Source organism: Parabacteroides massiliensis, assembly GCF_900155425.1.
GTDB lineage: Bacteria > Bacteroidota > Bacteroidia > Bacteroidales > Tannerellaceae > Parabacteroides > Parabacteroides massiliensis.
Window position 1 is genome coordinate 1,893,042 of record NZ_LT700191.1, and the last position, 47,925, is coordinate 1,940,966.

At 44.9% G+C, this 47,925-nt stretch carries 33 protein-coding genes and 1 pseudogene; 23 read left to right on the forward strand and 11 right to left on the reverse strand.

Going from position 1 to position 47,925, the window contains the following annotated elements; all coding sequences use genetic code 11:
* Positions 1–1,748: 1,748 nt before the first annotated feature.
* Positions 1,749–1,973: pseudogene (locus tag BQ9893_RS22470) on the forward strand (DUF6383 domain-containing protein); the annotation flags it as partial.
* A gap of 234 nt (positions 1,974–2,207) precedes the next feature.
* Here BQ9893_RS22470 and BQ9893_RS18615 read toward each other — a convergent pair.
* Positions 2,208–4,532 carry a glycoside hydrolase family 20 protein gene (locus tag BQ9893_RS18615; RefSeq protein ID WP_075967468.1) on the reverse strand — a complete coding sequence of 775 codons (2,325 nt, stop codon included), beginning with the start codon at positions 4,530–4,532 and terminating at the stop codon, positions 2,208–2,210.
* A gap of 156 nt (positions 4,533–4,688) precedes the next feature.
* Positions 4,689–5,528, reverse strand: coding sequence for an MBL fold metallo-hydrolase (locus tag BQ9893_RS18620; protein ID WP_075967304.1), 840 nt, complete (start codon positions 5,526–5,528; stop codon positions 4,689–4,691).
* A gap of 98 nt (positions 5,529–5,626) precedes the next feature.
* Here BQ9893_RS18620 and BQ9893_RS18625 point away from each other — a divergent pair, with 98 nt between their 5' ends.
* The 5 genes from BQ9893_RS18625 (at position 5,627) to BQ9893_RS18645 (ending at position 10,178) form a co-directional block, all read left to right on the forward strand.
* Positions 5,627–6,562: a Mur ligase family protein gene (locus BQ9893_RS18625; protein WP_075967305.1), complete on the forward strand. Its 936-nt coding sequence runs from the start codon at positions 5,627–5,629 to the stop codon at positions 6,560–6,562.
* Positions 6,563–6,631: 69 nt separating this feature from the next.
* Positions 6,632–7,180 carry a DUF4924 family protein gene (locus BQ9893_RS18630; protein ID WP_075967306.1) on the forward strand — a complete coding sequence of 183 codons (549 nt, stop codon included), beginning with the start codon at positions 6,632–6,634 and terminating at the stop codon, positions 7,178–7,180.
* 6 nt (positions 7,181–7,186) lie between these two features.
* Entirely contained in the window at positions 7,187–8,053 is an 867-nt protein-coding gene (gene rfbD / locus BQ9893_RS18635; RefSeq protein WP_075967307.1) for a dTDP-4-dehydrorhamnose reductase, read from the forward strand.
* 12 nt (positions 8,054–8,065) lie between these two features.
* On the forward strand, positions 8,066–9,646 hold the full coding sequence (locus BQ9893_RS18640; RefSeq protein ID WP_075967308.1) for a peptide chain release factor 3: 1,581 nt from the start codon (positions 8,066–8,068) through the stop codon (positions 9,644–9,646).
* Between the two features lie 46 nt (positions 9,647–9,692).
* The gene (locus BQ9893_RS18645; RefSeq protein WP_075967309.1) at positions 9,693–10,178 is read left to right on the forward strand and encodes an outer membrane beta-barrel protein; all 486 of its coding nucleotides are present in this window, start codon (positions 9,693–9,695) and stop codon (positions 10,176–10,178) included.
* A gap of 82 nt (positions 10,179–10,260) precedes the next feature.
* On the opposite strand, the gene BQ9893_RS18650 is transcribed toward BQ9893_RS18645, so the two are convergent.
* From BQ9893_RS18650 to BQ9893_RS18670, 5 genes are all read right to left on the reverse strand, one after another.
* On the reverse strand, positions 10,261–10,953 hold the full coding sequence (locus BQ9893_RS18650; protein WP_208610829.1) for a YjjG family noncanonical pyrimidine nucleotidase: 693 nt from the start codon (positions 10,951–10,953) through the stop codon (positions 10,261–10,263).
* Positions 10,953–11,825 carry a Cbp1 family collagen-binding glycoprotein adhesin gene (locus tag BQ9893_RS18655; protein WP_075967311.1) on the reverse strand — a complete coding sequence of 291 codons (873 nt, stop codon included), beginning with the start codon at positions 11,823–11,825 and terminating at the stop codon, positions 10,953–10,955. Before BQ9893_RS18655 ends, BQ9893_RS18650 begins: the two co-directional genes overlap by 1 nt.
* 18 nt (positions 11,826–11,843) lie before the next feature.
* Complete coding sequence (gene rsmI, locus BQ9893_RS18660; protein WP_075967312.1) at positions 11,844–12,548, reverse strand: 16S rRNA (cytidine(1402)-2'-O)-methyltransferase; 705 nt, start codon at positions 12,546–12,548, stop codon at positions 11,844–11,846.
* 24 nt (positions 12,549–12,572) lie between these two features.
* Positions 12,573–13,358, reverse strand: a complete 786-nt coding sequence (locus tag BQ9893_RS18665; RefSeq protein WP_075967469.1) for a hypothetical protein — start codon at positions 13,356–13,358, stop codon at positions 12,573–12,575.
* A 114-nt stretch (positions 13,359–13,472) separates the two neighbouring features.
* The gene (locus BQ9893_RS18670; RefSeq protein ID WP_075967313.1) at positions 13,473–14,888 is read right to left on the reverse strand and encodes an ATP-dependent DNA helicase; all 1,416 of its coding nucleotides are present in this window, start codon (positions 14,886–14,888) and stop codon (positions 13,473–13,475) included.
* A gap of 93 nt (positions 14,889–14,981) precedes the next feature.
* Here BQ9893_RS18670 and BQ9893_RS18675 point away from each other — a divergent pair, with 93 nt between their 5' ends.
* The 3 genes from BQ9893_RS18675 to BQ9893_RS18685 are packed head-to-tail and all read left to right on the forward strand — an operon-like array spanning position 14,982 to position 17,011.
* Positions 14,982–15,611, forward strand: a complete 630-nt coding sequence (locus BQ9893_RS18675; RefSeq protein WP_075967314.1) for a hypothetical protein — start codon at positions 14,982–14,984, stop codon at positions 15,609–15,611.
* Between the two features lie 9 nt (positions 15,612–15,620).
* Complete coding sequence (locus BQ9893_RS18680; RefSeq protein WP_075967315.1) at positions 15,621–16,448, forward strand: DUF3822 family protein; 828 nt, start codon at positions 15,621–15,623, stop codon at positions 16,446–16,448.
* Positions 16,436–17,011 (forward strand): RsmD family RNA methyltransferase, encoded by a 576-nt coding sequence (locus BQ9893_RS18685; protein WP_075967316.1) that lies wholly within the window; start codon positions 16,436–16,438, stop codon positions 17,009–17,011. Before BQ9893_RS18680 ends, BQ9893_RS18685 begins: the two co-directional genes overlap by 13 nt.
* On the opposite strand, the gene cls is transcribed toward BQ9893_RS18685, so the two are convergent.
* Positions 16,983–18,428: a cardiolipin synthase gene (gene cls, locus BQ9893_RS18690; protein ID WP_075967317.1), complete on the reverse strand. Its 1,446-nt coding sequence runs from the start codon at positions 18,426–18,428 to the stop codon at positions 16,983–16,985. The genes BQ9893_RS18685 and cls overlap by 29 nt on opposite strands.
* Before the next feature lie 167 nt (positions 18,429–18,595).
* On the opposite strand from cls, the gene BQ9893_RS18700 reads away from it, so the two are divergent.
* Complete coding sequence (locus tag BQ9893_RS18700) at positions 18,596–19,195, forward strand: rhomboid family intramembrane serine protease (protein ID WP_075967318.1); 600 nt, start codon at positions 18,596–18,598, stop codon at positions 19,193–19,195.
* Between the two features lie 45 nt (positions 19,196–19,240).
* Here BQ9893_RS18700 and BQ9893_RS18705 read toward each other — a convergent pair whose 3' ends face one another.
* Positions 19,241–22,057: an outer membrane beta-barrel protein gene (locus tag BQ9893_RS18705; protein ID WP_075967319.1), complete on the reverse strand. Its 2,817-nt coding sequence runs from the start codon at positions 22,055–22,057 to the stop codon at positions 19,241–19,243.
* Between the two features lie 133 nt (positions 22,058–22,190).
* On the reverse strand, positions 22,191–22,751 hold the full coding sequence (locus BQ9893_RS18710; RefSeq protein WP_081415492.1) for an RNA polymerase sigma-70 factor: 561 nt from the start codon (positions 22,749–22,751) through the stop codon (positions 22,191–22,193).
* A gap of 117 nt (positions 22,752–22,868) precedes the next feature.
* Here BQ9893_RS18710 and BQ9893_RS18715 point away from each other — a divergent pair, with 117 nt between their 5' ends.
* The 13 genes from BQ9893_RS18715 (at position 22,869) to BQ9893_RS18775 (ending at position 46,012) form a co-directional block, all read left to right on the forward strand.
* Positions 22,869–23,927: a FecR family protein gene (locus tag BQ9893_RS18715; RefSeq protein ID WP_075967470.1), complete on the forward strand. Its 1,059-nt coding sequence runs from the start codon at positions 22,869–22,871 to the stop codon at positions 23,925–23,927.
* A gap of 309 nt (positions 23,928–24,236) precedes the next feature.
* Positions 24,237–27,491, forward strand: coding sequence for a TonB-dependent receptor (locus BQ9893_RS18720; RefSeq protein ID WP_244155197.1), 3,255 nt, complete (start codon positions 24,237–24,239; stop codon positions 27,489–27,491).
* 11 nt (positions 27,492–27,502) lie between these two features.
* Complete coding sequence (locus BQ9893_RS18725; RefSeq protein WP_075967322.1) at positions 27,503–29,392, forward strand: RagB/SusD family nutrient uptake outer membrane protein; 1,890 nt, start codon at positions 27,503–27,505, stop codon at positions 29,390–29,392.
* A 17-nt stretch (positions 29,393–29,409) separates the two neighbouring features.
* Entirely contained in the window at positions 29,410–29,913 is a 504-nt protein-coding gene (locus BQ9893_RS18730) for a hypothetical protein (RefSeq protein ID WP_075967471.1), read from the forward strand.
* 15 nt (positions 29,914–29,928) lie between these two features.
* On the forward strand, positions 29,929–30,921 hold the full coding sequence (locus tag BQ9893_RS18735; RefSeq protein ID WP_075967323.1) for a DUF4466 family protein: 993 nt from the start codon (positions 29,929–29,931) through the stop codon (positions 30,919–30,921).
* Between the two features lie 111 nt (positions 30,922–31,032).
* Positions 31,033–33,114, forward strand: coding sequence for a right-handed parallel beta-helix repeat-containing protein (locus tag BQ9893_RS18740; protein WP_075967324.1), 2,082 nt, complete (start codon positions 31,033–31,035; stop codon positions 33,112–33,114).
* Between the two features lie 7 nt (positions 33,115–33,121).
* The gene (locus BQ9893_RS22275; RefSeq protein ID WP_244155198.1) at positions 33,122–37,891 is read left to right on the forward strand and encodes a polysaccharide lyase family 8 super-sandwich domain-containing protein; all 4,770 of its coding nucleotides are present in this window, start codon (positions 33,122–33,124) and stop codon (positions 37,889–37,891) included.
* Between the two features lie 16 nt (positions 37,892–37,907).
* A complete protein-coding gene (locus BQ9893_RS18750; RefSeq protein ID WP_075967325.1) occupies positions 37,908–39,767 on the forward strand; it encodes a heparinase II/III domain-containing protein in 1,860 nt (619 codons plus the stop codon).
* Positions 39,764–40,972, forward strand: coding sequence for a glycoside hydrolase family 88 protein (locus BQ9893_RS18755; RefSeq protein WP_075967326.1), 1,209 nt, complete (start codon positions 39,764–39,766; stop codon positions 40,970–40,972). Before BQ9893_RS18750 ends, BQ9893_RS18755 begins: the two co-directional genes overlap by 4 nt.
* 615 nt (positions 40,973–41,587) lie before the next feature.
* Entirely contained in the window at positions 41,588–43,069 is a 1,482-nt protein-coding gene (locus tag BQ9893_RS18760) for a methyl-accepting chemotaxis protein (protein ID WP_139322623.1), read from the forward strand.
* A gap of 14 nt (positions 43,070–43,083) precedes the next feature.
* On the forward strand, positions 43,084–43,818 hold the full coding sequence (locus BQ9893_RS18765) for a hypothetical protein (RefSeq protein WP_208610821.1): 735 nt from the start codon (positions 43,084–43,086) through the stop codon (positions 43,816–43,818).
* A gap of 99 nt (positions 43,819–43,917) precedes the next feature.
* Positions 43,918–45,516 carry a beta-N-acetylhexosaminidase gene (locus BQ9893_RS18770; protein WP_075967329.1) on the forward strand — a complete coding sequence of 533 codons (1,599 nt, stop codon included), beginning with the start codon at positions 43,918–43,920 and terminating at the stop codon, positions 45,514–45,516.
* 124 nt (positions 45,517–45,640) lie between these two features.
* Entirely contained in the window at positions 45,641–46,012 is a 372-nt protein-coding gene (locus BQ9893_RS18775; protein WP_075967330.1) for a periplasmic heavy metal sensor, read from the forward strand.
* 62 nt (positions 46,013–46,074) lie between these two features.
* Here the strand turns inward: BQ9893_RS18775 and BQ9893_RS18780 are convergent, their stop codons facing one another.
* Entirely contained in the window at positions 46,075–47,364 is a 1,290-nt protein-coding gene (locus BQ9893_RS18780) for a 3-keto-disaccharide hydrolase (protein WP_075967331.1), read from the reverse strand.
* Between the last annotated feature and the right edge of the window lie 561 nt (positions 47,365–47,925).

Genomic DNA, 47,925 nt, shown 5'->3' on the forward strand with positions numbered 1-47,925 from the left:
CTTATGCAAACTTCGCAGACTTTGTAAACAATCGTTTCGGTGATCTGCCTAACGGTCATATCCACGGAATCTACAAAGACTTCTATGCTAAAGATCATGGTTCTTACTATGTTGGTTCTGAATGTCTGAATGGCATCAAGAGAGATCATAACTTCATCGTTGCCGGTTTGAACTTGATCAACAATGTAGAGTTGTATGCTTACGAAGCTGCTCCGGGCGCATTCAAACGTACCGTTCTTCCTATCTTGGGTTCTGTTGCTGAAGACGGATCTTTGGTTCCGAATGAATATGGTGAAGCTTTGTTCATCGTTTCTACTGATTTCGCTCCGAAGGCTGCTGACAAGGCTAAAGCTGAGGTTGAAAACATCACTGTAAACGGTGATTTGGTTGCTATGAACTACTTGAAGGATGAAGTTGTCCTCAAACCGGTTCAGACTGCAGGACACGATTCTGTATTCGTTTATGACCTGGATAAGGAAAATCATGGTTACCTATTTGACGGCAAGTTGAATATCTTCAACCACTATGCTGCTTACGAAGCTGATTCTGTTTCTACAGTTATCAAGGGTGACGTTCGCGTTCCTGAATTGTGGCTGTCTTCTGACAGAGCTGGTAAGGACAAGATCGCAGCTTACTCGTTCGACGAAGTATTGGCCGGTGAATCGAAAGACGGCGTTATCTACGTACAGGGTCGTGACCTGCCGTTGAGCAAGGATGATCCAATGTTGGATGGCAATGTAATCGAAGCTGTTCTGCCGATCGTAGCCGATGGCGTTTATACAAGTGATGAAGAAATCGACATCTATGTTGCTGCTAAAGACACGCTGAACGAAGATGGTGCTATTACAGGTACTATCGCTTGGCCGGTAACTATCACTGCAACTCCGGATGTAGACGACTTGTGCAACACAGAAGGTGTATTCTCTGTAGACGGTCTGTGTGAAAACTTGAAACAGGAATTGTCTCTGACTCATGCTCCTGTTTTGGCAGGCGGTTTCGCTGTTGACGTTATCAAGACGAACGGTGGCCGTGCCGAAATCAACTGGGAATCTGTTCCTGGTGCTGACTACTATACAGTTCAGATTGGTAACACTGTTGTAGATCCGATTTCTGAAAATGTATTCATCTCTCAGGTTTTGGCTGAAAACAACTCTATCAAGGTTACTTTGAAGAACGGTACCGGTAAGGATATCAACAAAGATATCGCTATCAACTACTTCTTGGAACTGACAGGTTACGACAAGAACGGTAAAGTTGTTGTTGCTCCTGAAGTGATCAGCCGCGAAGAGATCAACCCGGATGTATGGGTATCTGAAGAACTTGTTGTTAAGTCATTCGATGCTGAATTGTCAGAAGATATCATCTACAAGATTCGTCTGTGCGAATACGACACGAACCGTCAGATCGACGTTTATGAATTCGACAACACTTATTCTCACCTGTATCGTAAGACTGTTGACGGCGGTGTAATCTTGATGAACCGCGGTAGCTTCAATACGGCTGACTGGTCAACTGTTAAGGTTGAATACCCGACTGCCGACTTCAAAGCTCTCGCTACATCTGAAAAGACAACCGATACTAAAGTCACTGTAGTCAATATGGCTGCAAGCACAAACTACGAAGTACGTGTAATTGCTCACAGCGATTGTGAAAAGGTTAACGCTTCTCGTTCTGCTTTGGCTGACATCCATACTTCAATCGACGAAGGTGGTTCTGGTAACGTAGCATTCGAAGGTATCGAAGCTCCGACAGCTAATGAAACTATCAACGCTGCAACTGTAAAGGTTGTTGCCGGTAAGGGTCAGGTTGTCGTTATGAACGCTGCCGGTAAGAAGGTTGTTGTAAACAACGTCTTAGGCCAGACAATCGCTAATACGGTTATGACATCTGACAACGTTACAATCGCTGCTCCTCAGGGTGTAGTTGTAGTAGCTGTTGAAGGTGAAAAGGCTGTAAAGGCAATCGTAAAATAAGAAGACGATTTATAATCAAATAATTCTAAAATGTAAGGCCGCGCAGAGTGGAATCCTATACGCCCTCTAAGTATCCTGAGAAGGTGAACAAGCGGTCAAATATTAATAATACTAAAGTATTGAAATAAAGTTCATGCTGTGAGTATTTCTGCGAAGAAAGAAAACGGAAAAAAACAAGCCCCGGAGGTGTCAGTCATCTCCGGGGCTTTGTCTGTTTGGTGATTATCGGTTTGCTTACCGGAGCTTGATCTCGTCTACAAACAAGAACGCCGAATTACCTGCGCCTCCGTGCCAGGCCGGAAGTTTGTCGCTCTTGATGATGATCTCGACGTAGCGGGCTTTTACCGGATCGAAAGATATTTCTTGCGGGTAAAGGCCGTCTGGGTCATTTTTGCCTAAAGACGGGATTGTTTTGGATGCTACTTCTTTGAAGTTCTGCCCGTCGTCCGAAATTTTTACGGTAACGCCTGCCGCGCCCATGATCCAATCTCCTTTCACGACATTCGTGTTGAAAGAAATGTGGCTGAATTCGGCCGGTTCTTTCAGGTCGATAACGGCATCGAGGTCCTTGCCTTGGAACCCCAACCAACGTCCGGTCTTGTAGTTATCGTTGCCGCTCAGGCCATCGGTCAGTTCCGGTCCACCGTTGAAGTCATATCCTCTGCTGGGGGCCACCTTCAAGGTGACCGGTTTGGCTGTTGCCTTGTTGAAATCGATCTTTTCAGAGAAGATGCGGCTGTTTCCGGTCGGGCGGACAGCAATGGCTTTCACCTCTGCATTTTGTTTGATGCGGAGAGGCGCTTCGTATTTCGGGGAGGCTGCCGTCGGTTCGCTGCCGTCGAGCGTGTAATGGATATCGGCGTTCCCTTCGGTTTCGAGCGTTACGACGATTTCCCCTTTGTCACCATCGGTAGCGAAGGAGGCGCGAACGTCGAAGATGTGTTTGGCGTAGTTGTAGCCCAAACGGTTGTAAAGCTCGGTCATGCGGACCAGGCGAGGCAGGAATGCCTTGAAGTCTTTCGGTGCGTTTGTCCATTGTATTTCGGCCAATGCGTCCATACGAGGCAATACCATGTATTCGACCTGGCTGAATGTCGGGATATATTCTGTCCAGAGGTTCGCTTGCACGCCGATCACATATTTCCGGTATTCTTCCGGTATTCCGGCAGTCGGTTCGAACGAATAGACGCGTTCCAACGGCAGATAACCGCCGATGGCAAGCGGGTCGTGTTCCGTGTCGGTAGACTGGTAATAGTCGAAATAGAGGTAAGAGTTGGGCGTCATGATCACATTATGTTTCTGTTTGGCAGCTTCGATACCGCCGTTTACGCCACGCCAGCTCATCACCGTTGCGTTCGGAGCCAGTCCGCCTTCCAGGATTTCGTCCCAACCGATGATATGCCGTCCTTTGCTTTCGACGAATTTCTCCATGCGTTCGATGACATAGCTTTGCAGGCGTTCTTCGGCCGTGTGCTTGTCGTTCCCTTTGAGACCTTCCGCCTTGATGCGGGCTTGGCACTTCGGGCAACTTTTCCAACGCACTTTCGGGCATTCGTCACCGCCTACATGTATATATTCGGACGGGAAGAGGTCGATCACCTCGCCGAGCACGTCTTCGAGGAAGATCATGGCTTTTTCGTTACCGGCACAGATCACCTCGTCAGAAACGCCCCACTGTGTCCACACTTCGTACGGTCCGCCCGTACAACCCAGTTCGGGGTAGGTCGTGATGGCTGCCAATTGGTGTCCCGGAAGGTCTATTTCGGGGATGATCGTAATGAAACGTTCTTGGGCATAAGCGATCACGTCGCGAATTTCGTCCTGCGTGTAGAACATGCCTTCGCCATACGGCTTGCCGTCATATTTGCCGGAGTTGCGGCCGATGACTGTCTCCCGGCGTTGTGTCCCTATCCGGGTCAGTTCCGGATATTTCTTGATCTCGATACGCCATCCCTGGTCGTCCGTCAGATGCCAATGGAAACGGTTCATGTTGTGCAGGGCAAGAATGTCGATAAACTTCTTGACCGAGTCGGTCGGGAAGAAATGGCGGGAAACATCGAGGTGCATGCCGCGATACGGGAAACGCGGATAGTCGTTGATGCTGACAGCCGGAAGTTCGATGGCCATACCTTCGGCCACGGCGGGGAGCGCTTTGCGCAAGGTTTGCACGCCATAGAAAATGCCGGCGTTGGATGCTCCGGCGATCTCGATGCCGTTCTCGCTGACCAGCAGGCGGTAGCCTTCCGGGTTCCGGATGTCGGAAGCGATCGACAGATGAATGCCTTTGTCTGCGTTTCCTGTGCCCACTTTCGGTTCATAGCCCGTGGCCTCTTTGATGTAGGAGGCGAGGAAACGGGCAGTCTGTTCCATCTCCGTATCACCTTCCTTATAAGAGATCGGGGTAGACGGTTTTAACAGGAACGGAGCGCTGCCTTGTGTCGCCACTTCTTGCGGAAGCGGGATTATGGCGTAGTCGCCTTGTGCTTTTTCCCCACCCGAACAAGCCATGCCGCCGGCTATGACTGTCAGGATACATGCATACTTTGTCAGTCTGTTCATGCGTTTAAGGATCGAAAATTCCGGGATTTTCAGTGAAAGGGAATTTGTCTTTTTCATGATGATCAAGATTTATTTATAATTATACTGTGGCAAAGGTACAGATAAATAGTTGGCTTCCTTGTTAGAAGGCCGCTTTTTCTTGGATAGGTGCTTACGTTATTTTTGTTCTTTTTGGTCTACCGTGAAAAAGTCGTTCACCTTTTTCACGGTGCTGCACCGGGTATAGGCGTCGTGGCAGTAGATGATCGCCTGTTTTTTAGAGGTTGCTTCTTCCAACATCCGTATTTTCTCGTTGTAGGAAACGACCGGACAGGTGTCGTAGGCCGAGATCCAGAGAGGCGAAACGCTTGCCGCCAACGGGATGACATCGCCCGCGAAGACATAGGTGCGTTCGGAAGTCGTGATGTAAGGAGCGATTTGCCCCGGCGTATGCCCGTCGAACAAACGCAGGTCGACGCCGGGACAGAGAGTCGTGTCGCTTTCGATGAGGCGGAGCTTGCCGCTGTCGCAAACGGCCTGCATGTTCTCGATGAAATAGGAATCGGCTTCGAGCGCGTTCGGGTGAAGGAAGTTTTCCCATTGTGCACGGCTTACCCAATGAGTGGCGTTCGGAAAGGTCATTTTAAGAAGATGTTTCCCGTCCGGTTGCACTTCTTTCTGTGTCGTATATCCGCAATGGTCGAAGTGGAGATGCGTGAGGACGACATCCGTCACATCTTCGCAGGCAACACCTCGGCTTTGAAGTTCATCCTTCAGGTCGACCAGGTCGAAGAATTTGTAATAGCTGAGCTGTTTCAGATGTTTGTTCCCTGCCCCGTTGTCGACGAGTATGATTCTCCCGTTCCCGTCGCGCACCAATACACTGCGCATGGCTAAGATACATCCGTTTTGTTCGTCGCTCGGGTAGCGGCGGCTCCAGGCGGTTTTAGGGATTGCACCGAACATGGCGCCTCCGTCTGCATGGAAAAAGCCTGTGTCTATAAGTTGAATATCCATAAATATACTTTTTTTGAACAAAGATAGGGAAGTTTTTTCTCTCGAACTCATACAAAGGGTGAATGAAATTGTGTACATTTGCAGGCAAAATCTGAGTGATGCGAAAAGTTCATTTAATCTCCGTAACCGAGCCTCTGTTGTTTGACTTGGCCTTGGCTATCCACCAAAAAGGATATGAGGTAAGCGTATCCGGTGTTGGACTGACTGATACGACCCTTGCCAGACTGAGGGAAGAAGGTTGTACCTGCCATGGAGACGGATGGTTTCCGGAGAGATTAACTAAGGATATACATTTTGTGGTATTAGGGGCCGCAGTCCGCCAGGACAACCCCGAATTGATACGCGCAAAGGAACTGGGATTATTAGTGCTTTCGATTCCTGAATTCATATTTCAGCGGACGAAAGAAAAGACGCGGGTCGTGGTTGCCGGCAGCCGGGGAAAGAAAACGATCATCTCGATGATTGTCTGCGCCCTGAAGCGGCAGAAATTTGCGTTCGACTATGCGTTGACCAGCGAAGTCCCCTTGTTGCCCGACCGTGTGCATCTGAGCTACGAAGCCCGGATTGCGATAATCGAAGGCGACGAGCATGTCACGTCGGCTTTGGAGAAACGCTTCCAGCTCGAGTTCTACCGTCCGCACATCGCCATTCTGACCAATCTGATGTGGACTTCCGCAACCGACCATGCCACGCCTGAAGCCTATCATACGACTTTCCGTACGTTCGCCGCTTCCATCGAGCGCGGGGGAAAATTGATCTATTTCGATGGCGACCCCGTTGTCAAGCAGCTTGCGCAGGAGGTGCGCGAGGACATAACAGCCATGCCCTACGACCAGCATGTCGTAATCGAAAAAGAAGAAAAGACCTATTTGCAGACTCGCTACGGGGACTTCCCCGTTTATATCCCGGACCGCTTTTTCCTGATCAATCTGAATGCCGCCCGCCTGGCCTGCCGCCAGTTAGGAATAAAAGATGCAGATTTCTATCAGGCATTATCCGAATACAGCATGTCTCTGGCCCACCCGAATCTGTGATCTCCGTGGGCATGCAAAATATGCTTGATCTTCCCATATAAATCAATATTTTTATCTAAGTTTGCAATCATGATTATTGCGAGACAAAAAAGAAAAGAAAATATAGCCGAATATCTGTTGTACATGTGGCAGGTGGAAGACCTGATACGTGCCAACAATTTCGATATGGATTCGATCCGTCGCACGGTTGTGGACCGTTACGACCAGCCGGATGAGGTGAAGGAAGAGATTGCCAAATGGTATGAGGATCTGATCGAGATGATGCGTAGCGAAGGGGTGAAGGAAAAGGGACATATACAGTTGAACAAGAATGTGATCATAGCCCTGACCGACCTGCATCTCCGTCTTCTGAAATCGCCGAAAGAAATGGTGTACGGGGCGGCTTATTACAAAACACTCCCTTTTATCGTTCAGCTCCGTGCCAAATCGGGCGGCGAGGATTTGCCTGAGTTGGAGACTTGTTTCAATGCTATTTACGGTTTCCTGATGCTGAAGATGCAAGGGAAGGAAATCAGCCCCGAAACGATGGAGGGGATCAAACAGATCAGCTCGTTCCTGGCGCTTCTGGCCGAGAAGTATCGTGAAGATATGAACGGAGAGCTGAAATTAGAAGAATAAGACAAGATGAAAACGATTTTAGTAACAGGGGCTAACGGGCAACTGGGTAATTCGGTCCGTCGGTTGGCTGTCGGGTATCCGCAATATGCGTTTGTGTTTACGGATGTGGATACGCTCGACATCTGCGATGCCGGGGCAGTGGATGCTTTTGTCAAGGAGAAGCAAGCCGATTATATCATAAACTGTGCCGCCTATACGGCAGTGGATAAGGCGGAGGATGACGAAGCGCTTTGCCTTCGTATCAACCGGGATGCCGTACGGAACTTAGGCGAGGCGGCGCGTGCGGCAGGGGCGAGGGTGATCCATGTTTCTACGGACTATGTGTTCGACGGGACGAACCATTTGCCTTATGTGGAAACGGACGAGACGTGTCCGGCTTCTGTCTACGGGCGCACGAAACTTGCCGGCGAACAGGCTCTGCTGGAAGTTTGCCCGGATGCGGTGATCATCCGCACGGCTTGGCTTTACTCCGAGTTCGGGAATAATTTTGTCAAGACGATGTTGCGTTTGGGAAATGAACGGGAGCAGTTGTCTGTCGTGTTCGACCAGGTCGGTTCGCCGACGTATGCCGGTGACTTGGCAGCCGCTATTTTAAATGTGTTGGAGCAGGCGGAGACGGGTGCTTTCGTCCCCGGTATCTATCATTTCTCCAACGAGGGGGTTTGCAGCTGGTATGATTTTGCCGTGAAGATTATGGAGTTAGGTAATGCGCCTTGCCGTGTTCTCCCGATCGAGTCCAAAGATTATCCGGCGAAAGCCGCCCGTCCGCATTTCAGTGTCCTGAACAAAGCCAAGATCAAAACAACATATAAAATCAGCATTTCCCATTGGGAAGCGAGCTTGCGGGAATGCATGAAAAGAATAACAAAATAAGATAAGATAACAATGAGTCAGTATTCAGAAGAGATTGAGAGAAGAAGAACGTTTGCTATTATCAGCCACCCGGATGCCGGTAAGACGACCCTTACCGAAAAACTGTTGCTTTTTGGTGGTGCCATTCATGTGGCAGGAGCCGTAAAATCCAACAAGATCAAGAAGACAGCTACTTCCGACTGGATGGAAATTGAAAAGCAACGTGGAATCTCCGTCGCAACCTCCGTGATGGCTTTCGACTATTCCGGCCATAAAATCAATATCCTCGATACGCCCGGCCACCAGGACTTCGCCGAAGATACGTTCCGTACGCTGACGGCTGTGGATAGCGTGATCATCGTGATCGATACCGCAAAAGGTGTGGAAGCCCAGACCCGTAAACTGATGGAAGTCTGCCGTATGCGTAAGACTCCCGTGATTGTGTTTGTCAATAAGATGGACCGCGACGGTAAGGACCCGTTCGACTTGCTGGACGAGATCGAAGAGGAACTGCATATCCATGTGCGACCGCTGAGCTGGCCGATCGACATGGGGCAGCGATTCCGTGGTGTCTATAATATATATGAACAGAAATTGAACCTTTATACTCCGAGCAAACAGTATGTGACGGAGAATGTCGAATTTAAGGATATCAACAGCCCGGAACTGGAAAACTATATCGAACCGGAACAGGCCGAAAAGCTCCGTTCCGATATCGAGCTGATAGAAGGCGTTTATCCCGAATTCGATGTCGATACTTACTTGAAAGGAGACATCGCTCCGGTGTTCTTTGGTTCTGCCTTGAACAACTTTGGGGTGAAAGAGTTGCTGGATTGCTTTATCAATATCGCTCCTTCTCCCCGTCCCGTATCGGCAGTCGAACGGGTGGTCGATCCGGAAGAGGATGCCTTCTCCGGCTTCGTTTTCAAGATACATGCCAATATGGACCCGAACCATCGCAGTTGTATCGCTTTCGTGAAGATTTGTTCCGGACGTTTCGAACGTAATGCCAACTACAAGCATGTCCGTTTCGGAAAGATGATGCGTTTCAGCAGTCCTACGGCTTTCATGGCACAGAAGAAGGAAGTGGTGGACGAGGCTTTTGCCGGTGATATCATTGGTTTGCCCGATACCGGCAACTTCAAGATCGGCGATACGCTGACATCCGGTGAAGAACTTCACTTCAAAGGATTGCCGAGTTTCTCTCCTGAAATGTTCAAGTATATCGAAAATGCTGATCCGATGAAGGCCAAGCAGTTGAACAAGGGTATCGAGCAGTTGATGGATGAAGGTGTCGCCCAGCTCTTCACGAACCAGTTCAACGGGCGCAAGATTATCGGTACGGTCGGACAGTTGCAGTTCGAAGTGATCCAGTACCGCCTGCTCCACGAATATGGCGCACAGTGCAAGTGGGAGCCGATCAGCCTTTACAAAGCATGTTGGATAGAGAGTGACAATGCCGCTGCGCTCGAAAACTTCAAGCGTCGTAAGGCACAGTATATGGCACTCGACAAAGAAGGACGTGATGTCTATCTGGCCGATTCCGGCTATGTCTTGATGATGGCACAACAGGATTTCCCCGATATCAAGTTCCACTTTACGTCGGAGTTCTGATAAGATTTATAATCATACAAGTTTATAATGTTTATAATGAAGTAAGATGAAGAAGTTATTTGTTTCATGCATGATTGCCTTTATGGCGATTTGCTCGGCCGGTGCACAGGAGGTGTATATCGGCGGCGGTTTTACAGTCGGTAGTATAGATGATAAGTTTGTCTTCCAGATTACACCGGAAGTAGGATGTCATTTGACTGACCAATGGGCTGTGGGTGGTGAAATCGGTTATACGCATTACGATGATTATAATCGTTTCCAGTTTGCTCCGTATGCTCGCTACACGTTTTATAAGAAGGGTATCGTAGGATTGTTTGTCGATGGGACGATTGGGATTGCCGCCGGTGACGGTGATACTGGTTTCCGGTTGGGATTGCGTCCGGGACTTTCTTTGAAAGCGACAGAACATATATCTTTTGTCACTAAAGTCGGATTTCTTGGTTATAGCGATTCGTATAACGGAACATCAGATTTTGCAGGTGTGAACTTCGACACGGAAAATATCAGCATCGGTTTCCATTATAATTTTTGACAGGAAACATCCAGATGGAGAAGGAAGGAATCGGAAAGGGCGGGAAGACGGCTTTTCCGGTTCCTTTTCTTTTCGGTGTAAGTCATAAGATATGTTTGATCTCCTCCAAGCTTCCGACCGTATAAGTCGGCGTAAATCCTTTTGCCGGCAATCCTTTCGGGTTCAGCCATAGTTGGTCGATTTTGGAATTGTGGGCCCCGATAATGTCAGCTTCCCAACTGTCGCCGATCATCAGGCTTTCGCTCCGGCGGGAGTTGGTGTTTTTAAGGGCAAAATCAAAAATTCCTTTATGAGGTTTGGGGATACAGGCATCTTCGGAAAGAATCATCCTTCCGAAATAGGGGGCGAGACCGGAATTGCAGAGTTTTTTGAATTGGACTTCCCGAAAACCGTTGGACAGGATATACATGCGATAGGAGGGACGCAGGTATTCCAATAGCTCGATTGCGCCCGGTACCAGGCGCGTCTTGTGGGTTGTCCGCTGGAGGAATTCGTTGTTGATCGCCAATACCGACTTCGTGTCTTCTATCCCCAACGGGCGGAGCATGTAGCGAAAACGTTCGATAATCAATGTCTGGCGGTCTATTTCATTGTTTCGGTATTGTTCCCACAGCCGGTTGTTATGAGGCCAGTAGATATCAAAGAAAGCCTCGAAGGAGGCATAATACCGGTCAAAGTGGTGAGCGGTATATACTTCTTCGAGGCATTCCTTATTATTATGGTACGTGTCCCAAAGGGTATCGTCCAAATCAATAAAAAGACTTTTGTATTTCATCATCCAACTTCAATCACCAGATATTTGCCAAGACTCCAGAAAGCCTTTTCGTCAGTGATCTTCAACGTCATGTTGCCGTCTTCGTCTTTTACAAATTCATAAGAACCTTCAGGATGGTTGGATTTCAGTTTCGCTTTACCGGCAAACAACGGGATTTCTTTCACTTCGCGGATATCGATAGAGATGAAATAATCTTTGTTGAAACCGTTCTGCAGCACTTTGGATTTGGCAAACAAACCGCCGCCTGAAAGGATTTTCTGGTCTTTCAGCTCCTTCGCCGTACCGAAACAATAATAGGCGGTATGGAGTTTCTTGTCCTGTTCACGCAATTTTTCGGACTGGGCTGCAGTTGTGGTGGACAAATCTTCCACGTCTTCGTTCAAAGAAGCAACCATTTCATCCAATTCCTGGATGCGTACATTCTTCTTTGCCAGGTCTTCCTGCAAGGCAACAATCATATTGGCTTTCTGGTCAAGTTCGGAAGAAAGGCGGCTGATCGTTTTTCTCAAAGCGGTAGATTGGATTCCGCTCTTTTTCAGCTTCTCTTCCAATTCGCTGATCTGCTGTTTGTTCTTTTTCAGCGTTTCGCTGATCAACTGCATGTTTTCTTTGATCTGTTCGCGATTGCTCTTGTTCAGGTCTCCTTTCTGTTGTTGTATGTTGAGATAGTTTTCTGCATCGCGGATGGACTGGATGTCGGCCTCTACCTCGTTCAGAGTGCTGAGGATTTCATCCATTTCGGCATTGCTTTTGGTGTTTTCGATTCTCAGAGAGTCGTTTTCTGCTTTCAGCTTCTTGTAATCTGCTGAATTCTGTCCGCAGGAGGCCAGCATGGCTGTGCAAATCGTTGTTGCAATTAATACTTTCTTCATGTTCTTTCTGTTGTTACGTTAAACTTCTGTCTCTGTTACTTTGTCTTTTTTATCTTTTAAGCCTGCTAATACGATAACAATTTCACCTTTCGGTTCGTTCACAGTGAAGTGAGCGATAACTTCTTCCAGTGTGCCGCGTACGGTTTCTTCGTGTATCTTCGATATTTCGCGCGATACGGAAACCGGGCGGTCATTTCCGAAAAACTCAGCCAGCTGCGTCAATGTTTTGACCAGCCGGAAAGGTGACTCGTAGAAAATGATGGTGCGATATTCCGTTGAGAGCTCTTTCAGGCGTGTCTGCCTTCCTTTCTTTTGGGGAAGAAAACCCTCGAAACAAAATTTCTCGTTGGGAAGTCCCGAAGCGACCAAGGCAGGAACGAAAGCCGTGGCTCCCGGCAGACATTCTACTTCTACACCCTGACGTACACATTCGCGCACTAACATAAATCCGGGATCGGATATCGCAGGCGTACCGGCATCCGACACCAAGGCGATGTTTTCGCCTACCTTGATACGGGCTGCCACCTGTTCCACCGTTTTATGTTCGTTGAATTTGTGATGTGACTGCATCTTATTCTGTATTTCGAAATGTTTGAGCAGGATGCCTGTAGTACGCGTGTCTTCCGCCAGAATAAGATCGGCCTCTTTCAACACGCGGATTGCCCGGAACGTCATGTCTTCCAGATTTCCGACGGGAGTGGGTACTACTGTTAATTTTGCCATAGCGCTTTTTCAATTGTCCATTGCTTAGAGGAAGCGTTTTTCAAGCAGCTTGATAAAGTCTGCTACCGCTTCATCTTCTATATTCCACTTTAATTCGTTATTCAAATATGTGACCGAGTCTTCATACGAGTGAAGATCGTTCAGGTCGTTGATTGCTTTGTTCATCCGTGCCTCGTCTCCTCCGAACAACTCGCGGCGGAAACGGAAACGATCGTTCAGGCTGAATGCCTTACGGAAGTCCGAAAGGTTTTTCTTTTCCAACAAATCGTTGAGGAATAATCCGGGACGTTCAGCGGAGATCACTTTTTCGGATGTTCCCACTACGGGAGCCTCTGATTCTTTAACGGGATTTGGCTCCGGTTTGGCCGGAGATTCCTTTTCTGTGGGAAGTTCTTGCCTGATTTCCTCTGCAGGAGTCATTATGGGGGTCGGTTGAGTAACTGCCGGTCCTTCTTCAGGTTTTTCCTCCGAAAGAGCCTTTTTTGCGGTTTCTTCCGTTACAGCCCGTTTGATTTCCGGTTCTTGGATGACCGGCTCTATTTCTGCCTGTACCTGTTCCGTTTGTACCGGGATGGTGGCCGATGTGGGAATAGATTGGATCAAAGCCTGATGCTCTTCCATCTGTTTGCGTAATGTTTCGATCTGAGCCGTTTCCAGAGCATGGAGATCTTTCAGAATCTTATGAGTGAGGTCGAAAGTCTGGCCGAAAAAAGACACCGGATACACTTCTGCATCCCGCATGCCGGCAACCAGCGTTTCAAGCTCCCGGATATCCAAGAGCAGATAATCTATTTTTTCCTTATTCGCCATTCCTTTATGCCATTCATGAAAATCAGCAAGCCGATTTTCGTTTATATTGCAACAAAAATAGGTATTTCTTATATATGTAACGAGTTTAAAATACAAAATATTGTTATTCATCCCTTACTCCTCGAACTCTTTCGGCAGATTGACCAGATAGAGCCGGTGGGTCGCACGTGTGAAGGCTGTGTAAAGCCAGCGGTAGAAATCTTCCCCCAGCATTTCTTCCGTGATATAGCCGATATCCAGAAAGACGTTCATCCATTGGCCGCCCTGTGCCTTGTGGCAGGTGACGGCATAGGCGAATTTGACTTGCAGGACGTTGTAGTGGGGATCGGCTTTCATCTTTTTCATCTTTCCCGCCTTTGTCGGGACATCTTCGTAATCTTCGAGGATGGTAAAGAAGAGTTTGTCGTTCAGCTCTTTCGGTAGTGCAGGCGCATCGGTCTGCAAGGTGTCGAGAAGGATCTTGACATCCATCTCGAGATCATAATCCTGAAAACGGACCGATACGTCGGCAAAACGAAAACCATAAAGCTCGTAAGTTCTTCGTACACGCAACACCTGTATGATTTCGCCGTTAGCGATGAAGTCCATCTCCTTATTGCCGGCAGTCCAGAAGTAGTTGTTCTTGGCAACCATCAGCCTGTCGCCGGACGAAAGTTCTTCTTCCCGATACAGGATGCGGTTACGGATACCATTATTATATATGGTAGCCCGCTTGTTGGAACGTGAAATGATCATGGTCTCTTCGATCCCATCCCGGCTGTAGGCCGAGGATATCTCTTCGATCAGTTCGTCTCCGTTTACCTTCCTGAAATCGGTGAAGCCTTTCAGCCTTAGTTTGGGGAAAATCTCGACCGTCTCGTTTCGCAAGGCATCCCGGAGACGGGTAGCGTTGAACAAAATGCCGGAGTTTTCGCTTTGACGGACAACCTGTGTGAGGGTGATTTCCTGTACCTTTAAATTATACTCGCGTAGTATTGCCGGGTTGAGAGCCGGACTTTCGGTTTGCATGACGGGAGGTAGCTGTGCCACATCGCCCATTAGGATCAGGCGGCAATTCTCGCCGGAATAGACATACTGGATCAAATCGTCCAGCAGGCGTCCGGTGCCGAAAACAAACGAGTCCAACCCCTCATTGGCTATCATGGAGGCTTCGTCTACAATAAATAGCGTGTCTTTATGCAGGTTGTCGGCCGGCTGAAAACCGGTCGGTTCGTTGGAAAAAGCTTTTTGGCGGTATATTTTTTTATGTATCGTAAAAGCCTTCTGTTCGGCATAGCCGGAAAATACTTTTGCTGCCCGTCCGGTCGGGGCGAGCAGGATGCTTTTCTGTTTTAGCTCCGCCATCGTCTTCACCAAGGCTCCGACCAGTGAAGTTTTACCGGTTCCTGCATATCCTTTCAGCAGTAAAAGCGAATCCGGCTCTTCCGAAAGCAGGAATTCGGATAGGACATTTAACGCTAAAACCTGGTCTTCGGTCGGATTATATGGGAAATTTTGCGTAATTTGGCGGCTTAAATAACTATTTATCATTTTGATCGTAATAATTTTCGCGATAAAGGTAGTGTATTAAATATTCTTTTTTAAATTTGCCGAACGAAATAAATTCAAAAAACAATATAAACCATGAAAGTTACATTAAAGATTTTATTGGCTGTGGCAGTAGTACTGCTTGCGTACATGTGTTACAGAAGTATTATGGGTCCGATCGAATTTAAAGATGAGAAGGATCGTCGTGAAAATTTGATCAAAGCTCGTTTGATCGATATTCGTAAAGCACAGATCGAGTATAAGAACATTCACAAGGTGCATGCAGCCAATTTTGATGAACTGAGTAAGTTTTTAAAAGATGAAAAATTGCCGTTCCTTATCAAGGAAGGTGTGCTGACTGACGAACAGCTCGAAAAAGGTATGACTGAAAAAGAAGCCGTTAAGAAAGGTCTGATCAGACGTGACACTGTTTGGGTAACAGCAGTGGACACATTGTTCGGTAGTGGTTATAATGTAGACGATATGCGCAATGTGCCGGGTGCAAACGTGCAGTTCTCTATGGATACGGCTACTCTTACTTCCGGTTCCGGTTATACAGTAAAAGTATTCCAGTGCGGTGTCCTGTATGACGATTATCTGGGCGACTTGGACAAACAGTTGGTTTACAACCTGAAGGATAAGGCTGAAAAGATGAACAAATATCCGGGTCTGCGCGTAGGTTCTGTTGAAGAAATCAATAACAACGCAGGTAACTGGGAAGATTAATGACAATTTATGTCTATTAACCTGTCTGATAAGTTAACAGCTGATCATTCGGAAAATTACATAATGTCCATCCGGCTTCGGTCGGGTGGACTTTCTTTTTCCGCATACAGTCCTTCGGTGAATGAGAGTTTCTTTTATAGAGACATCGAGTTCGACCGGACAAAACCTTATGTCTCTTCTCTGAAAGAATGTTTCTTTGAAAACGATTTCCTGACCTGGTTCTACAAACAGGTCAATGTGGTTTGTGCCACTTCCCGGTATACGATTGTGCCGGCAGCCGTTTTTCAGGAAAAACAGAAAGCGGAACTGCTTGCGTTCACATTTTCTTCTCCCGAAGGACGTTGTCTGAACAACGAACTGAAAGAAGAACAGGCGGAGTTGGTATTCGGAATGGACGAAGAGGTCTATGAGTTCTGTTCCCGTTCGTTGGTCAATCTTCATTTTGTCCATCATGTCAGCCCGCTGCTTTCGTTATGGAAGAAGCAGAGCCGTACGCGTTTGCACCGCCGGATGTATGTCGTGTTGCATCGGCGGGGAATGGATGTGGCATGCTATGCACAGGGGAACCTGCTTTTCGTAAACTCGTTCGAGTATGAACATACGGACGATATTTTGTATTATATATTATATGTATGGAAACAGGTTGGCATGGATCAACAGAAAGACCAGTTGTTTCTTTCCGGTGATGCAGGTTTACAGAATAGTATAACGAATACGTTGCGGAATTATTTACGAAACATCGATCCGCAGGAGATTCCTTCCGAGGCCTATTTGATGGGAACGGAGGTATTGCAGGCTCCATTGGATCTTATAGCTTTATCATTATGCGAATTATAAGCGGAATATACGGACGGCGCCGTTTTGACGTACCGTCTACTTTCAGTGCCCGTCCGACGACGGACTTTGCGAAAGAAAATATCTTCAATGTGATCTCCAACCATATCGACTTCGAAGGATTGGATGCGCTCGATCTGTTTGCCGGGACAGGGAGCATCTCTTTCGAACTGCTTTCACGCGAATGCCGGAGTGTGACGGCTGTCGAAAAGAATAATGCGCATGCTTCTTTTATCGCCAAAGTTGCCAAAGAGTTGAAAACGGATTCGCTGACGCTGATTCGCGGCGATGTTTTCCGTTATCTCCATTCGGCGCCGGCTCAACATTTCAATTTCATCTTTGCCGATCCTCCTTATGCCCTGAAAGAATTGCCCGAAGTGCCGGCACTTGTTTTTGAACGCGACCTGCTGCGCGATGGAGGAATCTTCGTGATGGAACATCCGAAGACAAATGATTTCTCCGGATTGCCTTATTTCTACCAGCACCGCGTCTACGGTTCGGTGAACTTTTCCATCTTTATAAAAGACAAAGCAGTTTCTAAAGGAGGGGAGAAAACAGACGCATAAACGATTCGGCTATGCGTTGTTTGATCGGTCGCTTCAGCCAGCGTGACGGCACTAACCTTTCGCAACTGTGCATGTCGTGCAGGAACACCTTCTTCATCTGTTGTGCAAACGAAGGCTGGTAAACAAAGGCGTTGATCTCAAAATTATGCTCGAAACTGCGGAAGTCCATATTGGCGGAACCGATGCAGGTCAGTTCGTCGTCCGTCACCATCAACTTCGAGTGTAGGAATCCCGGTTTATAGAAATAGACCTGGACACCCGCCTTTACCATTTCATCAATAAAAGAATGAGTCGCCATGTTCGCCGTGCGCGTGTCCGAACGCTTGGGGAGCATCAGTCGCACGTCGACACCTCCCAATGCTGCTATCTGCAAAGCTTGGTTCAGTCCTTCGGTCGGAAGGAAATAAGGAGTTTGGATAAATACATATTTCTTGGCGTTGACAACTGTGAAGATGGCCGCCTGCAAGAGCGTACGCCATTGTCCGACGGGACCGCTGGTACATATCTGCATGATGTTATCGTCCGAGTAGACCGGAAGCTGCGGATAATAAATCTTGTCGTTCAGAAGTTTTTTGCTGACCACGTACCAGTCGATCAGGAAAGCCGCCTGCAAACCATGTACTCCCTTTCCGATAATCTTAAAATGCGTGTCTCGCCATATTCCCCAACTGGTTCCTTTCGTATAGCGGTCTGCAATGTTCATGCCGCCCATAAAACCGACTTTGCCGTCTATGACAACGATTTTCCTGTGGTTTCGGTAGTTGACCTTGCTGGTGAAGACCGGAAACGCCACTTTCAGGAAAGCATTGACTTCGATACCTGCATCCGACATTTCTTTGAAGAACCTGTCTTTCACGTTCCAGCAGCCTACGTCATCGTAAAGGACACGGACTTCGACACCTTCTTTGGCCTTTTTGATCAACAGTTCTTTAATCTTGTTGCCGATTTCGTCATCGCAGAAGATGTAATATTGAATATGAATATGGTGGGTTGCCTTGGAAATCTCTTCCAGTAGGTCGTGAAACTTGTCTGCTCCGTTCGTATAGATCGTAATGTCGCTTCCGTAGAGTAGGGACGATTGGTTGCTGTTGGTCAGAAGTGTAACCAGAGGCTGGTAGTGGGAGGGAACGGAACATGTATCCTGCGGGAACTTCCCTGCTTGCGGACGTTTCATGATGCGCTTATAGGTGCGCCGGGAGATAATCCGTTGCTTTCGGTTGTCCTGCCCGAAGAAGAAATAGAACAGAAGCCCGATGCCGGGGGCAAGCAGCAACACGATTACCCAAGGAATGGTTTTCAACGGATTTCGATTTTCCGTGATGATGACCAGCACCAATCCCAAAATGGTGACGCAGTATAATATAATGAATATTATACCCACTACCCATTGTATATGTATGTGTACGAGTGCCAGCATTTCGGATGTTTTTATATCTGTCTGTATATCGTAATTTGTAAAGATAGAAAGCTAAAATGAAAATAGCAAATGCATTGCTTTGTTTTTATAAACTGTTTTTGTAAACCATATAGGGGTGACATTGTTCAATCTTTACTACATTTGATGCCAATAAATTAGAATAGACTATGATTACTTATGTTATTATCGGGGTCACGGTTATCGTGTCCTATATCTGTTTTGGCAACCATGAGTTGTTCAGGAAGTTGGCGTTCATACCGTATCGCACTGTCCATAATAATGAATGGTATCGGTTGATTACGCATGGTTTCGTGCATGCCGACATGACGCACTTGCTTGTGAATATGTTTACTTTCTGGTCGTTCGGGACATATATGGAGAGTGCTTTCGGTTATTTGGGGCTTGGTACGGGTAGCTATTTAGGCTTGTATTTCGGCGGGATGGTTATCGCTTCCCTTTATGATCTGGTCCGTCGGCGCAATGATCCTTATTATGTCTCGATAGGCGCTTCGGGAGCTGTATCGGCTGTTTTGTTTACTTCTATTTTACTGAACCCGTGGGGAAAGATTCTGTTTTTTGGCGTATTGCCGGTTCCTGGAATTATCTTTGGTGTGATTTATCTGGCCTATTGCCAGTATATGGCGAAAAAAGCGGGAGATAATGTCAATCATAACGCCCATTTCTACGGAGCGCTCTACGGTCTGATTTATCCGGCAATATTGGAGCCTTCGCTGATCAAGGGGTTTTATCTGTCACTTTTGGCTTGATCTAAAAGTAACCAAAAGATCAAGCCAAAAGTAACAGATAGATCATTAGAATCTTCCCCCCGGAGGCGGACCCATCGGGCCACCGTTTCTCGGTCCTCTTCCGCCCGGTCCGGGCACGTCGTTCATGCCGGCTCCTCCTTTAAAGATACTGAAACGGTAGATGAAATGTACCATGAAGTAGCTGCCCAGGGTGTTGTATTCGGAATCTTGTGTATAGCTGGCGGTTACGCTACGGGAGATGTTGCTGCGTTGTTTCAGTATGTCGTATATCTTGAAACGGAGTGTCGCCTGTTTCCCTTTCAGGAATGATTTGGAAGCGGAAGCGTTCCATAGCACTTCGTTTTGTTTGAAACCATCCGAATAACCGGAGTTTGTCGACCAGTTGATGTCGCTTTCCACCTTGAAGTCAAGTGGAAGATAGATCGTAGTCGTTCCGCCCACGCCGTAGTTGAAAGCATTCAGTTCGGTTTGTCCCTGGAGTGAGTTTTGTGTTCCGTTATAACGGATGTTGCCGTTCAACCCGAGGTCCAGGTAGTCGGAACGGAAATCGATGCCGGCGCGTTCCATCAGAACCATGTTCTTGTTCGTATTTTTCTCGTCGTTGATAAAACCGTTATTGTTGGCATATGAAGCCATTGTCATGGAGTTGATCGAAAATTTACGATTCTTGAGCGGAGTGTTGAACAGGACGCGGATGTTCCCGTTGTAGTTCCCGTTCACGTTGTCGTAGGTCGTCATCTTCTTACCGGTGTTACCGACATAGACGGACTTGTTGACAATATCGTTGATCACATAGTCGAAATTCAACATCACCATCAGAGCTGTTTGTTTTTCCGGCACAAATTTCTGGAAACGGACGAAGAGATCGTTCGTATAAGTCGGTTTCAAGTCCGGATTACCCATTGTCGTGTTCAGCGGGTCCGAGATGTCGGCCACAGGTTGCAGTTGTGTCATGCTGGGCTGGCTGGTACGTCCGCGATAGTTGATGCGGAGGTTCGTGCGTTTGTTGAATTTGTAGTTGAAACGGACCATTGGCGACAGGTTTACCACATTGCGTGACAGTTTGGAGAGAACCGTGTCACCCACGAAGTTCTCGCTCGTACTGTGAGACGGGTCTACCGTCAAACCGATCGTATAATCATATTTTGCCCGTACAGCTTTGAAGGCAAGGCTGACTTGTTGGTTGATGAAATTGTTCCGGTAGCTCTTGCTGTAAGCTGTGTCCAACAGGTTGTAATCTTCGCTTCCCTCTTCACGGGTGTATGAATTTTTCAGGGATTCTTGTCTGTTTTGCCGGATACTATAGGTCGCCTGGATGAAGTTGTTGTGCCCGATCGGTTCTACCCAAGATAAATAAGCCCGGTAGTTGAACCCTTTGTTGTCGTAACGGAAACGCTGATCCACCAGCTCGTTGTTCATCCCGTCCACCATCATCAGGTATTCGGTATTCGAATAGTTCAATCCTTTATTATAGGAATCGCTCAATCCTCCCGATAGAGAGCCGCTGAAAACACGCCCTTCGCTGTTCAGTCTACGGCTGAATTCCAGTTGGGCGTTGAGCTTGTATCCGCTTCCGTCAGAGAGGTAATCGGATTCGCCGATGTTGACCGTGTCGCGATTCCCGCTCAGTGTGTTGAAGGTACTTCCTTCGCGGCTGTGGCTGTCGCTATAGCTGAAACTCGGACGGAAGATGATCTGAGTGAGTGAGTCCGGTTTCCATTCCATACGAAGGTCGGCGGCCACATTGTCGCTACGTGTATTGCTGTTGTTGTTCTCGTTGTAGAAAGAGGTGCTGTCGCCCGGTAGGATATTCTGGCGGTTGCTCTTGCTGATCGCATCGTTGTCGGAATGAGAATAACGGAGGTTACCCCCGATCGTCAACTTCGGATTAAATTCCTTACTGAAGTTCAGCCCTATATTTCCGGATGTCGTGATCCCGTTGCCGGCTCCTCCGCTTCGGCGTCCACGCGGCCCGCCCATTCCGGAGAACATGCTGGAGGCAAGATCCGAGAATCCCATATTGTTTGTGTTGTTAATGCCTCCCATCAATGTCAACTGGTCGTTGTTGATGAAGCGGTTCACCATGAAATTCCCCTCATACCGGTCTTCACTGCCGTAACCGGCAAAAGCGTTACCGAACCAGCCTTGTTTCATTCCGGGCTTGACGGTCAGGTTGATGACGGTTTCCTCTTCCCCGTCGTCAAATCCGGTCATCTTGGCCATATCGCTCAGTTTATCCAATACTTGTACTTTGTCGATCATTTTCGATGGCAGGTTCTTGGAAGCGACTTTCGGGTCGTCGGAGAAGAACTCTTTTCCGTCGATCAGTACCTTTTTGATCTCTTTTCCGTTGACTGTGATTTTCCCTTCGCTGCTCACTTCCACTCCTGGCATTTTTTTCAGTAAGTCTTCCAGCATGGAACCTTCCGTGGTTTTATAGGAATCGGCATTGTACTCCATCGTATCGTTGCGCACTGTTACTTCCGGAGCTTTTCCGATCACGACAGCTTCGCCCAGTTGGATTGCCCCGTCGGCAAGCGTGAGTTTGCCTAACTTGACCGGATTGGTCTTCCCCGTAACACGCAAAGGTTGATAAAGCGGATCGAATCCGACAAACGACACGTGCAGTAAATAGCTGCCGTTCTTAATGTCTTTGAAAATGAAACCTCCATCGCGTGATGTGGCAACACCTCCGATCATGGAACTGTCTTTGACACTTAACAAACGGACCGTAGCCTGTTCGATTGGTTCATTAGTTCCCTCCTCAATCACCGTTCCGGTGATGTCTACGCCTTTTTGTGCATATGCAGGCATAGTCAACAGAATTAAAAACAGAATAAAAAAATACCTTCCCGATTTCATAACTTTTGTTTTATCTTATCTGATATTAAGTACGAAAAAGTAGACACGGAAGTTTTCTGTTAGTTTAATAGGACTTGGCTTGATTTTGATTTATTAACAAATATCCGGTGTTTGGCAGATTGACAATACGTCTTTAGCCCAAAATGTTTATTAGAAGAGGCAGGTAATCTTTCAATTTGATGCGGAGTATCTTAAGAGCCTGCGATATCCTGTATTCGACGGTTTTTACCGATATTCCGAGCTTTTCGGCAATCTGTACATTTGTTTTTTCTCCGAAACGGCTCAGTGTGAATGTTTCCCGGTAGGTTTCCGGCAGGTTTTCTATCGCTTTGTGTATATTGTCCGTCAGTTCGTTCACGAAATAGTAGTCCGGATCTTCAAACTGGTCTTTTATTTTTTCATATATCTGGTTATGAATACGTTCGTGATACTGGTTTTTCCTGATCGCATTGAGGCAACGATGCTTGGTGGAGATAAACAGGTAAGATTTCAAAGACGTCTCAATCACAAGATTTTCCCGTGCCTCCCAAAGTGAAAGCATCAATTCCTGCACAAGTTCTTCAGAATCATCATCGGAAATATACTGAGACGCATATTCGCAAAGGGGGGAATAATACTTGATAAACAGTTGTCTATAAGCATCCTTATCCCCTTGTTGTAGTAAGGTGATTAAGCTATTATCATCTACACACATTCCTTTTAGATTTTTTATCTCTTTGCGCAAAGATAGAAATAATAAAATCATTTTTTATGAAAAAAACTGTATTTTCTGTTTAGGGTATGGTCTATACAGTTGTGTCGTATATATAGAATGGAAATCGAAAAAGGACATATAAGCGGAATAAATCCGGATACGACTTTGCTCTTCAAATATTTTAGCGGTATGACGACTGAAGAGGAAGGAAAGCGTGTGGAGGATTGGATGCGGATTTCGGAAGAGAATGAAAAAACCGTATTGCAGACAGCTCGTATTTTTCATGCCTCTCAAACGAGTGAACGAATCCTTTCCAGAAATTCTGTTGAGGCTTACAAGAAGGTTCAGAAGCGTATAGATAAACGGAATAAAAGAATAAGGTTATACCGGATTTCTATAGCCGCGGCTTGCTTTGTCGGACTTTTGGTCATGTCGACTGCCATTTCATTTTTGTTGCGGAAGTCTTCCGTTTTGGCTCCGCAGCAAATAACGGTCTGTGCAAATAGAGGCGTGCGGACATGTCTTGATTTGCCGGATGGTTCGATAGCTTATTTGAATTCAGGCAGTACGTTATCTTATCCTTCCTCATATACTGAAAAAGAAAGGAAGGTGACGCTTGTCGGTGAGGCTTATTTTTCAGTGAAACATGATCCGGAACATCCGTTCATCGTGAGCGTGTCTGATGATCGTTTGAAAGTGAAGGTTCTCGGAACAGAATTTAATGTTCAGGCTTATGAGAAGGAGGAAGTCGTACAAACGACCTTGGTTTCCGGTGCTGTTAATATAATAATGAAAGAGGATGCCGGAAAAACAAGTGAAAGACATTTGTATCCGTCGGAAAAAGCGGTTTATGATTTAAATGATAAGACCTTGGAGGTCATGAATGTTGATGTTGAAGGAGAGATTGCCTGGAAAGATGGACGTTTGGTTTTTAAAGAAACTCCTTTGCCTGAAGTTTTGAGGCGTTTGGCTAATTTTTATAATGTCGATTTCAAAGTAACGGATCCGGTGCTTGACTCGTATCGTTTTACCGGGACTTTCAATAATCGGCAGTTACCGCAGATATTGGATTATCTCAGAATTTCTTCACGAATTGATTATTCGATAAAACGGATGGAAAAGGATGACAGTCAATCCGTGCAGCGGGAACAGGTTGTGCTTCGCAAGATGAAATGAAAATATGATGTTTAACTTAAATTTAATGCTTATGGAGTAAATGTATGAGTCATGAAAGAGAGAACGTAGGAAAAGTATAGTGGAACTTTTCCCGTCAAATTAATTAATAATCCGGGAATCCGGATTTAATTTAATCTTAAATCAATAATTACAAGTATGGCAAAAAATAATGATGGCCGATTGGATCACTATGATCCAGTGCCTGATTTTACAAAATCAGGTATTCATCGAGTATTTAATTCTATTTTCTTATCTCTGTTCTTATGCGTCGGAACAGTATTTGCATCAGATTCTTATGCCTCAAATACAATGCTGTCTATTAACGCAGAGAAGAAAAGCATAGCAGAGGTATTGAACGTTATAGAAAATAAGTCGGAGTATCACTTTTTCTATAACAGCAAATTGGTAAATGTCGATCGTAAAGTAACGCTTTCCGTAGATAACCAAGATATCTTTACGGTATTAGACATTCTGTTTAAAAACAGTAATATAGCTTATAGGGTTGTAGATAAGGATATTATTCTGACTGAATCCGCTATTCCTTCAAAAAATGAAAAATACCAAGCAAGCAAACGAATCAAAGGTATAATAAAAGATCAAACAGGCGAACCGGTCATTGGAGCGAATGTCGTGCTCAAGGACAATAATGGAGTCGGTACGATCACAGATATAAACGGGCAGTACAGCTTGGATGTTCCGGACAATGCCGTTTTAGTTATTTCTTATATTGGATATACTTCCATAGAAGTTCCGGTAAAGGGACAATCGGAAATTAATGTGACATTGAAAGAGGATTCCCAAGCAATCGAGGAAGTAGTCGTTGTTGGTTATGGAACTCAAAAAAAGGTGAATTTGGTTGGAGCGGTAGCAGCTGTCAATGTCGATGAAAAAATATCGAGCCGTTCAATCTCCAATGTGTCTTCCGGACTTTCCGGTTTGGTTCCCGGTTTGCAAGTATCCCAAACAACCAGTATGGCAGGTAAGGATGAAGCCTCTTTGATGATCCGTGGTATGGGTACGGTAAACAACACCAGTCCATTGGTCGTTGTCGATGGTATGCCGGATGTCGATATCAACCGTATCAACATGGCGGATGTAGAAAGCATTTCCGTGTTGAAAGATGCGGCTTCTGCTTCTATTTACGGATCTCGTGCTGCTAATGGGGTTATTCTGATAACGACACGTACAGGTAAAAAAGGAAAGACAAGCATCAATTTTACAGGATCTTATGCAATAGAAAAACCTTCTCGTTCTTATGATTTTATGGATGATTACCCACGTGCCCTGACATTGCAACAATTCAGAGCTGCATCGGGAACCAAACGGGAAAGTTACAACTTCAAAGACGGGACGATCGATCAATGGATGGCGTTAGGAATGATCGATCCGTTGCGTTATCCGAATACAGATTGGTTTGACACGTTCATGCGTACCGGAACTCTCCAAAACTATACGCTTTCAGCAACAGGTGGAAATGATAAGTCTAATTTTTACATTTCTATCGGTATGATGGACAAAGAGGGTATTCAGATGAAAAACGATTTTAAACGCTATAATACTCGTTTCAATTATGACTATAATATGTTCAATAATGTGAAAGTGGGTGCTCGTGTTGATGGTAACTGGTCCGAATTCACCTATAGCGGTTATGCCGATGGTATCACAAACAACGATACCAGTGATTCCGGTGGCGGCGATATGCAATATGCTATTGCCGGTGTGACTCCTTATGATCCTGTAACCGGCCGTTATGGTGGTGTTATGGCTTATGGCGAAGATATCCAGGCTTATAACCCGTATGCTTTTTTTGACAGCCGTAACCCGAAACAGACTCGTCAACAATTGAACGGAAGCGTTTATTTGGATTGGAATGTCTTTAAAGGCTTTACGGCTCATGTTGATTATGCTTTGAGCTTTAGCAACTATTTTCAGAAAAGAGCCGATACTCCGACAGGAGCCGCTTATGATTTTCAGACAGGAAAAGATATCGGGCGTTACTATGTGGCCAACAATGTGGGAGTCAGCGATAATAATACGACCAACTACAAGACACAGTTGAACGGTCGTTTACAATATGAGACGACTATTGCGAAAAATCACAATATCGGTGCCATGTTTGTCTATAGCGAAGAGTATTGGCATACTCGTTCGACGGGAGCTTCCCGTAACGACCGTATCCATCCGTCGACCAGTGAGATCAACGCTGCTTTGACAAATGTTCAAAGCAATTCGGGCAGTTCCGCCTCAGAAGGATTGAGATCCTATATCGGCCGTATGAATTACAGTGCATACGACAAATATTTGTTAGAATTCAGTTTTCGTGTCGATGGTTCTTCAAAGTTTGTTAAAGGACACCAGTACGGTTTCTTCCCGACTGTCGCTCTGGGTTGGCGTTTCACAGAAGAAGAGTTTCTGAAGAAATATTTATCCTCATGGTTGTCAAGCGGTAAACTCCGTGCCTCTTGGGGAAAGTTGGGTGACAATTCGGGTGTAGATCGTTTTGAACAATTGGAGACTTTGACAGCAATGAATTATATGTCGAGTGATGTTGTCAAGGGGTTCGTGAACAAGAAGATGATAAACAAAGATCTTTCTTGGGAAGTTTCAACTGATATCAACGTCGGTTTGGATTTGGGTTTCTTGAATAACCGTTTGCGTACGGAAATTGATTTTTACAACCGTTTACGTACCGGCATGAACCGTCCGTCCGAAATGTCCATACACCTGACAGGTGCCTATAGCGCTCCTCGTGCCAATATCGGCGATTTGCTGAATAGAGGTATAGAATTGAACTTGACATGGAAAGATAAAATCGGTAATGTGGAATATTCTGTCAATCTGAACGGGGCTTATAACCGGACTGTCTTGAAAGAGTGGAACGAGTTCCTCAGCCGGGGTTGGGTCTATTTGGATATGCCTTACCATTTCTTGTATATTTATGAAAACAATGGTATAGCACAGACATGGCAGGATATTTATAACAATACGCCTCAGGGATTATCGCCCGGCGATGTGATCCGTAAAGACTTGAACGGCGATGGTATAATCGATGGTAAAGATAAAAAGGCTTATCCGAATATCCAGCGCGACCGCCCGACAACCACTTACGGTATTACCCTGCAAGCTGCTTGGAAAGGATTTGATATATCGATGCTGTTTAACGGAGGTTTGGGACGTAAGGATTTCTGGATTACAGACTTCAATAACACGGCTTTTGCCGACAGACGTTATGCTTCCACTTGGGATCACTGGACCGAACCTTGGTCTTTGGAGAATAGAAGTGGAAAATGGCCGAGATTAGGAACAAGCACGGATAGAAGTGACAACAGTTATTGGCTCTATAACATGAATTATCTTAGAATGAAAAATATCATGTTAGGATATAATCTGCCGCAAAAACTTTTGTCCAAGATATCGATGGCGAATTTGAGGATTTATGCTTCTGCCGAAAATTTGTTTACCGTGACGCAATATCCGGGACTGGATCCTGAAAAGAAGAACAGTTCCCGTGACTTGTATCCGATCAACCGGTCTTTCTCAATCGGTCTTAATGTTAGTTTTTAAACATGAATGGTATGAAAAAAAATGGATTTAAAATATTAACGGTCGCATGTGTTGTCGGAGCAAATCTGACTTTCTCTTCATGCGTTGATAATTTATTGAACCAGACTCCGGCTGGAGAGCTGTCTTCTTCCTTGTATTGGAAGACGGAAAGTGATGCGGAATATGCTATCAATGGCGTTTACAGCCAGGCAAGGGCAATGTTCAACCGTGATTATGTTTTTGACGGAAATACGGAATACCTGAGATTCAGAGGAAATGTCAGTACTTCTCAAGCTACCGGAGACCGTAGTATTGCTTATCGTAGCGGTTCTTATAACAATCCTTCTTCAACGTACGGCAGTGCTTTTGATAATTATTATCGGTATGCTTATGCAACGGTCAACCGTGCCAACTATGCTATCCAGAATATAGAAAAGATGCTTCCCGAAGCAAAGACGGAAGAATCCAAAGCTAAGTTGGAAGCTTTTATTGGCGAAGCCAAGATGTTGAGAGGCATGGCCTACTTCCGCCTGATCTCCATGTGGGGGGATGTTCCCTATTTTGATAAGATAATAGAAAGTAATGATGAGGTCGCTAATATTTCACGTACTTCTATTACGGAAATCAAGCAGCATATTTATGATGATTTTACTTATGCATGGGAAAAACTGCCGGAAAAACCGGTGGCATTAGGACGTTTCACCAAATGGGGCGCTTTGGCATTCCGAGGAAAATTGCAACTTTTCTGGGCTTGTTGGAACCGCACCTCTTGGCCTTGGGACACTCCCGTTTCTCCTGATGGAGGATGGCCTGAACTGGATACGTTCACACCAAGCGCAGCCGAATCGGCACAGGCCTATAAAGATGCAGCTGCCGATTTCAGGAAAGTGATTGAAGAATCGGGCATAAACTTGTTCCGTAACGGTGAACCTGGCGATTGGGGAGAAATGGGAGGATGCGAAGTCTTGCCTAATTATTTCTATCTCTTTTTGCCGACGGCAAATGCAGATCCTGAACTGATGGTCGGCTTTACGCATGGTGGAACCGGAACCGGGCAGGGAGAAGAATTGATGAGAGATTTCGGTACACGTGCGACGGAAGGAAGTCAAGGCTGGGGGCAACCACGTGCTGAATTGGCTAACCGTTACCAATCGACAGTCACCGGTGATTTTTGCGAGAAACTGATCCCGAAGAACCCGACTGATGCGGATGCTCGTACTGCTGTTAATTCTACGTTGAATCCGGAGTCTTATAGAGATCGTGATTATCGAATGAAATCGACATTCTTGTGGGATGGCGAAACAATGGTGACTATGTTAAGCCTGTCATTCGATCAGATTCGAAAATATCAGTATAAGACATTGAAGGGAACAGTAGACGGATATGGCGCTATCAATGCCGATGGAGACCAGACCGGCTACATCATGAGAAAGTTTGTCCGCAATTATGCAGGCCAGGGACGTTCGGATGGAGATTACCATATGCCGGTAATGCGTTTGGCCGATGTCTATTTGATGTATGCGGAAGCTGCAAATGAGGCTTATGGGCCGACTGGTGACGGAGGTCTGGCGCTTGATGTGGTTAACCGGGTTCGACATCGTGGTAATTTGCCTGCTTTAAAGCCTGAGAAATACGCCGATAAATTGACGTTCTTTTATGCCATCGAGCAAGAGAGGATAGTCGAGCTGTTTGCAGAAGGACAGCGTTTCTTCGATCTTCGTCGTTGGCGTTCCATTGAACGGGTGTTCTTGCCGCCGCAGACATCTCCTGGAGTCAGAATGTATGATACACACGGAGCTTTGAGACAGACTGTTTTCAATAATACCTCCTTGTTGAGTTATCAACGAAACTATATCTTCCGGATTCCGCCTTCTGAAAGAAATAAGAATCCGAATTTGACACAGAATACACCATGGTTGTAATTAAAAAATTGGATGATATGAAAAAGATGATTAATAAAATTTGCTTGTTCTTGTTCATTGCCTTGCTTGGCGCTTCATGTGAAGATTTTCCGGTAGATGAAGACGGTTTGCTGATCACGACAAGAACGGAATGTTATGTAAGTAATTTCGATTTGTATGATACGGATCATCAAACGATTAAATTGGGAAATGCCTATGTCGATACGACGGCTCAGGTCGCTATCATGTATGTGAAATTTGGAACCCCTATTAATAATGTCTGGCCGCGTATATCTCTTTGTGAAGATGCGAAACTGGCTCCTAAAATTACGGATTGGATGGATTTCTCAGGTTCTAAAATGAATATGGAATTCATCGAAGGTGATTGGAAGTCCGGAAATCCTTCAACGCAATTAGGCGAGCGCATTGTTAGTAATCCGTCGGCATTTCCTTCAACGGCCAAACGGTTCACTGTTATCGCCGGCAATCGTGAAATCAAAAAGGAATACATATTCCTTATCGTAGAAAGACCATTACAATAATAAAAGAGGAAAAGTATGAAACTGAAATATTATTATTTTGTATTGTTGTCATTTGCTTTAACTTTGGTTGCATGTGATGATGATCCTGTATTATTAAAGGATCCGGTCTCTGCATTAAGCAATGATTGTATCAAACGCAGTCTGCCTATTGCACCCAATATCGTAGGTAATGAAATAGAATTTGCCTATGCGATGGCTATTCCTAACGAACTGGGAAAACTTTCGTCTGCTCAGGTTGTTAGCAGTATTGCCGGTGCTTCCGGTACTTACTTCGATCCAAATTCGTACTATACCAATTCGTCCGGCCAGGATGTCCCGGTAAAAGTATGTTCGGATTCGCAGACAAGCGGAGCGACAACTTCCATAAACTTTACCGTAGATACCTGTGCGGCAACTTTGCGTTACTATTATATTATTCCGGAGGAGGCTCGGGGCAAAGATGTACAGTTCTCATTTTCGGTTAAGGCCAGCAACGGCCAAGTTGCGGAGTACAAATTAGGTCCGTATAAGATTTCAAAAATGGATATGATCAAAAATTTGTCAGTAACTAATGACGAATGCTATCTTTCATTCTCGAATGAAGGAGAGGCCATGCATGTTTATTCAAAAGCTGATTTGCAAGCAGATCCTTCGTTGGCTGCGAAAATTGATATCATGTATGCATACAGTGAAAAATCAGATTTGTCATATGCATTCTACACTGCTTCTTCTCCAAAAGAATATATGGGGGAAGCGGAACTTCCTTCCGGCTTTGCCAATAATACCAAAATGATCAAAATCTATGGTTTGCAAGATCGCCAACTTTCTGATTTGCAATATAGCAAATTTGTTGATGATTTGGATTTTGAGGCGCTTGATATGGCTAAAGGCACAAACTATATTTTGGGATTAAAGGAAGAAGCCGGTGCATGGATTGAGACGGCCGATGGTAAATATAGGGCGTATATTTATATTAACAAGGCTTCTGCTGGAGGAATGACCGTCAGTGCCAAGAGATATAAAATGTAAGTTCTGTTGATTAATTGAGAGATTGTCAGAAGGGTGCGTTTGGCACACTCTTCTGACAACTGATTATTTCGTTCTATTATTAGTCTATTCTATTATATAAACCCCTATATCATGAAACACGACATACGATTTTTATTGATAGTGACTGCGCTTTTGCTGATGACCGGTGCTGGAGTTGCCCAAAAGTTTGTCCATCCCGGAATAGATATGAACCAAGCGGATTTGGAGTATATGCGTAAGCAAGTTCTGGCGGGAGAGCAACCATGGAAAGATGCTTATGAGTTGTTGAAGGAAAAAACGTCATTGGATTTTCAAGTAAAACCTTTTGCTCATGTGATCAGCGGGCCCTATTCCAAACCTGATATTGGGGGGAAGGATTTGTCGCGGTCTGCACGTATGGCGTATAGTTGTGCTGTTTTATGGTATATATCAAGAGAAGACCGTTATGCCGAAATGGTGATCGATATTATAGGGAAGTGGGCCAATACCTTGCGCAGTTTCGATGAAAACAACGCCAAATTGCTTGTAGCATTGACCGGCTATGAGTTTTGTAATGCAGCGGAGATTTTGCGCTATAATTATCCCGGGTGGAAAAAGAAAGATACGGAAAATATGACGCGATTGATGATGTCGGCATTCTATCCGACTGTTCGTTATTATTTCCCTGTTGCTAACGGCAATTGGGATGGAGCGATTATGCACACCTTGCTGGCCATTGCTGTATTTACTGATAATAGAGAATTATTCGATAATGCTGCCTATCATTACTTGCATGCCAATGCGAATGGCAGTCTGATCAAATATGTTTATCCTACCGGGCAATGCCAGGAGACTCGCCGGGATCAGGGACATGTCCAAATGGGGCTTTATGAATTTTCGGGAGCGGCACGTATTGCCTATACGCAGGGTGTAGACCTGTTCAGTGCTGCGGACAACAGGCTGGCATTAGGTTTGGAGTATTCTGCTCGTTTCATCTGTGGCGATTCCGTATATGCTTATGGCGTCCCTTCGCAGCGCGAACGGTTTAAGTATCGCGCCGGGTTTGAGTATTGCATCGATCATTTTACGGCAAAGGGTATCGACATGCCTTACCTGAGAGAATTATGTAGTCGTACCAAAATGGACAATCCGGCGAATGCCCTATGGAAGCTGACAGCATTCCGTGAAGAATTTCGGCAGAAACCATCCGTGCTTGTTGATATTCAGGAGAGCAAGATTGCTTATCATGCGGGTGCGACATTGGAACAGGTTTGTCCGACGGGACAATCTGTAATCGAAGTAAATAACCGCGAAGACCTTCAAGCCGTGTTGAATGCGAATGCAGGGTCGGGGAGAACGCTCTTTTTGCGTGCCGGTGAGTATAGATTGAAACAATCCTTGACCATTCCCTCTGATGTACATATTTGCGGGGAAGGACGGAACACAGTCCTGATTTGTGAACCGACAGTCCGGACTGCCGCTATTTTATTAGGCGATTTGGAGGCGAAAAACATTACGATAGAGAATCTGGTTGTAGATGGCTCCAAAGAACATCAGGAAGCTTATGATCCGAATACCGGACGTTTCTATAGGACCGGGCGTTATAGCAATGAATTGGCAGGGATTTCCATGAGAGGAGAAACGGGGCATGCTTTCGGCAATATTAAATTGAAAAACCTGACTGTGATCAACTTTTCCAGATCCGGCGTTTATATATCGGATGCAGAAGGTGTCGAGATCGACCATTGTGATTTTACGGAAAATGGCGCACATGTCGTTCCCGGGCCAAGACTGCAACATAACCTGATGATCCAACATTCCTCCGGCATTACGATAAAGGATTCGCGATTCGATACCTCCATACGTGGTTGCGGGTTGGTTCTTGATCATTGCAAGTCATTGAAGGTCGAGAACTGCGAAATTGCCAGAAATGGCTGGCATGGCTTGCTGATGGCCGAATGCCATAACGGCAAAATCGAAAATTGTCTGATTGAAGGTAATGACGGATGCGGCTTTATGGGTGAGTATCTGCATGATGGATCCAGCAAGATTCAGATTAAGCATAATACGATCCAGTACAATAATGATTATGGGATCCAAACTTTTGCCATGAAAGAGCCGGACGTGAAAGATAATCTTTATAGATGGAACGGTAAAGAAGAACGGCAGGAATGCATTTCCCCGGAGAAAAAATTGCAGCTGGAACAATTATAATGGACAAATGATGAAAACGATATATAGTATAATTTTAGTTTTGTTTGTCTGCTTGCCGGCTCTGGCGGAGAAACATCCGCATATCCTTGTCAAAGATGAAGACAAAGCGGCTGTGTTGGATAAAATAGAGAAACAGGCTTGGGCGAAACAAATTTTCAATCAGATGAAGGACCGGCTGGATGGCTATGTCGTAAGGCATCAGACTGAGCCGGATTGGATTTTGGACCGCTATTTGATGAACAGGATTCCGGGAAAGCGTTACACCCGTTTTATATCAGATAAGGAGGGTACGCAATTGATCGGTTACGAAGGCGACGCTCCGGTTCCGACAGTACGGGTTTCACCCCATAAACGTTCTCCGATCACACCGCAAGGTCGAGCTTATGTCGTGCCTGAGATAGAGGACGTTGTCCCGAAAGATACGTCTATGACGATGAATTTGTTGAATCCGGGCACTCAGGAATATGAACGGGTGGATCCGCAAGCATTTGTTGCTGCTATTAATGGTAAAATCAATACATTGGCTTATGAGGCTTCTGTCATTTATTGGTTGACAGGAGATGAAAAGTATGCAAAGTTTGCTGCCGATATTTTGAACCAGTGGGTAAGCGGAGTCGTCTATCAGGAACCGATCGATGGTCCGGGACGTACCGGCTTTTTAGATATCCAGACGTTGGGAGATGAAAAGGAGAAGCCGTTGATATTGGCTTATGATTTCTTGTATCCTTATCTGGTAAAATATAAGTATCCTTTAGAAAATTATGACAAGGCTTTTGAAAAGGTCGCTTGGACATTGTCGTTTAGAGGATATGCCGGAAATAACTGGTTTGCAGCAGAGAGTTCGACTCTGGTTGCTGCCGCATTATCATTGAAAGATGCACGGAAAAGAAATTATTATTTGGATTTTTACTTGAATCGGGACACGGTTGTTGAAGGTTGCGGACAACTGAGTTTGCCTTCCGCTGCCAAACTGTGGTTTACACCGGATGGGCATTGGAAAGAACCGGGAGGTTATCATAATTATCCGGTATTGAAGTTAATAGAAGCTGCACTTATGCTTGAAAATAATGGATATCAGATATTTAATCAATATCCGATCTTGTTGAAAGCCTCTTATGTTATGTTGAAATATTCGTTTCCCGACTTGACCGCTTCGGCTTTTGGCGATACGGGGAGGCCGCGTCAGAGCATGGAGTGTCTGGAGAGTGCTATTCTGATGGCTGATAAATATCAATTGCCGATTCTTCCTGATTTATTGAATGCGGCCATGATTTTGGAACAGGCCGGGCAGTATGACCGTTCAAAATCCGGACTGACCGGATTGTTGTGTTATCTGCCTGAATTGCCAAAGGCAAAGAGCATGGAAAATCATCTTTGGAATAGATCGGAAAAATTGGATTTCGCATCTTGCTATCTTCAACGAAATGGAATAGATCCGCAGTATGGGTTGATGTCTGTGGTGCAGGGAGCCACTTATAACCATAATCATTCCAACGGTATGAGCATGGAGTTGTATGGAGCCGGAGCTGTTCAAGGCATCGATCCGGGTAACGGGCCTACTTATGAACACCCGATGCATGTTAATTATTATACGCAATGGGCAGCTCACAACACAGTTGTAGCAGCAGGAGCCTCTACTTCGGTAACACCGTTCAATGGTGGGGGCGGAACGAAAAAAATAGGACAGGTAGAGTTGGTGTCGATGGAACCGTTGGCAGGTGAAAAAGCCATCTCGGACGAGTTTTCATATACATGGACGAAATATAAAGACGGTTCGACGGAAACAAATCAAGATCGGTTGTTATCGATTCTCCGAATTGATGAAAAGCATGGCTTTTATGTGGATTTTTATCGTTCCGATAATGCGGTCAGTAATGATTATCTGTATCATAATATAGGAGACAGTGTGATTCTTTATACACAAGAAGGAAAAATCTTGAAACAAGATGAGGTTCATTCTTATCCTTGTGTCGGGAAGGACCGTCCGGGACTCCGGTATTTCCGTTCGGTACGGACAACCGGGGTCAATGAGAGTGCGGTTGTCGCTTTGTTCTCTGCAAGACAATTAAACACGGGTGCTAGTTTCATGAAGATGTGGATGCCGGCATCGTCCGATGTCTCTTATTTTACGGCCTTGGCACCTGAAGCGAAAACCGCTTCATCTCCTTATCAAGGCAAACCTTCTCTTGTTGTCACGATGCGGAAAGAAAAGCCGGCGGTGAGAGAACCGTTTGTCGCTGTTTATGAACCGGTATCAAAAGACTTATCCGCAGGTTCGATAGTGTCTGTAGAGCGGATAAAATTGAATTCTAAAGGAAAAGAAGGTTGTGCCGTTAAAGTAAATACGAAAGATGGAGATACCTTTACGTTGGTTAATTCATTGAAAGATGGAGCTGTCGTGGTGGAGGATCAGAAATATAATGCTGATTTTGCTATTTTTGCAAAACGGAAAGGAAAAAATATCGTGTATGTAGGAAATGGAGCTTTTTTCGAGAATAAGGAATTCAAGATTGAGTCGGAGAAGCGAGGTGGCTTTTATATGGAATATGATCAAACCTCACTTCTTGTACGGTCTAACTGTCCAATCAAGATACAGGCGAAAAATGGGATGTTGAAAGAACCTTTCTATTTGGCAGGAGGCGAGAGAGTCTTTAAAAATCAATCGTTACGGGAGAGTCATAGTATGCATTCCGATATAGAAAAACTCCGCAAACGTTTTGCTATGCAATTATTGGATGCCCCGGTTTCTGACGAACGGATCAAGACGTTGGTGGAAACCCTTCAACCGGATGGCCGCTGGCCGGGGATAGACTATGTCGATACTACCCGCACGGCTTTCCAGCATGAACGGCATCTCAGCAATATGTTGGCATTAAGTATCGCTTATAAAAAGAAAGGATCTCCTTACAAAGGGAATAAACAGGTAAGAAAAGCCGTTCATCAGGCATTGGCTTTCTGGCTGGAAAATGATTTCATTTGTGAGAATTGGTGGTGGAACCAAATTGGTACGCCTAATACGATGGTGAGCATGCTATTGATACTCGACCGGGATTTGTCTCAGGAAGAATCGGACCGGATGTTGAAAATTGCGGAACGTGGCAATATGAATGCTTCAGGGGCGCGTCCGAGCGGTGATCGCATAAAGATCGCAGGATTGCAAGCGAAAGCGGCTCTTTTCAAAAGAGATGCTCAAGAGGTCGCCATGCTGATGAAAATTATAGAGGGAGAAATAAAATTCTCGACCGGAAGAGGCATGCAACATGATTTTAGCTTCCATCACCGGACGGATTGGGTTAATAACACGCTTTCTTATGGTTCCGGTTATGCCGGGGCTTTTATAGAGTGGGCTTCGAATGTGGCCGATACGGAATTCCGCTTTTCGGAACAGACTGTCCGGTTGCTGATAGACTATTATATAGACGGCATTTGCAAACAGATGGTTTACGGAAGGATTTCTGATCCGGGTATATTGAACCGGGATATTGCTCGGCCGGGTGAGGAAAAGGTTTGGAGTCCTTCCGCTCCGGAGAAATTGAGGACCCTGACCAATTACAGGCAGGCTGAATTGGATAATATCATTTGTTTAAGAAAAGGCGATTCATCTTGTGAGCCGGTTTCTTTTGCCAAGTTTTTTTGGAGAACAGATCATTTTGTATTCCAACGCCCGAATTTTTATACGTCTGTCAGAATGTATTCGACTCGCAATGCCAATATGGAAATGCCGTATAATGGAGAAGGGTTGATGAATCATTTTAGAGGCGACGGAACAAATTATCTTTCTATTCGGGGAGATGAATATAAAAGATTGACGCCTGTTTATGATTGGATGAAGATACCGGGGGCGACAATTGTACAATTGGATAAGATGCCGGGTGAGAGTGAAATACAAAAATGGGGATTGACAGATTATGTCGGAGCGGTTACAGATGGAATGTATGGAGCGGTTGGTTTCGATTTCAAAAGCCCGCACACTGGTTTAGCCGCCAAGAAAGCCTGGTTCTTCTTTGATAAAGCATACGTTTGTTTGGGAACGAACATATCGAGCCGGATGGAAAACCCGGTCCTGACAACTGTCAATCAATGTCTTTTGAACGGAGAGGTGACCGTGAGCGATGCTGATGGCATTCATCTGCAAGAACAGGGGACCCGTACGAAAAAAGAGGTGCGATGGGTGGTTCATGACAAAGTGGGGTATTATTTCCTACAAAAAGAGAATGTCGTCTTATCCAACCAACGTATGGAAGGAAGCTGGAAGATTGCGAACCGGCAGACAACCGTACCGGCTGATATTGTTAGGCAAGATGTCTTCACGCTATCCATCGATCATGGGCAGTCTCCGGATAATGGCGGGTATGCCTATATGGTCATTCCTTCCGTCGATTCGCGATCTGTCGAGAATCGGGTAGAAGAGGAAGGAGCTGTCGTTCTGGCAAATAGCTCGGAGTTGCAAGCAGTCAGACATGATGGATTAAATATGGCTTATGCTGTATTCTACAAAGGAGGAACGCTTCGGATCAACGATAAAATAGCAGTAGAGATAGAATCGCCTGGAATGTTGATGATGAAATATAATGATTCCGGTGAAATACAAATGTTGGCTGTCTCGGATCCGACTCATTTTATGAAGAAACTCCATCTGTCTGTTAATCAGAAAATAGATTGGGCTGCACAAGAAGGCATACAAACGGAGTGGGATAAAGAAAAAGCGTTTACTCGGATCGTTGTAGATTTGCCTCAAGATGAATATGCGGGAAAGAGTGTGATATATAATAAGTAACTTAAATTTGAGAAGTATGAAAACATGTATTTTGGTATGGTTTGTGGCCTTGTTTTGTTGTCATAATGTATCTTTTGCACAGAAAGAATTTGTGGATGCTTCTACGCGTTTATCCGGACATCCTCGGATTCTATTGCAGAAAGGCGAAGAAAAGGCTTTGAAAAAAGTGATAATGAAAGATGCGATATGGAAAGATATACATCAGTCATTATTGGCTGAGGCTGAAGATATTGTAAAATTGCCTGTGAATGAGCGGATAAAGACAGGCAGACGTCTGCTAAGCATATCGAGAGAAAACTTACGCCGTATTTTTATTCTGAGTTATGCGTATAGAATGAGTGGGAAGAGTGAGTTTTTGAAACGGGCGGAAAGCGAAATGTTGAAAGCTGCCTCTTTTTCTGATTGGAACCCTTCTCATTTTCTGGATGTCGGTGAAATGACAATGGCCTTGGCCATCGGATACGATTGGCTCTATCCTCAATTGTCCGTGAAGACAAGAAATGTAATAGAAGAAGCTATTGTTGAAAAAGGGTTGAAACCTTCTTTTGACGAACGATATAATTGGTTCGTCGATGCTGTTCATAATTGGAACCAGGTTTGCCATGCCGGTGTCGCTTATGGTGCATTGGCGGTATGGGAGAAAGAACCGGAGTTGTCCCGTACGGTAATAAATCGGGCAATAAATAAAATATCGATTCCTATGGGACACTATGCTCCTGATGGAGCTTACCCGGAAGGTGTCGGTTACTGGGATTATGGAACGTCTTTCAATGCAATGTTCCTTAGTGCAATAGAAAAAGTGTTTGGAACGGATTACGGCTTGAGCCAGTTGCCTGGCTTTTTGAAAACGGGCGAATATGTATTACATGCCGTAACTCCAAACTTGAAAAACTTCGCATATTCGGATAATGGTTCAATAGCTTTTTTTACACCGACTATGTTCTGGTTCTATGATAAGACAAAAGATGCTTCCATCCTTTATAACCAAGCGCAATTATACAAGAAAGACGGGCAAATGCGTATCAGAAAGGACAGGCTTGCTCCGGCAATGTTGATTTGGGGAGCTTCTGCTTCATTGGTTAATCCCCAAAAGCCATCGCAATTACAATGGCGGGCTCAGGGAGATAACCCCGTTTGCTTTATGCGTTCTTCCTGGGATGATTCGTCTGCCGTTTATGTCGGTGTGAAAATGGGATCTCCGTCTGTTAATCATGGCCATATGGATGTGGGTAGTTTTTGGTTCGAAGCCAATGGCGTCATCTGGGGAAGAGATATGGGGGGAGAGGATTATAACCGATTGGAAACAAGAGGCGTTGATTTGTGGAATATGCAACAGAATTCTCAGCGTTGGGATGTTTACCGCTATAATAATTTTGCGCATAATACATTGTCTTTTAATCGTAAACTCCAGAACGTAAAGGGTAAAGCCCAAATAGATGGATACTCGGACCAGGAAAATAACATGTATGTTATTTCAGATTTGACATCGGTCTATAAGGATCAGGTGAAGAGTGCAAAACGCGCTGTTTCTCTTGTTAATAAAGAATATGTGGTAGTCGAAGATTTGATTGAAGCAACCAAACGTTTTACGATGATGACATGGACGATGCTGACCCCGGCTTCTGCTAAAATCCTATCGGACAATGTAATGCTGCTGGAAAAAGACGGTAAGAAGTTGTATATAAAGGTGGAAGGACCTAAAAAAGTTCGCTGGCATATTTCTCCTGCCCAATCTGAATTTAGCTATGATTCACCTAATTCGGGTATTTCGATTATCGGATTTGATACGGATCTGGAATTGGATGCCAAACAAAGTATCAGAGTTTTCCTTTTACCGGAAGAAAATAAAAATGTCACATATAAATCAGTATTATGAAGATGAAAAAAGCATTCTCTTTTATATGCGTGGGTTTAATGGCTCTTTCTTGTACAGGAGAAAGAGCGAACGATTTGGTCAGCCAGGATTTTGCTTTTGCAGACAAACAACTGCGCTATGCTTTGACAGAAACGGATAGTGTCCGGAATTCTCTGGGTAAAACACCGGAAGAACTGCCATCTCCGCGTAATATACAGGCCGATGGCTCTTTGCGCCTGGTTCGTGCCAGGGATTGGTGTAGTGGTTTTTTTCCGGGTGAACTTTGGTATATGTATGAATATACCAAAGATGATTTTTGGAAAAAGAAGGCAGAGTTTCAAACTGAATTGTTGGAACCTTTAAAATCATATAAGGGTACTCATGATTTGGGCTTTATGCTATATTGCAGTTATGGCAATGGGTACCGTATGGAGCAATCGGATAAGTATAAACAAGTTTTATTGGAAGGGGCGAACTCTTTGGCTTCTCGTTTTAACCCGGTGGTCGGTTGTATTCGTTCTTGGGACCATAATGGGGACAAATGGCAATATCCGGTTATTATAGATAATATGATGAACCTTGAATATCTGTTTTGGGCAACCAAAGTATCAGGTGATTCGACATTCTATAAAATAGCGGTGACTCATGCCGATAATACCATGAAGAATCATTTTAGAAAAGATTACAGTTCTTATCATGTGATTGACTATGATACGATAACCGGTGATGTCCGAAACAAACATACCCATCAGGGATATGCCCATGAGTCTGCTTGGGCACGCGGGCAAGCGTGGGGTTTGTATGGCTATACGATGTGTTATCGGGAGACCGGAGACAAGCGATATTTGAATCAGGCAGAAGCGATCGCCTCTTTTATCTTTAATCATCCCAATCTCCCATCGGATTTAATTCCTTATTGGGACTATAATGATCCGGAGATTCCTGCTTCTCCCAGGGATGTATCGGCTGCTGCTATAGCTGCGTCTGCTTTGTATGAATTGTCGACTTATTCAGATAAGGGAACGCAATACAAAAAATGGGCTGATACCATTTTGAAAAACCTGACGGAATCATATAGGGTTCCCCTGAATCAGATGCATGGTTTTTTATTGCGCTCAAGTACCGGTCATAAACCAGCTGGAACAGAGATAGATGTCCCAATCGTTTATGCTGATTACTATTTTTTGGAAGCACTGATCCGGAAAAGAAATTTGGAAAACGATTGAGAAGAATGATTCCTAATATGCCAAAACGGTATGTTTTGTTATGCGATCAAGCTGCTTTTCTTGGATAAACAGCTTGATTAACTTCTCCAGATCCGGATGTAAGAACATGGGAGACCCGGGTGTAGGAAGCGTGTAGACCCGGGTCTTCGCAAAGTCCCGATGGGGGTGTGGGGGTGTTTATCTGCCATGTTCGGAGAGATTTATTGCTTGTTTCTGCGTCAAAAGAAGCTCATATCGGTAAATGCTTGTTTTTGTCTGAATAGATGTAAACTGTTTATTATCAATAATGTAAAAGAATTGGTGGGTTGTGAGTATGATAGTCGTATGATAGTTGAATGATAGTTGAAAACATGAACTATCATGCTTTAATGCGCTGAAATATAGTCTGTTAATGTTGGATATGATGGTATGATAGTTGTATTGCCAAACCTTTATGGAGAATGTGATATTTGATTGTTATTTGGGGTTTCTTTTTTATTATACAAGCATAAAAATCGGAAATTTTTGTTACATTTGTTCCCGTATAAGTCCATTTTATGGATGGTCTGTACGAATGTATAATCAATGATAAACTTGAATTATTAATAGGCGACAGCCTCTAACCCCTATTTTTGTATGAAAAGAATCCTTGTTACCCTAACTGTCTGCGCGACACTGGCAGCGGTTGTTTCGTGTGAGTATGACTCTCCCGAAATTAGATTCCAGCAGACGACCACCTTCACAAATGACTACAGTAAGGTTATTGACGCTCTTCGGGATCAGACTTTGACTATTTCCCAAAAGATGGATCTCCTTGCGGATGCCATGAAGAATCAGACGCTGACTCTTTCCGAGAAAATGTCTCTTTTGGAAGAGGCTCTTAAGAATCAAGCTTTGACTCTTTCTGAAAAGATGGATCTAATGGCAAAAGCTTATGAGAACGGAGTCCTCAAGTACGAGGAATTGACCGGTAAGCTCATCAGCGAAATCAAAGCTGCGAACACGGGCATGACAGAAAAACTCGATGCTATCAAAAGAGCTGTCGAGGCACAGACAACCGATCTCAATTCTAAAATGGACTTCATTGGAAAAGCTCTTGATCTCATTGCCGATACGGCCGAGAAAGGTTTCGACAAGAATGCCGAGGTTTCCGGATTGGTGAAGGCGGCGATCGAGTCTCTTAAAGGGTCGATGGAGAAGAAGCTTGATGCGATAAATGATGCGATTGCTTCACAGTCTGCAACACTTTCCGATAAACTAACCTTGATCAAAGGGGCGGTGGATGCCGGGCTCGTAGGGGAGAACAGTACGTTAGGCCTTGTTAAGAAGGCGATCGATGCTTTGAACTTTACTGCTGGAACGGCCAACGAGAAACTGGATGCCATCAAAGAAGCGATAAATTCTCCGAGTTCAGGCCTGAATGTGAAATTGGAAGCTATCAAGGAGGCTGTGGCACAAGGACTGGTTGACGTTACCACAAAGCAGGATTTGATTCTGGCTGCCATAAACAGTTCTTCGTCCTACTCTTTCACGAAAGACGAACTCCTGGAAGTGGGTGACGATTATTTGTTGGTCGATGATGCTTTCTGGAATGCCAATCATCAGAACTATGAAATGGTAAGGGCGCTTAAGGATTTGATTCCGCTCTCTTTGCCGACAAAGTGTAAATTCTACTTCAAACAGGATTCAGGTAAATATCCTTTGTCCGGTTACGAGGATACAAGTTTCTATGGGCCTCTTTATGAGGAAGGGAAAATCTTGCGTGTCATCCAAAGTTCGAGTGAATTGATTCTTGCGGTTAATCTTCAAACTGAAAGCAATAATCCTAACTTAATTAGCAAGAATGGCCATTCCTGTTATTTCTTAAAAAAAGTCTATAGAAGTTGTTACTATGTTTTCCATGTGGGAATAGGTGGATATGCTGCCGGTAAGAAGCTTAAAATGGAGAATATGGGTAGTAAAGACAATTTCGCTGTAAAATCAGAATATATTGAGTATGATTTTTGGTCTGAAGCAGTAGCAACTAAACTTGGAGTCTGGGGATTCCATGATTTGGCGTATGACCCGAAGGTTCACCCGAATCGTTCCAAAGAGTTTATAATAATCGAAGACAAATAACCCGTTTATTCGTTATGAAGAGATTTTTGACAATGATATTCCTAACGTTATCCTCCGTATTATTCACACGCATCGAGGCGCAGGAGCGGGTTTCCACCTGGAGCCTCTATGCAGAGGGAGGGGCAACGATGGTACATGGACTGGAAATGTTAAGCGTGGATGCCGCACCGGGTATGAATATCTTTCCTGAGATAGGAGCAGGCGTTTCGTTCGATGTCCGTCCGTGGTTCCGTTTGGGGCTGAACTATGATTTCTCCAAATATGCCCGTGAGCAGAGGTTCTCTGAGTTCCAGCCTTTGGAGATTCCCGATGGCGGGGAGGAACTTGCTGAACGGCATGGTGGTTTGGCTTATGCAAGGATGTGGACTCATTACCACGCTGCAGACCTGACTTTTGAGTTCAACATGATGGAACTGTGGAAGAACCGTAACGACAAGCGCTTCGACCTTTATGTGGGAACCGGTTTCGGATGGCTCTTCGCAAAAGGGAACACCTACGATATTTCGATGGGTCATGAACGTTGGAGTGAATCGTATAAAGAAACGATAAACACTTGGCTGAATGCCGTGAACACTCGTCATAAGTTTAATGCCGGCTATGTCCCGATACTGCTATCCGCTGAGTTTGACATCAGTCCGGTCATAACTGTTGGTCTTCAGGGAAACTATAAACATCTTCTCGACAGTGGCAGTGACTATGTCCCCAAGGGAATCGGTACGGCTTCTGCGGTCTTGAGGATAAATCTATAATCTCATACGTCGTTGCTTCGACAATCGGATAAAAAGATTAATTTTGTAGCTCAATGTGATACAGTTGTCGCATTGAGCTAACTTTAAATTCAGATATCTATGAAATCAAGTCTTTTTATTTCCCTTTGTTTGGTATTTCTTTGTTCTTGTCAGGAGTCTCCTGTGGAAGAATATGCCGTGATTCCCCAGCCGGCGGAAATTGCCTACACTTCCGGGTTTGCGAAATTGAAAAACCGGCCGGTTGTCGCTTATTCTCCGGGATTGGCAAATGAAGCGCAACTCCTTCAATCCTATCTGTCTTCCGACTTTTCTGCCGAAGTCGTGCTGAAAGAAAACGGTGGAAAGGCGGACATAACCTTGCTGTTGGACCCTGCTGTTTTGCCGGATAAAAAGGAAGGCTATGTTTTGGATGCCACATCCGGAAAGATACTGGTAAAAGCCAATTCGCCGGCCGGTATCTTGAATGGTGTCCGGACTTTACGGCAGGTGATCAAAGAAAAAGACGGTAAGTTGATGGTACAGAAGGCAACTGTTACGGACTATCCTGCTTTTTCGTGGCGTGCCTTTATGCTCGATGAAGGTCGTTATTTCAAGGGCAAAGAAGTGGTGAAGCAATTGCTGGATGAAATGGGCGACCTGAAAATGAATGTCTTCCATTGGCATTTGACTAACGATCAGGGATGGCGTATCGAAATAAAGAAGTACCCGAAGCTGACAGAAATAGGTGCTTTTAGAGACTCTTCTGAAATCAATCATTTCGGAAGTGACGTGTATGATGGTAAACGTCATGGTGGTTTTTATACGCAGGACGATTTAAAGGAAATTGTGGATTATGCGACGAAGCGTCACATTACGATAGTGCCGGAAGTAAGCATGCCGGGACATGCCAGTGCTGCAATCGCTTCTTATCCTTGGCTGGGTACAAGTGGTAAGCAGATCAAAGTACCGGGTAAATTCGGCGTGCATTATGAAGTTTTTAATGTGGCCGATCCTAAGGTGATGAAATTCTTGGATGAGGTGACGGATGAGGTGATTGCTATCTTCCCCGGTGCCGTGTTCCATATCGGGGGTGATGAGGTAAAATACGATCAGTGGAAAAATTCTCCTGCGATACGTGCCTATATGGCTGAACATAATCTGAAGACTCCGGCAGAACTTCAGGTGTATTTTACAAATGAAATTTCCAATATGTTGGCAGCCAAAGGTAAGAGAATGATGGGCTGGAATGAGATTACCGGAGATAAACTGCACGAATACCAGTCGGATGCAGACACAGAAGGTGTGAAGCAGGAGTTGGCTCCCGGTACGATCGTCCATTTTTGGAAAGGAGATACTGCTCTTGTCAGGAAAACAATAGAAAAAGGATATGATATCGTGAATTCTCACCATGTATATACTTATTTGGATTATTCATACGAGTCGATCCCTTTGGAAAAGGCTTACTCTTTCAATCCCGTGCCGGAAGGTTTGACGGAAGCTCAGGAGGGTAGAGTGTTGGGGTTGGGATGCCAGATGTGGGGAGAATTTATCCCGACAGTCGAGAGCATGAATCTGAAAGTCTATCCCCGTTTGGCCGCTTATGCGGAAACAGGGTGGACGGATGCTTCAAACAAGGATTATCAACGTTTTTTGAACAAGTTGGATTTCTTCCTGCAAAAGTGGAATGCGGAAGGAATTGTCTGCGGACCGGTTCAATAGTGAACCATTGTTAAATAACAAAATAACTTCGGCCCGGGTTAAACCATTCATCCGCCTCCAAGTCTATTATTCAGAAGCGCTTCTAAAACAAATAAGTTTAATATTAATAACAGGTAATTAGTTTATGAAGAAGGTAATAGGATTGTGTTTGGTTCTCTTGATCAGTTCGGTTTCTGTTTTTGCCCAAGGTGGCAAACGAAGTGCAAAAAAAGGAGGTGATCCGGCACAACGTTGTGAAAAGATGATTGCCGATCTGAAATTGGATGAGAAACAGGCAGCAGATTTCCGTAAAGTGGAAGCTGAGTTCAGAGACAAGATGGAAGCGGAAAGAAAACAGCTCGATTCGGATCGCCAGAAGATGCGTGAAAAGATGACAGCCATGCGAAATGACCGGGATGCAGAGATGAAAAAGATACTGACGGAAGATCAGTATAAACAATATCTTGAAAAACAGCGTCCTCAATCTCCTCGAAAAGGACATGGCCGTATGGAATAAAAGAAACTCCCGCCCCAAACAATATGGGACGGGAGTCGTTTTTTTACGAGGAAAACAAGAACTTATAATGTTTTTACTTTCAAGTTTCTCCACAGGACTTTGATACCTCCTCCATCATGGATTTGCAGAGCGATGCGTCCTTGTCCGGCTCCGATCTTTTCATCGTTGATATTGACCATCTCTTGTCCGTTCAACCAAGTCTGGACATTGTCTCCCTGTACTTTGATACGCATGGTATTCCAGTCACCCTCTTTCAGAATGTTTTCTTTTTCATCCGGGATTTGGATCAGCCAGCCGCGTCCGTATGATTCGTAGATGCCACCGGTGTCGTGACCTTTGGGTGCCACTTCTACCTGCCAGCCGTTAACTTTGACATCTTCTTCAATGAAGGAACGGATGAATACACCGGAATTTCCGTCTGCCTCCTGTTTGAATTCTACCGTCAGGTCGAAATCGTCATAGTAATCGCGTGTAGCCAGATAACCGTATTTCTTGTCCGGACCGCTTTCGCAGATCAGTAAACCATCTTTTACATACCACTTTTCCGTACCGTAGGCTTCCCATCCTTTCAGGTCGGTACCGTTAAATAGCGTCACCTCTTTTGTTTTGCGGGGAAGTTCTTTGATCTTGATATTACGGAAAGAAGCAGGGTATCCGTGGTCTTGCAGGCAAAGGACGCCTTTTTTAGCCAAACCGTATTCCGGAGCGTTTGCCCATTTACCACTGTTTTTCTTTGCATACCAGTCGTCGGTCCAAGCTTCGAATTCCAAGATTTTGACTCCGTTCAGCCAATGCTCTACATGCCCGTTGTCGAATACAATCTTTGAATTATTCCATTCTCCTTGCGGGTTTACTTTCATTTTAGCCTTGTCCGGAAGATGCATGGCGTAATCCACGCCCAACTTCTGCCATTCTTCCAGCGGTTCAGGGAAGTTCGGCTCGTCTATTAACTGATATTCCGGCCCTGTAACATATGGAACGGCGAACTGAGGGCGTTCGACTACGTGGTACAGCATACCGCTATTACCACCTTTGGATAATTTCCAGTCCCAAGACAATTCGAAGTTTTCATACTGCTTGTCGGTTACGATATAACCGCTCGCATCGCTACCGTCTCCTTTTGCCTGGATGCATCCGTTAACCACATGCCAGGGTTGCGTCAGAGTTGTTCCGTTGTAATCTTTCCAACCGTTCAATGTTTTTCCGTCGAAGAGGAGTTGCCAGCCGTCTGCGATTTCTTCGGGTGTAAGCGTATTGGGCTCTACACTGGTGCACGAAGAAAATAGGGCGAACGATATGGCGCAAGTTGCCAAAAGGCCGGAGGCTGTCGTTCTTTTCATTACTGATTCCATTTTAGAATTAAGTTTTTAAATGAATAATTGATATGGCGACAAAGATACATCATAGGAATGAGTTCCCCAATTCATAGCGATGATTTGAAAAACTCAAAACATACATATATTTTATCTGTAGTTATTCCTCTTGTACATTATTATACATATAAAAAGTCCGTTTGCATGAATTGAAAATAGCGGCCTGTATCATACAGAAAAAAGTTTGGGTTGTAACAGTCAGTGTTTCAGAAGTTATCGTAAAAACATCACAAGAGGGATAAAAAATAGTTGCAAAAATGTTTGGTGCGTATGTTGTAAAGCATTACTTTTGCATCCGCATTCGAGAGAGAACGCAGGTGTTTAAATGATGAAACAAAAAACTTTTGAAAAAAGTTCCGAAGAAATTTGGAAGTTAAAAATAAAAGTTGTTATCTTTGCACCCACGTTCGTTAAATGAACGCACAAGTTCTTTGAAAGATTTACATATCAACAAGTAGTACAAGAGACGTATTAATAATACGAAACATACCGTCAAGGACTACAATAAAGAGACGAGATTCTGAGCGAAGGTATAAAAAA

What these genes read in the sequence shown, in the direction of transcription:
- BQ9893_RS18615 (WP_075967468.1), bottom strand. Translation starts at nt 4,532, where the DNA reads ATGAACAGACTGACAAAGTATGCATGTATCCTGACAGTCATAGCCGGC.
- BQ9893_RS18620 (WP_075967304.1), bottom strand. Translation starts at nt 5,528, where the DNA reads ATGGATATTCAACTTATAGACACAGGCTTTTTCCATGCAGACGGAGGC.
- BQ9893_RS18625 (WP_075967305.1), top strand. Translation starts at nt 5,627, where the DNA reads ATGCGAAAAGTTCATTTAATCTCCGTAACCGAGCCTCTGTTGTTTGAC.
- BQ9893_RS18630 (WP_075967306.1), top strand. Translation starts at nt 6,632, where the DNA reads ATGATTATTGCGAGACAAAAAAGAAAAGAAAATATAGCCGAATATCTG.
- rfbD (WP_075967307.1), top strand. Translation starts at nt 7,187, where the DNA reads ATGAAAACGATTTTAGTAACAGGGGCTAACGGGCAACTGGGTAATTCG.
- BQ9893_RS18640 (WP_075967308.1), top strand. Translation starts at nt 8,066, where the DNA reads ATGAGTCAGTATTCAGAAGAGATTGAGAGAAGAAGAACGTTTGCTATT.
- BQ9893_RS18645 (WP_075967309.1), top strand. Translation starts at nt 9,693, where the DNA reads ATGAAGAAGTTATTTGTTTCATGCATGATTGCCTTTATGGCGATTTGC.
- BQ9893_RS18650 (WP_208610829.1), bottom strand. Translation starts at nt 10,953, where the DNA reads ATGAAATACAAAAGTCTTTTTATTGATTTGGACGATACCCTTTGGGAC.
- BQ9893_RS18655 (WP_075967311.1), bottom strand. Translation starts at nt 11,825, where the DNA reads ATGAAGAAAGTATTAATTGCAACAACGATTTGCACAGCCATGCTGGCC.
- rsmI (WP_075967312.1), bottom strand. Translation starts at nt 12,548, where the DNA reads ATGGCAAAATTAACAGTAGTACCCACTCCCGTCGGAAATCTGGAAGAC.
- BQ9893_RS18665 (WP_075967469.1), bottom strand. Translation starts at nt 13,358, where the DNA reads ATGGCGAATAAGGAAAAAATAGATTATCTGCTCTTGGATATCCGGGAG.
- BQ9893_RS18670 (WP_075967313.1), bottom strand. Translation starts at nt 14,888, where the DNA reads ATGATAAATAGTTATTTAAGCCGCCAAATTACGCAAAATTTCCCATAT.
- BQ9893_RS18675 (WP_075967314.1), top strand. Translation starts at nt 14,982, where the DNA reads ATGAAAGTTACATTAAAGATTTTATTGGCTGTGGCAGTAGTACTGCTT.
- BQ9893_RS18680 (WP_075967315.1), top strand. Translation starts at nt 15,621, where the DNA reads ATGTCTATTAACCTGTCTGATAAGTTAACAGCTGATCATTCGGAAAAT.
- BQ9893_RS18685 (WP_075967316.1), top strand. Translation starts at nt 16,436, where the DNA reads ATGCGAATTATAAGCGGAATATACGGACGGCGCCGTTTTGACGTACCG.
- cls (WP_075967317.1), bottom strand. Translation starts at nt 18,428, where the DNA reads ATGCTGGCACTCGTACACATACATATACAATGGGTAGTGGGTATAATA.
- BQ9893_RS18700 (WP_075967318.1), top strand. Translation starts at nt 18,596, where the DNA reads ATGATTACTTATGTTATTATCGGGGTCACGGTTATCGTGTCCTATATC.
- BQ9893_RS18705 (WP_075967319.1), bottom strand. Translation starts at nt 22,057, where the DNA reads ATGAAATCGGGAAGGTATTTTTTTATTCTGTTTTTAATTCTGTTGACT.
- BQ9893_RS18710 (WP_081415492.1), bottom strand. Translation starts at nt 22,751, where the DNA reads ATGTGTGTAGATGATAATAGCTTAATCACCTTACTACAACAAGGGGAT.
- BQ9893_RS18715 (WP_075967470.1), top strand. Translation starts at nt 22,869, where the DNA reads ATGGAAATCGAAAAAGGACATATAAGCGGAATAAATCCGGATACGACT.
- BQ9893_RS18720 (WP_244155197.1), top strand. Translation starts at nt 24,237, where the DNA reads ATGCTGTCTATTAACGCAGAGAAGAAAAGCATAGCAGAGGTATTGAAC.
- BQ9893_RS18725 (WP_075967322.1), top strand. Translation starts at nt 27,503, where the DNA reads ATGAAAAAAAATGGATTTAAAATATTAACGGTCGCATGTGTTGTCGGA.
- BQ9893_RS18730 (WP_075967471.1), top strand. Translation starts at nt 29,410, where the DNA reads ATGAAAAAGATGATTAATAAAATTTGCTTGTTCTTGTTCATTGCCTTG.
- BQ9893_RS18735 (WP_075967323.1), top strand. Translation starts at nt 29,929, where the DNA reads ATGAAACTGAAATATTATTATTTTGTATTGTTGTCATTTGCTTTAACT.
- BQ9893_RS18740 (WP_075967324.1), top strand. Translation starts at nt 31,033, where the DNA reads ATGAAACACGACATACGATTTTTATTGATAGTGACTGCGCTTTTGCTG.
- BQ9893_RS22275 (WP_244155198.1), top strand. Translation starts at nt 33,122, where the DNA reads ATGATGAAAACGATATATAGTATAATTTTAGTTTTGTTTGTCTGCTTG.
- BQ9893_RS18750 (WP_075967325.1), top strand. Translation starts at nt 37,908, where the DNA reads ATGAAAACATGTATTTTGGTATGGTTTGTGGCCTTGTTTTGTTGTCAT.
- BQ9893_RS18755 (WP_075967326.1), top strand. Translation starts at nt 39,764, where the DNA reads ATGAAGATGAAAAAAGCATTCTCTTTTATATGCGTGGGTTTAATGGCT.
- BQ9893_RS18760 (WP_139322623.1), top strand. Translation starts at nt 41,588, where the DNA reads ATGAAAAGAATCCTTGTTACCCTAACTGTCTGCGCGACACTGGCAGCG.
- BQ9893_RS18765 (WP_208610821.1), top strand. Translation starts at nt 43,084, where the DNA reads ATGAAGAGATTTTTGACAATGATATTCCTAACGTTATCCTCCGTATTA.
- BQ9893_RS18770 (WP_075967329.1), top strand. Translation starts at nt 43,918, where the DNA reads ATGAAATCAAGTCTTTTTATTTCCCTTTGTTTGGTATTTCTTTGTTCT.
- BQ9893_RS18775 (WP_075967330.1), top strand. Translation starts at nt 45,641, where the DNA reads ATGAAGAAGGTAATAGGATTGTGTTTGGTTCTCTTGATCAGTTCGGTT.
- BQ9893_RS18780 (WP_075967331.1), bottom strand. Translation starts at nt 47,364, where the DNA reads ATGGAATCAGTAATGAAAAGAACGACAGCCTCCGGCCTTTTGGCAACT.